Below are 57433 nucleotides of genomic sequence, written 5' to 3'. Positions count from 1 at the left end.
CATAGTTGGTGTAGAAAACAAACGCGTCGTCCTCAATATCCTTGAGCAAGACAACACGCGCATTCGGCATCCCGGACGCGTCCACCGTGCTCAGCGCGATTGCATTCGGATCATTCACCTCCGCACCGTCGGCCTCTGCCAACCAAGCACGCGTCAGCGCAAAAGGATCGTCGCCCGCAAAGATCCCCGATCTATCCATCAACACATACTCCGCATCCGTAACTTGGCACCAAACTGGAGGGATCCACGGACGTCAGTCTCCCTTTGATCAGAATATTACATCCTTACCGTGTATTGCAACCGTATCCTGTCACCTTGACGGCGTAGATCGCTTTGCGAAGTCGCTCGCGCTCTCTTGATGGGCCGCACCCAATGGCGTAGACCGTAAAAAGGGCCAGAAAATACGGAGTGCTGGGGTATGTCGAACAATCTTATGGCGGGCAAACGGGGGCTGATCATGGGATTGGCTAACGACAAATCAATTGCCTGGGGCATAGCAAAGCAGCTTGCCGATGCAGGGGCCGAGCTGGCCTTTTCTTATCAAGGGGATGCGTTGAAGAAACGTGTGGACCCGCTGGCCGCCTCGCTTGGCTCCGACATTGTGCTGCCCTGTGATGTGGGTGACGAGGCCTCGATTGACGCGCTCTTTGCTGGCTTGGGCGAGCGGTGGGAGAATCTGGACTTCATCGTACATGCCATCGGGTTTTCCGATAAAAACGAATTGCGCGGCCGCTATGTCGATACCACACGGGGCAACTTTGCCCTGTCGATGGATATTTCCGTCTACTCCTTTACTGCTGTGGTGCAACGCGCCGAAAAGATGATGAAGAACGGCGGCTCGTGCCTGACGCTCACCTATTACGGTGCTGAAAAGGTCATGCCGCATTATAACGTTATGGGCGTGGCCAAGGCTGCACTTGAGGCATCGGTACAATACCTCGCCGAAGACCTTGGCAAGGACGGCATCCGCGTCAACGCCATCTCCGCAGGCCCGATCAAGACATTGGCCGCGTCGGGCATCGGCGATTTCCGCTATATTATGAAGTGGAACGAATATAACTCGCCCCTGCGCCGCAATGTGACCATCGACGAGGTCGGCAAATCCGCGCTGTTCCTGCTGTCCGATCTGGGCTCTGGCACCACGGGTGAGAACCTGCACGTCGACGCAGGCTATCACGTGGTCGGCATGAAAGCAGTCGACGCCCCCGACATGGCCAAAGGCTAAGCGGCTACCATGACCCTCGCCCATCTCATCGCATTCAACGCTGTGCTGATCGTCTCGATCCTCAGCCCGGGTGCGGCGTTTTTGATGGCTGTGCGCAGTTCCATCTCGAACGGGCGGCGGGCGGGCATTGCGACGGGTCTGGGCTTGGGCTTCATGGCCAGCCTCTGGACCTTGGCCGCGTTGCTGGGCATGGACGCGCTCTTTGCCCTGTTTCCATGGGCCTTTGCCACGCTGAAGATCGGCGGCGCGCTCTACCTGATCTATCTTGCGATCACCACGTGGCGCGGCGCCAGCGCGCCGGTCAATGCCGCCCCCAAAGCGCAAAGCCGTGCGTTCGTCGACGGGATGCTGGTCAACCTCGGCAATCCCAAATCGGTCCTCTTCGCGGCCGCCGTGCTGGTCGTGGTCTTCCCCCCCAACCTGAAATCGCACGAGATCGCGTTTATCACCCTCAACCATCTGGCGCTGGAAATCGCCTTCTACACCGCCTGCGCCTTCATCCTCACAGCCCCCGCCCCCCGCGCACAATTCCTGCGCGCCAAGCCGGTGATCGACCGCACCGCCGCCGTACTTTTGGGCGGTCTGGGCCTCAAACTCCTCTTACAAAGGTAACGCTACAATGTCCGACACCCGCCTGCCCCACGAAAAAGGCTTTCACATCAGCTGGGACCAAATCCACCGCGACAGCCGCGCATTGGCATGGCGTCTGGACGGCAAAGGCCCCGACGATGGCGCATGGCGGGCGGTCGTCGCGATCACCCGTGGCGGCATGGCCCCCGCAATGATCGTCGCCCGCGAGCTGGACATCCGCACCGTAGACACGATCTCGGTCGTCTCCTACCACTCGGGCGGCGGCAAAGCCGACCAGCGCCGCGAGGCAAAGGTCCTCAAATCCCCTGACCCCGAGATGATGGGCGACGGCACCGGCATCCTCGTCATCGACGATCTCGTCGACAGCGGCAAAACACTCGAACTGGTGCGCCAACTCTACCCCAATGCCCATTTCGCCACCGTCTATGCCAAACCCGAGGGCGAGCCGATGGTCGACAGCTTCATCACCGGCGTCTCCCAAGACACCTGGATCTTCTTTCCATGGGACATGGCCCTTCAGTATGTTGAACCCTACCGCGGCAAAGACTAACCCCACAGCCCCTTTCTTTATTTTGCCCTTAAACTCAATCCCGCACTCTTTCCCCTCGCAAGGCCCGCTATGACGCCCCCCCGCACAGCCACAACCTTCCCCCCTCCCGTGATGGAAGCCCGCCGCTGGCTGGAGGGCGTCACATTTCCCGCCGACCGCCCGCTGATCAACGTGAGCCAAGCCGCCCCCGTCGATCCGCCCCACCCCGACATGCGCCGCGCCATGGCCGATGTGGTGTTGGGCGATGACAGTGCCCATCTCTATGGCCCTGTGCTGGGCAACCCTGCCCTGCGCACCGAGCTGGCCGCACGAACCGCACGCATCTACGCAGGAGAGGTCACACCCCAAAACATCTGCATCACCTCTGGCTGCAATCAGGCCTTTGCCGCCGCCATCGCCGCCCTGTGCAGCGACGGGGACGAGGTGATCGTGCCCGTGCCTTGGTATTTCAACCATAAGATGTGGCTCGATATGTCTGGGGCCACCTCTGTCCCGCTGACCTGTGGCGACGATATGATGCCCGATCCGGCGCAGGCCGAGGCGCTCATCACCCCGCGCACCCGCGCCATCGTTCTGGTAACACCCAACAACCCAACAGGTGCCGAATATCCCGACGGGCTGATCAACGCGTTCTTTGATCTGGCACAAACGCACGGCCTTAAGCTCATCGTGGATGAAACCTACCGCGATTTTCACAGCCACAGCGGCACACCGCACAGCCTGTTCCAGCGCAGCGACTGGCAGAACACGCTGGTTCAGCTCTACTCCTTTTCCAAAGCCTACCGCCTGACGGGGCACCGCATCGGCGCGCTTGCCGCCTCTCCCGCGCTTTTGGCCGAGATCGAGAAATTCCTCGACACCGTTGCCATTTGCCCCGCCCAGATCGGCCAGCACGCCGCCCTTTGGGGGATGCGAAACCTCGACCAGTGGTTGACAGGCGAACGTGACGAAATCCTGCGCCGCCGCAGCGCCATCACCGACCAGATGCCGCGCCTTGTGGCCAATGGCTGGCGTTTGCGCGGTTTAGGCGGCTATTTCGCCTATATGGAGCATCCCTTTGCCCTCGGCAGCGCCGATCTGGCCCCGCTGATGGTCAAGCAGGCGGGCATTTTGTGCCTGCCCGGCACGATGTTCTACCCCGACAACACGCCCCAAGCCGCGCATGAGCTGCGCATCGCGTTCGCCAATCTGGACGCGGACGGCATCACTACCCTGTTTGACCGTCTCGAAGCGCTGGATCTGCAACCGCGCTAGCCCCTCTTGCCCCTGTGCGGATCAGCCCTTAGACAGGTCAAAACCGCGCTGAGGGAGCACCGAAAGATGGCACAGAAATCAAGCATCGGCAAAACCGCCATGTGGGGCCTTATGGGCCTGTTGTTCCTTGGCTTGGGCGGCTTTGGCGCCGTGAACCTGAGCGGCAATATCCGCACCATCGGCAGCGTGGGTGACAAACCCATCGCCGTCGACACCTACGCCCGCCAGATCCAGCAGGAATTGCAGGCCACCAGCCGCCGCACCGGCACCCCGATGAGCTTTGCCCAAGCGCAGCAGCTGGGCCTTGACCGCGCTGTGCTGCAACGCATCCTGCGCGACCGCGCACTCGATCACGAGGCGACCCAGATCGGCCTGTCCATCGGCGACGAAGAACTGCGTGACCGCATCCTGCAAGTCGCATCGTTCCAAGGGATCGACGGAGAATTCGACCGCGAAGGCTATGCCCAGTCGCTGCGCTCTGCCGGTCTGAGCGAAGCCGAATTCGAGGTAAGCCTGCGCGAGGAAGCCGCCCGCCAATTGCTGCAAGGCGCAGTGCTGAGCGGTGTTGAAATGCCCGCCGTCTACTCCGAAACACTGGTGGCCTTTGTCGGCGAACGTCGCGATTTCACATGGACATTGCTGGACGAGGACACGCTGGAAACCCCCATCGCCGCCCCTGACGATGCCGCGCTGAAAGCATATTTCGAGGCCAACGCCGAGACTTTCGTGCTGCCCGCCACCAAGAAAATCACCTACGCATGGCTCAACCCCACCGACATCATTGACCAGATCGAGATGCCCGAGGAAGAACTGCGCGCCGAATACGAGGCCCGCGCCGAGCAATATAACCAGCCAGAGCGCCGTCTGGTCGAGCGTCTGGTCTTTGCCGATCAAACCGCCGCCGATCAGGCCGCAGCGGCCCTCGAAGTGGGCGGCTCCACGTTTGAGCAATTGGTGCAGGAACGTGGCCTTGCGCTGCAAGACGTGGACCTTGGCGATGTAGGCAAAGCCGCTTTGGGCGGTGCCGGTGATGTGGTATTCGGTGCAGAGGTCGGCGATGTGGTCGGCCCCGCGCCCAGCGATCTGGGGCCTGCCCTGTTCCGCGTGAACGCCGTGCTGCCTGCGCAAAACACCACGTTTGAACAAGCCGAGCCCGAGCTGCGCGATGCCCTCGCCACCGACCGCGCCATCCGTCTGGTCGAAGCGCGGGCCGAAGGCTTTGACGACAGCCTTGCAGGTGGGATCACTTTGGAGGCGCTGGCCGAGCAGACCGATATGACCTTGGGCCAGATCGACTGGACCGTCGACAGCTCTGACAGCATCGCCGCCTATGAAGGTTTCCGTCAGGCCGCTGCCACCATCAACGCGGGCGACTTTCCGAAGATCAAACAGCTGGATGATGGCGGCGTCTTTGCCATGCGTCTGGACGAAGCCCTGCCCGAGCGTCCCGCGACCTATGACGACGTCGCAGACGAGGTCGCTACCCGCTGGCGTGATGATCAGCTTGTGGCCGCGCTCAACGAACGCGCCGCGCAAGCCAAGGCCGCAATCGAAGATGGTGCCTCCCTGCCCGAGCTGGGCTTTACCGCCCGCGAAGAAGTCGACCAGATCCGCAGCGCCTTTATCGCGGCGACCCCTGCGGGGTTCATGGCCGAGGTCTTTGAGATGGCCGAAGGCGATGTCTCTATCCTTGAGGGCACCGATACAGTGGTGGTTGTCACGCTCGACGCGATCAAAGAAGCAGGCGACAGCGACGAGGCACAAGCCCTGACCGCGCAGCTGCGCCAGCAGCAAAACCAGTCGCTGGCCCGTGGCCTCTTCGAGGTCTTCGCAGATGACACGCTACAGCGTGCAGGCCAGTCCATTGACCCGCGTGCGATCAACGCCGTTCATGTGAACTTCCAGTAAGATGGCGATTATCCCTTCCTTCGACGACTTCGCGGCACGCTATAACGCGGGCGAACATCAGGTTGTCTATACCCGCCTTGCCGCCGATCTGGACACACCTGTGTCCTTGATGCTGAAACTTGGCGGGGCGGCGGAAAATGCCTTTATGCTGGAATCGGTGACGGGCGGCGAAGTGCGGGGCCGCTACTCGATCATCGGGATGAAGCCCGATCTGATCTGGCGCTGTCGCGGCACAGGTAGTGAGGTCAACCGCGATGCCCGCTATGACGCGGATGCCTATACGCCCATTGACGGTGATCCGCTGGACGCCCTGCGCGGCCTGATCGCCGAAAGCAAGATCGACCTGCCCGATGATCTGCCGCAATCTGCGGCGGGTCTGTTCGGCTACCTTGGCTATGACATGATCCGTCTGGTGGAGCGTTTACCCCACATCAATCCCGATCCGCTGGGCCTGCCCGATGCGGTCATGCTGCGCCCTTCGGTTATTGCTGTGCTGGACGGCGTGAAAGGCGAAGTCACTGTCGTCTCGCCGGCGTGGGTAGCCGAAGGGCAATCCGCCCGCGCAGCCTACGCCCAAGCCGCCGAGCGTGTCATGGACGCCGTGCGCGACCTAGAGCGCAGCCCCGCAGGCAATTCGCGCAACTTGGGCGATGCAGGCGACGCGCCGGAACCCGTCAGCAATTTCACCAAAGACGCCTATAAGGACGCCGTGCGCAAAGCGCAGGAATACATCAAAGCGGGCGACATTTTCCAAGTGGTCCCCAGCCAACGCTGGGCGCAGAACTTCCCGCAGCCGCCATTCGCGCTGTATCGTTCCTTGCGGCGCACAAACCCGTCGCCGTTTATGTTCTACTTCAACTTTGGCGGCTTTCACGTGGTGGGCGCCAGCCCCGAAATCCTTGTGCGGGTCTTCGGGCAGGAAATCACCATCCGCCCCATCGCAGGCACCCGTCCCCGCGGCAAAACCCCCGAAGAAGACCGCGCTCTTGAGGCCGATCTGATGGCCGACCAGAAAGAGCTGGCCGAGCATCTGATGCTGTTCGATCTGGGCCGCAACGATGTGGGCCGTGTTGCCAAGATTGGCACCGTGCGCCCGACTGAAGAGTTCATTGTGGAGCGCTACAGCCACGTCATGCACATCGTCAGCAACGTCGTGGGTGAACTGCGCGAAGGCTGTGACGCCCTTGATGCGTTTTTCGCAGGCATGCCCGCAGGTACGGTATCAGGCGCGCCCAAAGTCCGCGCAATGGAGATCATCGACGAGCTTGAGCCCGAAAAACGCGGCATCTATGGCGGCGGTGTCGGGTACTTCAGCGCGGGCGGCGATATGGACATGTGCATCGCCCTGCGCACCGCTGTGATCAAGGACGAGACGCTGTATATTCAAGCAGGCGGCGGCGTGGTCTATGACAGCGACCCCGAAGCCGAGTACATGGAAACGGTGCATAAATCCGGCGCCATCCGCCGTGCAGCCGAAGACGCGGCACGCTTTGACGATGGTGGCAACCGCTAGGCTGCGGTGTTGAGGACCGGCTTTTTGTTGCGCCTGTGCCGCTGCACCAGCTTTCGCTGCTGCTTGCCACGCATAATAGGACGCGCAGGCGGCATGGCCTGCCCCGCGAGTGGTGTGGGAAACAACGCCTCAATCTCGGCCCGCGCCGCAGGAGAGAGCGCCATCATCGCGAAGGGGCCGCAATAGAAGCTCTCGGTCGGGGTGCCTTCGGCGACGATAATTTCATGCCGTTTCATGACGATGTGGTAATAGGTGATGTCAGTGGGCGTTATCTGGAAGGCGATGCCGGGCAGACGGGTCAAATGCGCGGCACAGACCAGCGTTTCGGGGGTTTCCAGCATCCGCCGCACCACGGGCGAGCGCACCAGAAAGCGGTGCTGGGGCGAGACGCGCAAGTCACGCGATGGCACGCCGTCACCCAACGCGCCCGCACGGATGCAGACGGGCCGCAGGTTCGCCTGCCCTGCAAGAGCCGCCGCATCGCAATAGGAGGACAACACCTTCAACACAGGTTGCGGCCCGTGATCCAGCGTCAGGATTCCAGCACCCGCGCCCAAATTCTCAACCGCGACCGGGCCATCCGCTGTCTCGATAAGCGTCCCTTTTACAAAGCAGGCCAGATAGTCCTGATAAAGATTGTTCTGGGTATGAGAGGTGCGCGCCGAGTTGAACGTATAACTTGTCCCCGGCACCATCGCGACGGTTGAGACGATCCCGTCTACCGCGCCCTGCTGGTAGCCGTCTCCGCCAAAGTGGAAGGACGTGACTTTGTGGCCCGATGTCGTGTTGATCAGGTCATAGGCCGTGTTGATCGACGTGCCTGCCGCTTGGGCGTTGCCATCAATATTGACGGCGTTGGTCAGCACTTGAGAGCCGTCAACCTCGTCAAAGATAAGGTCATCGTCATTGACCTCGATCAGCGTCGGCACGGCTCCTGCAACCAAGGTAAGCGTCCACGGCGTTCCACCGCCTGCGCTGGCACCTGTTTCAATGGGCAAGCCTCCGACAAAGTCAGAGGGGCTGTAAACATACAGGAACATTGGGCTATCCTCAGATTTCAACCCAAAGTTAGCCGCCTATTCAAGCAAGTTTATGTCGAATACGGTATAATAAAGTGGCAAATCGGCCTAGCGCTGCGCCAGTAACACCGCCGACACAGGTGCCAACGCGACGCTGCCCGCACGGTCCGCGAGACCCCAAACCAGCAGCGCCTCGATCGTCTCGGGGCGTAGACGGCCCATCATGATCACGCCGCCCTCTTGGCCTGCCTTGAACGCCGCCTGATCCAGAAAGCGGCGGATGACGCGGGCGGATTGGCCTTTGCTGTCAAAGTCACGGAACACAGGTGCGGCTGGCACCCCGTCCTTGACCGCCAGCTTCGGCATCGAGTTCAAGCCACGGCTTTGCGTGACCAACCCGTGGCCACTTGCCCGCAGGATACCCGTGACCTGATCGGCCACCTCGCGGGAACCTTGCAGCCCTTCGCCCAAACCTTCCAACACGCCGATCACGGCGGGCAATCCGTTCAGCGCCGCAGCCACTGACACTTCGGCATCCGAGGCCCGCGCCCCAGCGGGCAGGTCCAGCATGGCCAGAACCTCGAACCCTTCGGCGCGGTAACGCTCCATCCGTTCAAACGCGTCGGGCAACGAGACATCGACCGCAAAGCTGACGGGATAGGGAAAGCGTGACAGCGCGGGCAAGCCGATCTCGGCGGCGTCCAGATTAGCGCCTGCATCAACCAACAGCACGCTCATCAGCGGCTTGTTCTCGGGGTTCTCAAAGGGTTGGGCGTGGCGGCGGATGGGGGCCAGCTCTCCGCTGGTGGGGCCGCTGGCTTCGGTCACGGTTTGCACGGCGGCAGCGGCGGCACCTTCGCTGCGGTTTATCAGCGAATTGGCCGGGCGGCCCACCGTCAGGCGCGAATCCGCACCCAGTGTGGCCACACGCGTTCCGGGCACGGCTGCGATGCGCGGCTTGGGGGCGGCGGCGCGGGCGGCTGCGGCGGCTTGCGCGGCGGCCTCTTTTTCTGCCGCAGCCTCGGCGGCAGCAAGCGCCGCGGCCTTTTTCTGTTCATCGGTCAAGGGAGTTGGCACCACGATGGTAATCGCCTCCCCGCCCCATTCCGCATCCTTGACAGGTTTGGGCGGGGCTGCGGGCGATTGCAGCACGTCTGAATCGGGCGTGTCATCGGGGATCATCGGGGCCAACGCCTGCGGATTTGGCAGCACCGGCTCGTCGGGTTGGACTTGCGTGCTGAGATCCAGCGCCAGCGGGTCGGGCGCGGTCAGGCTGTCCGCTTCGCCTGTTTCGGGCTGTGGCGCACGGGCGGGCACATCGGGCACGGTGTCTTCGGCCTGCGCCCCGATCACGGCCAGCGGAATCGGGCGCGGCGCAAGCGGCGTGGCTTGATCCACGGGCGGCGTCACAGGCTCGCTTTGCAGGGCGGCGGTTTGCACTGTCTCGTCCACATCGCTGTCCACTTGCGGCGCAAGGGCGGCGGGTGCGGGTTCTTTCGGCAAGTCTTCGCCTGCGGGCGCGCGCAGCGTCACTGCGGGCTGTGTGGTGGTGGCTGTTGCCTCGCTTGTCACAACGGCTGCGGCGGGGGGCGTGGCGGGCGCGACCGGTGCCATGCTGCCCGCATCGCCCACTTCTGGTCCGGGTCCGGGTTGCATGGGAACAAGGACGGATATCGCCCCTGCCACACCAACGCTAAAGACTGCGCCCAATGCGATTCCGCTCAATATACCTTGTGCCATGGCTACGCCACCTTTGTCCTGTTTACGCCCCACCCGCTGCATCCGGGATATTAAGCTCCCGTTAATGGCGGATCGGGTGGCCGAGCCTCTTGACGATTGCGTCCAAGACTGACCATCTACCCATTCACACTATACACCCGCAGCGCACCCCTTCTCTAGTCCCAAATACGAAGTTTGCCAAAGATGCTTTTGCTGATCGATAACTATGACAGTTTCACCTATAATCTGGTGCATTATCTGGGCGCTTTGGGCGCGCAGATGGACATCCGTCGCAATGACACGCTGAGCGTGGCCGAGGCGATGGCCCTGCGCCCTTCGGGCATCGTCCTGAGCCCCGGGCCGTGTGACCCCGCCCAGGCGGGTATTTGTCTGGAGTTGACCCATGCCGCCGCTGAAGCAGGCATTCCCCTGCTGGGCGTCTGCCTTGGGCACCAGACCATCGGCGAGGCATTTGGCGGCAAGGTCGTGCGCGCAGGCGAGATTGTGCATGGCAAGATGGGCCAGATGCAGCACAAGGGCACGGGGCTATTCGCGGGCCTGCCCACGCCCTTTGCGGCCACGCGCTATCATTCGCTGATCGTGGAACGCGCCAGCCTGCCCGACTGCCTTGAAATCACGGCAGAGTTGGAGGACGGCACGATCATGGGCCTCCAACACCGCAGGCTGCCCATCCACGGCGTGCAGTTCCACCCTGAATCCATCCGCTCCGAGCATGGGCACGCCCTGCTGGAAAACTTCCTCAAGGAGGTGAAAGAGCCCGCATGAGTGAACAGCTTAAACCCCTGATTGATGCCGCCGCCAACGGCCCGCTGACCCGTACGCAGGCCGAGGACGCCTTTGGCATCCTGTTCGACGGCAAAGCCACGCCCAGCCAGATTGGCGGGCTTTTGATGGCGCTGCGCACCCGCGGCGAGACGGTGGATGAATATGCTGCCGCCGCCGCTGTGATGCGGGCCAAATGCAACGCCGTGCGCGCGCCCGAAGGAGCGATGGACATCGTGGGCACCGGTGGTGACGGCAAAGGCACGCTCAACATCTCGACTGCGACGGCCTTTGTGGTCGCGGGCGCAGGGGTTGTTGTGGCGAAACACGGCAACCGCAACCTCAGTTCGAAATCAGGTGCTGCGGATGCGCTGACGCAAATGGGGCTGGAGACAATGGTGGGCGCGCCCGTGGTTGAACGGGCGCTGAAAGAGGCGGGCATCGGTTTCATGATGGCCCCCATGCACCACCCCGCCATCGCCCACGTCATGCCCACACGGGCCGAGCTGGGCACGCGCACGATCTTCAACATTCTGGGGCCATTGACCAACCCCGCAGGCGTGAAACGCCAGCTTACAGGCACCTACCTGCGCGAACTCACGCGTCCCATGGCCGAGACCCTGCAACAACTGGGGTCCGAGGCCGCGTGGCTTGTGCATGGCTCGGACGGCACGGACGAGCTGACGATCACGGGCGTCAGCTGGGTCAGCGCCCTCAAAGACGGCGCAATCACCGAGATCGAGGTACATCCCGAGGACGCAGGCCTGCCCGAACATCCCTTTGACGACATCGTCGGCGGCACGCCCGAGGAAAACGCCGTTGCCTTCAACGCGCTGCTGGACGGGGCGCAGAATGCCTACCGCGATGCGGTGCTGCTGAACTCTGCCGCGGCGTTGCTGGTGGCGGGTGCCGCGCCCGATCTGAAAACAGGGGTCGAGATGGCCCGCACCAGCATCGACAGTGGCGCTGCGCGGGACAAGATCACCGCCGTCGCCCGCATCACCCAAGAAGGCTGATGTTCGACCTCTCCCGCCTTGGCGCGTGGCGCGATCTGGCGTTTTTCGACGCGGACCTGCCCGCAATCGCAGCCAAGCTGGCGTCGGAAGACCGCACCATTCTGCCGCCCGCCGCGCAGGTGTTTGGCGCGCTCGAGCGGACGCAGCCCGACGATGTGCGGGTCGTGATCCTGGGTCAGGACCCCTACCCGCAGGTTGGCAAAGCGGATGGCATCGCATTTTCAATCCCCGACACCTACCCGCGCCCCAATCGGCGCGACAGCCTTGATAATATTCGTGGCGAATTGCACGCCGATCTGGGCATCTTGCGGCGCGGCACATCCCTGCACGACTGGCCCGACAAAGGCGTACTGATGCTCAACTGCCTTGCGCTGACCGTCCCCGAGGGCAAGGCGGGCGGGCACCGGTCGCTGGGGTGGAAGACCCTCACGGGCCAAGTGCTGGCCCGATTGGCAGGCCACCCCCGCGCCTATCTGCTGTGGGGAGCGGATGCGCATAAGGCCGCCGCTGAAGTGGACCCCGCGCAGAACTTCAAGCTACAATCCTCGCACCCCTCGCCGCTGGGCTGGAAGAAAACAGGGACGCATTTTGAAGCCTTCCACGGCTCAAAGCCGTTTAGCCGCAGCAATGCGTGGTTGCGCAGCATGGGCCATGAGGCCATAAACTGGGACGAACCGGAGGGCCTATGACGCAAACAATCCTTGAAAAGATCAAAGCCTACAAGCTTGATGAAATCGCCGCCGACAAGGCCGCCGTGCCCTTGGCCGAGGTTGAAGCGCAGGCCGCAGCCGCCGACCCCGTGCGCCCCTTTGGTGATGCCTTGTTCGAGGCATCGGTCGAGAATTACGGCCTGATCGCCGAGATCAAGAAGGCCAGCCCGTCCAAGGGCCTCATCCGTGAGGATTTCCAACCCGCCGAGCTGGCCGCGGCCTACGCTACAGGCGGGGCCACCTGCCTGTCCGTGCTGACCGACACGCCCAGCTTTCAGGGGGCCAAGCAATTCCTGATCGACGCCCGCGCCGCCTGTGATCTGCCCGTGCTGCGCAAGGATTTCATGTACGACACCTATCAGGTCGCCGAAGCCCGCAGCATGGGCGCCGATTGCATCCTGATCATCATGGCCAGCGTCTCGGACTCCCAGGCAGCCGAGCTTGAGGATGCCGCGATCCACTACGGTATGGATGCGCTGATCGAGACGCATAACGCCGAAGAGCTGGAGCGTGCGCTGCACCTCAAATCCCGCTTGATCGGCGTCAACAACCGCAACCTGAACACCTTTGAGACAACGCTCGACACCACGCGCAAGCTGTCGAAACATATCCCCGGTGAACGGATGATTATCTGCGAAAGCGGGCTGAATACGCCCGAGGATCTGGCCGATATGGCCCGCTACGGTGCGCGGAGCTTCCTGATCGGCGAAAGCCTGATGCGGCAGGAAGATGTAGCTGCGGCCACGCGCAAGCTGCTTGCCAATCCGCTGCGTGCGGGGGGCATGTAATGGCGCTGACGCATTTCGACGGCGAGGGGCACGCCCATATGGTCGATGTCTCGGGCAAGGCCGTGACATCGCGCATCGCCACGGCTGAAAACCACATCAAGATGCAGCCAGAAACCTTTGATATCATTTCCGAAGGTCGCGCCAAGAAGGGTGATGTGCTGGGCGTGGCGCGCCTTGCCGGCATCATGGCCGCCAAGCGCACGGCCGATTTGATCCCGCTGTGCCACCCGCTGCCCATCACCTCTGTCGCGGTTGAGTTGGTGCCCGACGCCACCCTGCCCGGCATTCGCATCACAGCCACCGTAAAGACCACCGGCCAGACCGGCGTCGAGATGGAGGCGCTAACGGCGGCCTCGGTTACGGCCCTTACCGTCTATGACATGAGCAAAGCCGTGGACAAAACGATGGAGATCGGCGGGCTGCGCGTGACGCTGAAGGACGGCGGCAAATCGGGCCGCCACACCGCGCCGTGATCCCCGTCGCGCAAGCGCTGGACGATCTGTTTGCGCTGTGCCGCACCACCCAGACCGAAGACATCCCCCTGCGCCTTGCCGCAGGCCGCGTGCTGGCCCGCGATGTAGCCGCCACGCGCACACAGCCCCCCTTTGCCGCCTCCTCGATGGACGGCTACGCCCTGCGCCGCGCCGAGGTGGAGCCCGACGCCATGTTCAAGGTCATCGGCGAGGCCGCGGCGGGCCACCGTTTTGAGGGGACGGTTGGCGCGGGTCAGGCCGTGCGCATCTTTACCGGCGCACCTCTGCCTGACGGCGCGGATTTCATCGTCATCCAAGAAGACACCACGCGGCGCGGCGATCTGATCACTTTAGGCCACAGTGTCGGGACCAAAGACAACATCCGTCCTGCCGGTGGCGATTTTACCAAAGGGCAAAAGATCACCGCCCCGCGCCGCTTGCGCCCTGCCGATATTGCCCTGCTGGCCGCGATGAACATCGCCCGTGTGCCTGTGTACCGCAAACCCGTCGTGGCGATCATGGCCACGGGAGACGAGCTGGTGCAACCGGGCGAGACGCCCGGCCCCGACCAGATCATCGCCTCCAACACCTATGGCCTTGCCGCGCTGCTGGAGGCTGAGGGCGCCAGCACGCGGCTGATACCGATTGCGCGGGATACCTCTGCCTCGTTGAAACGCGCCTTCGAATTGGCGTCGGATGCGGATCTGATCATCACCATCGGCGGAGCCTCGGTCGGGGATCATGATCTGGTGGCCCCCGTCGCGGCAGAACTGGGGATGCGCCAGTCGTTCTACAAAGTTGCCATGCGTCCGGGCAAACCGCTGATGGCGGGGCAATTGGGGGATGCGGTGATGGTCGGCCTGCCCGGCAATCCTGTTTCCGCCATGGTCTGCGGCACGGTCTTTGTGGCCCCCATGATCCGCGCCATGCTGGGGCTGGGTCGGGCTGCCGCCCCCCGCGTATCCATCCCACTGGCCGCCGCCATCCCCGCCAACGGCCCGCGTGAGCATTACCAAAGGGCGGTTATCGCAAACGGCGCGGTCACGCTGGAGCCTCGGCAAGACAGCTCCCTGCTCAGCGTATTGTCACAGGCCAACGCGCTGCTGGTACGCCCGCCCCATGATCCCGAACACCCCGCTGGCGCGATCGTAGAGGTGATCAAGCTGTAACGACGGTTGACACAAAACCAGAACATCCCTAGAACAAAAAGTGATAAAACAAACAGGGGATGCGCCGTGCTTACAAAAAAACAACTCGATCTGTTGGCCTTTATTCACAAACGGGTGCAGCGCGACGGCGTCCCGCCCAGCTTTGACGAGATGAAAGAGGCGCTTGATCTGCGCTCCAAGTCAGGCATCCACCGCCTGATTACCGCGCTGGAAGAACGCGGATTTATCCGCCGCTTGGCTCACCGTGCCCGCGCGATCGAAGTTGTGAAGCTCCCCGACAGTATGACAGGCAGCGGCTTTACCCCCCGCGTGATCGAAGGGGACAAGCCCGATACCTCCGCCCCCGCAAACGCCATGCCCGTCTCGACGATCGAGGCGACCGAGCTGCCCGTGATGGGCAAGATCGCCGCGGGTGTTCCGATTGAAGCAATCAACCAGCGCTCCAGCGGCGTGACCGTGCCCAATTCGATGCTCTCGGGCAATGGCGCACATTACGCGTTGGAGGTGAAGGGCGATTCGATGATTGAGGCGGGGATCAACGATGGTGACGTTGTGATCATCCGCGAAACGGCTGTTGCCGATGACGGTGATATTGTTGTCGCCTTGGTTGAGGATCACGAGGCGACGCTCAAGCGGTTCAAGCGCAAGGGCAATGCCATCGCGCTGGAGGCTGCAAACCCCGCTTTCGAGACCCGCGTGCTGCCCGCCGACAGGGTCAAAGTACAAGGCCGCTTGGTCGGGTTGATCCGCTCTTACTAAGGTTTTTTGACACTGCTGCGCCGCGCGAACTGTTCGGGTTTGCGCGGCGTTTTCTTGTCTGGCCAATGGGTCCACAACCGCTCGCCTGCGATGGTGCGGGCGGTGGTCAGGACGGCGCCCTTGGTGCCCAGATCATAGGCCAAGGCACCTGTGTGCTTCAGCGTGTCGGGATCATGCACCGTGCAGGGCAGATCATCCGCGGGCATCGGAACGGAACTGACCACAATCTGCCCCGCATCACAGCCTTCAAAGGCCGCGACAGCGCGTTTGCCCGACAGGTGGATCACGCTGCCGCCCGCCTGCCAGCGGGTGTTGGCGATATACTGGTCATCGCCGTCGCCGTCATTCTCCAGCCAATTGCGGGCGGCGAACCCTGCCCCGCGCTTTTTGCTAAGCGCGCGCCCGTCGTCAGTCATCACTCCCACCAATGTGCCCGTGTCCGAGATCAGGACATCGGGCCGCTCTGTCTCGGCCCAAAGCATGAAGGAGGCGGCCATGGCCACTGCGCCACCCCAGCGCAAACGCCCGCGCCACAACAGCAAAGTCAGAAACCCAAGCGCCAGCAGTGGCAAAACAGCCCCCGACGGCCCGACCACATAAGTCCGCGACTGCGGCAGGTTGGCGACAAAATGCGCGACAGACAGGATCCAGTCGACGCCAAGGCTCATCGCCCACAAGCCAATGCTTTCCAGCCCGATGGGCGCAAGGACCACGGCAACCACCGCCGCGGGGATCACCAGAACCCCCATCAGCGGGACCGAGACCAGATTGGCCAACAGCCCGTATTGCGCGATGGCGTTGAAATGCGCAGCGCCAATCGGAGCCGTGGCAAACCCCGCCACAGCCGAGGAAATCACAACAGCCACAACAGGTTGCAGCCATTTCGGCCCCAGCACAATCTGCCCGTCCCGCATCCAGCCAAAGATCGCCACCAGCGCAGTGGTCGCAGCGAATGACATCTGGAACCCCGGCCCCATCAGCGCCTCGGGCCGCATCACCAGAACGATTGTTGCGGCGATTGCCACCGCCCGCAGGCTGATCGCCCGCCGCCCGATCATCAGCGCACATAGCGCCACCGCCACCATGACAAAAGCGCGTTGCGTGGCGACATTGCCGCCCGACAGCGCCAAATACCCCGCCGCCGCAACCAAGGCGCCCGCCGCTGCAATGCTGCGGGCAGGCACGCGCAGCACCAGCGGCGGGATCAGCGCCAGCACGATCCGCAGCGCGGCAAAGACAACCCCCGACATAAGCCCCATATGCAGTCCCGAAATGGCCAGCAAATGCGCGAGGTTACTGGCCCGCAACGCGTCCAGCGCTGATTGGCTGATGGCTGATCGGTCTCCCGTTGTGATCGCTGCCGCAAAGCCGCCTGTATCGCCGCCCAACACCTGCTGGATCCGCTCGGACGCGGCCATGCGGACGCGGAATACGCCCAAGCCCCCCGCAGGATCGGCTACGCCCATCAGCGGCGTGCGGGCATATCCCACCGCGCCAAGCCGCGCAAACCACGCGTGGCGCTGGAAATCAAAACCGCCCGGCTCAACCGGGCCAGAGGGGGGCGACAGATGCCCCGTAAGCATCACCTGCAAGCCGGGCTCAACCGCGATGTCCAAGCTGCGGTCGCCATGCAGCGACAGGCGCACGCGGTGGGGGGTGCGTTCAGGGGGCACGCGGTCGAGGCGCACGTGATCCAGCGTCAGCCGCAGCGCATCGGACTGGCTGCGGTCAATCGCAACGATCCGCCCCTCAACCGCGCCGTAGTAGCGAAACTCCAACACCGGCCCCGCGACGCTATGCGCACGCGCCGAGGCCAGCAGAAAGCCCGCCCCGATCAGCACCCCCGCCATGGCTAACGGGCGCAGCGGTTCGGGCAAGGTCCGCGATAAAAAGAAGCACAGGAAGGTGATGAACCCCGCGCGGGCCAGCTCAATCCCCGATGGTTCAACCCTGAGGGAGAAATAGCAGCCGATGCCGACGGCAAGGCAGACAGGCACCCAACCGAATAACGCGCCCCGCTGGGCACGCATCATCTGCGCAAAGCTGTGTGCCGCGCCCATTACTTGCCCCCGTTCGCTGCACTGGATAGACAGGCGTAAACCATAGGCGCGTGGTGGTTACCAAAAGGTAAACGTAACAAAACCGTTAACGCCCGCGCTCCGACCTATTCCCGAAAGGACCCTGCCCCATGTGCGCTGATGTCGTCACCCGTTTTGCCCCGTCCCCCACTGGTTTTCTGCATATTGGCGGCGCACGCACGGCGCTGTTCAACTGGCTCTATGCCCGCGGCCGTGGCGGCAAGTTCCTGTTGCGGATCGAGGACACGGACCGCGCACGCAGCACGCCCGAAGCGACACAGGCCATTCTGGACGGCATGGCGTGGCTTGGTCTGGACCATGACGGCGACGTGATCAGCCAACACGACATGGCCCCGCGCCACATAGAGGTCGCTCATGCGCTGCTGGAAAAAGGTGCGGCGTTCAAATGCTTTGCCACGCAGGAAGAAATCGAAGCGTTTCGTGAGGCCGCCCGCGCCGAGGGGCGCAGCACGCTCTACCGCTCGCCCTGGCGGGACGCGGATGCGTCCAGCCACCCCGACGCGCCGTTCGTGATCCGGATCAAAGCGCCGGACGCGGGCAAAACCGTGATCCGCGACACGGTGCAAGGTGATGTGACCATTGATAATGCACAGCTGGACGACATGATCCTTCTGCGCTCGGACGGGTCGCCCGTCTATATGCTGGCGGTGGTGGTGGATGACCACGATATGGGCGTGACCCATGTGATCCGCGGGGATGATCACCTCAACAATGCCGCGCGGCAGATGATGATTTATCACGGTATGGGCTGGGACGTGCCCGTCTGGTCGCACATCCCGCTGATCCACGGCGACGACGGCAAAAAGCTGAGCAAACGCCACGGCGCTTTGGGCGCGCAGGAGTATCAGGTCATGGGCTACCCCGCCGCGGGCATGCGCAACTATCTGGCCCGTCTCGGATGGAGCCACGGGGACGACGAGTTTTTCAGCGACGCACAGGCGCTGGAGTGGTTCGACATTGACGGAATCCGCAAAAGCCCCGCGCAATTTGACTTTAAAAAGCTGGAAAATATCTGTGGCCAGCACATCGCCGCTGCAAATGACGCTGCGTTGCGGCACGAATTAGCGGCGTATTTGGAAGCGGCAGGCAAGCCCGCGTTGAGTGACGCACAATTAAACGGTTTGGAAAAGGCGATGTACTGCCTAAAGGAGCGGGCCAAGACATTGCCCGAACTCATTGAAAAGGGTCACTTTGTTGTGGCATCGCGCCCCATTGAGGCCGACGAGAAAGCCGCCAAGCATCTGGATACGGTATCCCGTGGTATACTGAGCGAATTGACGCCGCATCTGCAAGATGTTAGCTGGGAAAGGGAGACGCTGGAGGAGGTTCTGAACGGTTTTGCCGCCGCCAAGGACACCAAGTTCGGCAAACTTGCGGGGCCGCTGCGTGCAGCCCTTGCGGGACGTGCCGCGACACCTTCGGTGTTTGACATGATGTTGGTTCTGGGCCGTGAGGAAACGATCGCCCGTCTGACAGATGCCGCTGCCTGATCGACAGTCATAAACCTGTCATTAAGGATGCGTTAGATAGAGATAACGGATGCGCAGGCTACGGCCACGCACCACGGGTGCAGCCTGCGCCTGCCGCCAACCTAGAAGGGGACAAGCCTATGGCCGAGAGTACAAAATCAGCGACATTGACCGTCGGAGACAAAACCGTTGAATTGCCGATCTTCACGCCCACCTCGGGGCCTGATGTCATCGACATTCGCAAACTTTACAGTCAGGCGGGCGTGTTCACCTATGACCCGGGCTTTACCTCGACCGCGTCTTGCGACAGCACCATCACATTCATTGACGGTGACGAAGGTATCCTGACCCACCGTGGCTATGCCATCGGCGAATTGGCTGAAAAATCCCACTACCTCGAAGTCTGCTTTTTGCTGCTCTACGGTGAACTCCCCTCGCCCAAGCAGCTGGAAGAGTTCGAGGATCTGGTGACCAACCACACCATGCTGCACGAGCAGATGATGAACTTCTTCCGTGGCTTCCGCCGCGATGCGCACCCGATGGCCGTTATGGTGGGTGTGGTCGGCGCGATGTCCGCGTTCTACCACGACAGCACCGACATCAACGATCCGCACCAGCGCGACGTTGCCTCAATCCGTCTGATCGCCAAGATGCCGACGATTGCAGCGATGGCGTATAAGTACACCATCGGCCAGCCGTTCGTGTATCCGCGCAACGATCTGGACTATGCCTCGAACTTCCTGCGCATGTGTTTCGCCGTCCCTGCCGAGGATTACGTCGTTGACCCGATCCTGAGCCGTGCAATGGACCGCATCTTTACCCTGCACGCCGATCACGAGCAGAACGCCTCGACCTCGACCGTGCGTCTGGCGTCTTCTTCGGGTGCCAACCCCTTCGCCTGTATTGCGGCGGGCATTGCGTGTCTTTGGGGCCCTGCCCACGGTGGCGCAAACCAGGCCTGTCTTGAGATGCTCAAGGAAATTGGCACGCCCGACCGCATTCCCGAATTCATCGCCCGTGCGAAGGACAAAAATGATCCATTCCGCCTGATGGGCTTTGGCCACCGCGTTTACAAAAACCGCGATCCGCGTGCCACTGTGATGAAGCAATCGGCGGATGAAGTGCTGGAACTGCTGGGCGTGGACAACAACCCGATCCTGCAGGTCGCCAAAGAGCTGGAAAAGCAGGCGCTGGCCGATCCGTACTTTGCCGAGAAAAAGCTGTTCCCGAATGTCGACTTCTATTCGGGCATCATTCTCGAAGCGATGGGTTTCCCGACGTCGATGTTCACCCCGATCTTCGCGCTGGCGCGGACAGTGGGCTGGATTTCACAGTGGGAAGAGCAGCTCAACGATCCGCAGCTTAAAATTGGCCGCCCGCGTCAGCTGTATCAAGGTGAAGATGTGCGCCCCTATGTGGACATCGAAAACCGCTGACCCTAGCGACAGTAAAATCAACAAAGCCCCGGATGCGATCAGCCTCCGGGGCTTTTTGCATTTGGGGCGATGGTGCGGGGGAAATAAGGCAAGATTTGGACAGCCCTCCCCGCTGTCTGACGGACCACAGCAGCGCCTGCCGCCCAGAACCCAACAAGTATGAAAATCGCGCCCGATCCGCCAAAAACCAAGAAGAATCAACGCGAATCCGCGAATCGCATTCTCTGGACCTGCCGACGTGCTTGTGCGCAATACTGCAAAAGGGCGCGGATTGTCGCCGATACATCAACAGGGCTCGAAACAGAAAAGCCGAAAACAGGGCGAAAATGTGGCATTGTTTCAGGCTTGGGTACAATAGTTAACGCACGCTTGACCGCTAGCGGATCGCTTGCATAGTCAGGGTTAAGTTTTTCGTACAAGGAATGAATGCTATGTTGATGCTACTGGGACTTGCTGTGCCGCTTGCCATATTCGGTTTTGGATTTGGTGATGATGATGACGACAATGACGCAGTACGCGAGATGGGCAGTGATGATGCCGACGCGCTGCAAGGCGGTGAAGGCAATGACTTCATTGATGGCGCGGCCGGCGACGACATTCTGGAAGGTCTCGCAGGCGATGATACGGTCTTTGGCCGTGACGGCGAAGATGTCCTTGAAGGTGCCGACGGCGACGACATGCTGTGCTCGGGTGATGGCGACGACGTCGTGACCGGCAACCGCGGTCAGGATCTGATCGAGGGCCAGGGCGGCAACGACTGGGTGTCGGGCGATTATGGCTGGGACAACGTGCGCGGTGATGATGGCGACGACACGGTCATCGGTGGCCGCGGTGGCGACATCGTTGCAGGCGGCGAAGGTGACGACCTGATCTTTGGCGGCATTCTGGATGGCATCCCGCTGAACCTCGAAGAGCTGACAGCCCTGCGCGACGGTGGATCGCTTGAGGATCTGAACGGCGGCATCGAAATGCGCGACGACAGCCTTGGCAACACAGTGACAGGTGGCGCAGGTGACGATGACCTGATCCTCGGATCTTCCGATCTGGCAGCGGGCAACGAGGGTTTCGACACCTTCCACATCATGTCCGAACAGGTCGGCGAAGAAGCCGCCCGCATCGAGAACTTCAACGCGATCGAAGACGCAATCACTGTGATCGTGGACGACACCGAAGCCGATGCCGACATTACCGTCACAAATGTGAACGGCGACGCAGTGGTCAGCAGCGGCGACAACGTGTTGGTCCGTGTGACAGGTGCCGCAGGCTCGATCACCGAGGCGGACATCACGCTGATCGCAGAAGACACGATCGAGCAGCTGTTCGATCCGAACGCCGCAGCAGTAGCCTGATACTGAAGCCAGCGGGGGGGTGCATACGCCTCCCGCTGATCACGCTATCCGCCTGACAGGAGTTCCCCCCAAATGTCACCAACACCTCAAAATGCCCCCGTCCAGTACAAATGGTCCGAAGCCAAAAGCCTTTTGCCGAAACAGGCACAGTGCGAACGCGGCCCGACGGGCGCTTTGGTTCCCGACAGCAGCGGCAAGACCGACCACATCGCAGTTGTCTACGACGAAGGCGACACGCCCCCTGAAATCACCATCAAAAAAGTCTCGGGTTCGGTTCACACCGTACTGGCGGATGGGGTTGCAGTCGCGGTTGTTGCCCGCGCCACGGGCCGCGCGCCCAGCGTCTCTGACGTTCTGCTGGTCGAGCGTCGCATATACAGCTAGGCGCTGGTCAGCCTGTACGCATTGAAAAGCCGCCGCTCCGATGTTGGAGCGGCGGCTTTTGCATTTCATGTCGGCGGTAGGCCTAGCGGCCTTCGAAATGAGCGGCGCGTTTTCCCATAAAGGCCAGAACGCCCTCCTGAAAGTCGCGCGACTTGCCGCATTTGCCCTGCTCGCGGGCCTCCAGGTTCAGCTGATCCTCGAAACTGTTGTTCCAACTGTCGCGGATCACCTTCTTGACCGAAGCATAGGCGGCCGTTGGCCCCGCCGCCAGATGGGCCGCGCGTTCGCTCCAATGGGCGTTGAACTCGTGGTCGGGGACAGCTTTCCAGATCATCCCCCATTCATCGGCCTGATCGGCGCTGATCTTATCGGCAAACAGCGCGGCCCCCATCGCTTTGGCCATCCCCATCTGGCGCGGCATGGCATAGGTGCCGCCTGCGTCCGGGATAAGCCCGATGCGGGTGAAGGCCTGCAAGAAATACGCGCTTTGCGTGGCAAAGACCACATCGGTCGCCAGTGCGAGGTTCGCCCCTGCCCCCGCCGCAGGCCCGTTCACGGCCGCAATGGTCGGCACGGGGCATTCGGTGATGGCCTGCAACATGGGCGCGTATTCATCGCGCAGCATCCGCTCCAGATCGATCGAGCTGCCTGCACCGCTGTCGCCCAGATCCTGCCCCGAACAGAACGCCTTGCCCGCGCCGGTAATCACCACCACACGCGCCTCTTGGCCCCCAGCGGTAAAAGCGTGCTGGATTTCGGCCCGCATCTGGGTGGTCAGCGCGTTGTACTTGTCAGCGCGGTTCATGGTGATCAGGGCGACGCCCTCGCTCACCTCATAGGTAATCGTTTGATAATCCATAGCGCCCTCGTTCATCATTATGCTCACGCGACTTTATCACAGGTCGCCACGGCTACCAGAGGCAAGGGCGCATTCCTACGAGGCGTTATTTGTCCAGAATGTCACGCAGGGCGGCGTGTTCTTCCTCGCTCAGCCCTGCGTCTTGTGGCGCTTGCGCCTCTGCGCGGCCCCGTACATAGGCAACGCCCGCGATACCTGACAACAGCAGCATCAGCGGCCCAGCCGCCCACAGCAGCCAGTTCGCGCCGCCAAAGGTAGGTTTGAGCAACACAAACTCGCCGTAGCGGTCCACGATAAATTCCAGCGCCTGCGCATCACTGTCGCCCGCGACAAGACGCTCGCGCACCAGCAGACGCAGGTCTTTGGAGATGGGTGCGTTGCTTTCATCAATGCTTTCGCTTTGACACACGGGACAGCGCAGCCCCTTGGACAGGTTCAGCGCACGCTGTTCCAGTACAGGGTCCGACAGGACCTCGTCGGGCTCGACAGCTGCCAGCGGCGTGGCGAGCAGGGCGAATATCAGGGCGAGACGCTTCATTCTGCCGGCACCGCTGCTTGGCGCGTTTTTCGCGCTGTGACGCCCACGCGGAACCGCCTGTCCAGCAAACTAAATATGCCGCCCAATGCCATCAGCGCACAGCCGATCCAGATCCAGCTGGTCATGACTTTGATATAGGTCCGCACGGCCCAACCGCCGCCTTCCTGCTCGTCCCCGATCACCAGATAAAGGTCACGTTTGAAGTTCTGGTGAATCGCGGCCTCGGTGGTGGGCATCTGGGCGACGGGGTAAAAGCGTTTTTCGGGCGCAAGGGTAGCGATGAATGCGCCGTCCTGCGCCACGTCGATCACCGCCGTGGTGGCGACATAATTCGGCCCGTTGCCCTGCGTCACGCTGCGCAAAGTCATCTCATAGCCGTGCACCTCAAAGGGTTGGTCGATCTGCGCCACGCGGATGTCTTCCACCGTCCAGGCATAGATGCCCGCAACGCCCAACATGGTGATGCCCAGCCCTGCGTGCGCCGTGGCCTTGCCCCAATCCGCGCCAGGCAGGCGGAACAGACGGCCCAAACGGTTCGGCCCCCGCCCCGTGCGCTGCGCCAGATCAATGACCACGCCCATCAGCACCCAAGCCCCAAGGAACATGCCCACAGGCCCGATCAAACTGCGCCCCGTCTGCATGGACCACGCAAGGCCACCAACCGCCACAGCGGCCACAAACGCATACCGCAGCGGGTAAACCGCACGGCGCATCGAGGCGCGTTTCCACGGCATGGATGACCCGATCGGCAAGGCAATGCCCAGCAATACCATAAAGGGCGTAAAGGCAGCGTCAAAGAACGGTGGCCCCACGCTCAGCTTGCGGTCAAAGAACATCTCGGCCAGTAGCGGCCACATGGTGCCGACAAACACCACAAAACACGACACGGCCAGCAACAGGTTATTGAGCACCAGCGCACTCTCGCGCGAGGCAAGGCCAAAGACGCCCTTCGCCTCCATCGCGCCTGCCCGCAGCGTGAACAGGATCAGCGCACCGCCCATAAAGAACGCCATAATCGCAAGGATGAACACCCCCCGCTCCGGGTCATTGGCGAAAGCATGTACCGAGGTCAGCAGGCCAGAGCGCACAATGAATGTCCCGATCAGAGAGAACCCAAAAGCAAGGATCGCCAACAGGATTGTCCAGCTTTTCAACGCCTCGCGCTTTTCCACCACAATGGCCGAATGCAGCAGCGCCGCCGCCAAAAGCCATGGCATAAAGCTCGCGTTTTCCACCGGATCCCAGAACCAGAACCCGCCCCAGCCCAATTCGTAATAGGCCCACCATGATCCTAGCGCGATGCCGATGGTCAGGAAAACCCATGCAGCCAGCGTCCAAGGCCGCACCCAGCGGCCCCATGCCGCGTCCACGCGCCCCTCGATCAGGGCAGCGACGGCAAAGCTGAACGCCATGCTCAGGCCCACATAACCAAGGTACAGAAACGGCGGGTGGAAGGCCAAACCGGGGTCTTGCAACAGCGGGTTGAGGTCTTGGCCGTCAAAGGGCGGCACGGCCAAACGCTCAAACGGGTTAGAGGTCAGCAGGATAAACGCCAAAAACGCCACGCCAATCGCGGCCTGCACGCTCAGCACCCGCGCGCGCAAGGTCGCGGGCAATTGCGTGCCAAACCACGCGGCCATCGCGCCGAACAGCGCGACAATCAGCACCCACAGCAGCATCGAGCCTTCGTGGTTGCCCCATGTCCCCGAGATTTTGTAGATCATCGGTTTCATCGAATGGCTGTTCGCCACGACCAGTGACAGGCTGAAGTCAGAGGTGACAAACGCCCACGTCAGCGCCCCGAAAGAGGCCGCAATCAGCAAGAATTGCACTGTCGCCGCAGGTTCGGCCACGGCCATCCAGCCCGACCAGCCTTTGGCCGCGCCCACCATAGGAATTATCATTTGAATCAGCGCCACACCAAAGGCGAGCAGCAGGGCGAAATGTCCGAGTTCTGTAATCATGTTTGTGAACATATGATGTATCCACGCCCCTTCCAATCACAATCGGACCAGCCGCCCCAAGAGTGGACAAACAGCCGCAGCGCTTAGGCGGCCGCACGCCAGGCGTCAAGTGCGGGGTTCCCGTCGGAGGCCAAAGCTTGCGCCGCGAGCCGTGCATCAGTGCCCACATCGGCCACGCCGACAGTGTTATGGCGCAGCTTTTCAATGGCGGTGATATTGGCGGTGACCTGCGGCAAGTGTTGGACGGTGTCCACGATACTGCGCTGAAACTCTTGCGCTTTTACCTGATGCCGCGCCCCGAAATAGAACGACACAATGACCCCCAACAACCACCAAAGCGGTTCGGGCACCAGCGCAATGCCCTGCATCCGCTGCGCAAACCACAAGGGGGCGACCATAGCAGAGACAAACAGTCCCAGCGTCCCCAGCGCCAAAGCAGGCCGCGGCAGACGGTTCATCCCGTCCATAAAGCGATCAAAGCTGCCCTTGGCGGGGGCGCTGAATTCGGCACCGTATTGGTCCATCGCCTGTCCCTGCACCATCGCACTGCGTGCCGCACTGCTTTCGGCATTTTCGCGAAACACCTCGACGGTGTCGCGCACAATATTGCGTTCGCCGCCAAAGACGACATTAAACATCCGCTCGATCAGCCCCATTGCGCTGTCCTTTGTTTGAATTGCTGTTTGGTGAGGTGATAGCGCGGGGAAATGAACTCCTCTGCCCGCTTGATCCAGCCGCCTTTGCCGCCTGCCCGCGTGCGGGCGTATTTTCGGCTGGCCACGCGGCGGTCGGCAAGGCGGAAATAATAGTTGCGCCGTGCGATCCCGTAAGCATCGACCAGATCATCCGGCGACTTCCGATGCGCTGCCCGCACCGCGGCCAGCGTCTGCGGCCCCAACGCGCCGTCGACCGAGACCGCATAGCCCATCTCGACCAACAACCGTTGCAAGATTTTCACCGCGTTCCCGCCCGCATTCACATACATATCAAAGACCGAGGGCTGCAACGCCTGCGGCAAGTCCGCGATCAACGGACGGTCAAAGTAATGCTCTAGGAAAATCCCGACCGCCTGATCGCGGGAAAGCTTGCGCACGTCCCGCGCTGTCACAGCGCCGTCACGGTCCAGATCAAGGCCCAACCTGCGCATCGTATGGATCGTCACGCCAAAATTCGTAGCCCCGCCCGGATCGTCGGGATCATTCACATAGCCGCCCTCACGGGCGACGATCTCTTGCGCTATCTGTCTGACACTGTGCATGGCGCCCCCTTTGGTTGCTGGGGACATCACGCTACAATTTAGTTAACACCCCCACACCGGAGCGTGCGGCCTTAGCTGTCCGGCTCTTGATAGACGCCTTGCGCCTTCAGGGCATCAACGACTTCCTTGGGCATATATGTCTCGTCATGTCTGGCAAGGATTTCAGTAGCTTCAAAGACGCCGTTAATGTAGCGGCCCGTGCCCACCATGCCCTCGTTCTCACCGAAAAGATCGGGCAACACGCCGGTATAGGTGACCGCAACACTGGCCCCGCCGTCTGTCACGTTAAAGCTTATCTGCTCACCTTGACCGCGCTTCAGCGTGCCTTCCTCAACCAGACCACCGATGCGGAACACCTCTGTCGGGGCGGGCGGCGCGGCAATCACTTGCGCAGGGGCGCGGAAGAAGTTGATGCCGTCGCGCATGCCATAGCCGATCAGCGCGGTGGACCCGATCAAGGCCACAACCGCCACCGCAATCAGCTGGATACGGCGCTGTTTCTTGAGGCTTTTCATCGGGTCCCCCTATATCTTACGGAAAGAGCGGAGCCATCATCAGCCCCTCTGTCTCTTCGATACCTAACATCAGATTGGCGTTTTGCAACGCTTGGCCCGACGACCCCTTTGTCAGATTGTCCAAGGCCGCCACAACTATTGTGCGCCCCGCAATGCGGTCGGCAACCACGCCGATATGGCAAAAATTCGAGCCGCGGATATGGCGGGTCGAGGGGGCCTCGCCCATGGGCAGCACCTCGATGAAGGGCTCGGCCTCGTAGGCCGCAACCATCGCCGCGTGGATCGCGCCCGCATCCCCTTTGACATAGCATGTCGCAAGGATGCCGCGGTTGGCGGGCACCAGATGCGGGGTGAATTGCACCTTCACCTCGCGGCCCGCAATCGCGGAAAACTCTTGATCAAACTCACCCAGATGGCGGTGCGTCCCGCCCAATGCATAGGCGTGATACCCCTCGGACAATTCTGCATGCAGCAGATTTTCCTTGAGCGCACGGCCCGCGCCCGACACGGCGCATTTGAGGTCGAGGATGATGTCATCGAGGTCTATCAAGCCGCCCTCGATCAGTGGGCGCAGCGCGAATTGGCCCGTGGCCGCGTTACACCCCGTGCCCGCCACAAGCCGCGCCGATTTGATCGCATCGCGGTAGAATTCGGTCAGGCCATAGACAGCTTCTGCCTGCTGCTCCAAAGCTGAGTGGGGGTTGCCGTACCACTGCGCATACGCCTCTGGATCACGCAGCCGGAAATCCGCAGAGAGGTCCACGATTTTCAGATCCGCAGGCAGCTTTGCAATTACCTCTTGCGAGGTTTTATGCGGCAGCGCGCAAAAGCACAGATCGATGGTCGAGAAATCAATCTCCTCCATCTTTACCAGATCGGGCAGGTCCAGATGCCGCAGATGCGGGAACACCGAGGCCATGCTTTGCCCCGCTTTAGAATTGCCACCCAAGGCTTTGATCTGCATAGAGGAATGGCCAGCGATCAGGCGGATCAGTTCAGCGCCCGTATAGCCAGAAGCGCCAAGAATTGCGATGTTGTAGGTCATGTATGTCGTCCGTGATATATTAAATTTCGTGAAGGTTCAGGCCGCTTAGGCCGCCGTAAACGAAATCTGTCGTCGCAAGAATTGCGTGGCGCGGTCACTGACCCGCGCAGGGTCGCCCGTGGTCAGAAACGCCGCCTCACCGCTGCCGGTTTTGTCGGGGTGGCGGGTCAGGTAATCGGCGAGGCTTTCGGCCACAAGGTCGGCTTGGCTGTAGACTTTGACGTCTTCGCCCAAGGCGGCCTGAAAGGCGTCCTTCATCAGGGGATAATGTGTGCAGCCCAGAATGGCCGCGTCAGCCTTTGGCATCTTGCGTTGCAGCGCGTCCACATGGCTGCGCACCAAGGCTTCGGCCAGTATCATATCGCCGTCCTCGATCGCATCGACAACACCGCCGCAGGCCTGCGCCTCGACGTCGACACCAATCGCCCGAAAGGCAAGTTCCCGCTGGAAGGCCCGCGACGCAACAGTGGCGGGCGTCGCAAACAGCGCCACATGCTTCACATCCACCTCACGCGGAGGGGAATTGTCGCCCCACTCACGCTCTGTCAGCGCCTCGATCAGCGGGACAAACACGCCCAGCACACGTTTGTCGGAGGGCACCCACCCTTCCTGCATCCGCCGCAAAGCAGCGGCAGAGGCGGTATTACAGGCCAGCACAACCAGATCACAGCCCGCATCAAACAGGCGCTGCGTGGCGGCCACGGTCAGATCATAGATATCATCGGCATCACGCACGCCATAAGGCGCATGGGCGCTGTCGGCCAGATACACGAACTCCTGATCGGGAAGGCGCGCCTGCACGGCGTCCCAAATCGTCAAGCCACCCAATCCGCTGTCAAAAATGCCTACTGCCATATCCGTTTCCGGCGGTGCCGGTCCTCACAATTATGTCCCGTCTCAAAAGGGCTGAGCGGTTTCCCCCAAGCTCATACGTGGCTTTGCGCAGGAAATCCATCACCCGTTTCGGGACAGTGGCACACGGGACTAGATCGGCACCTCCCAGCGGCGGGCAGAGAGAGGTTCGCCCGCGAACCTGCGACCCTACGCAGTCATCCCCCACCATACAGGACCGTATGGCGGGGCGCAGGGCGCAATCCCCGTGCTGACTGTCGCGCCAAGGAAGACACCGCCCCCTATCGCGTCAATGGAGCAGCCCTGCTACATCATTCAGCCGCACGGGCGGATTGGGTGCCGCCAGCGCGGATGGTGGCCAGCAGTTCTTCGCGCCGTTTGGCGGCCTTTTGCTCGGCCTCTTGTTTCACGGGGCCAAAGCCGCGGATTTGCAGCGGCAGGGCGGCCAATGCGATGACCGCGTCGCGGGTGTCCGCCGTCAGCTTGGGCAGCACCTCGCGCATGTCGGCCTCGTACTGCGCAATCAAGGCGCGCTCCATCTTGCGTTCGGCGGTGTAGCCAAAGACATCCAGCGGCGTGCCGCGCAGACGCTTCAGCTTGGCCATCACCCGCAAGGGACGCTCCAACCACGGGCCGAACTCACGCTTCATCGGGCGGCCGTTCGGACCCATCCTGGACAACATCGGCGGAGCAAGGTTGAACGACATCTTGAAATCGCCCTCAAACTCGGCCCGCGCCTTGTCACGGCTGCTCAGCAACAGCCGCGCCACTTCGTATTCGTCCTTATAAGACAGCAGCTTGTGATAGCCGCTGGCCACGGCCTCGCGCAGGTCCGTATCCGCAATCCCGTCCAGCATCTTGCCATAGCGTTTGGCGAGGGCTTTGCCCTGATAGGCGGTCAGATGCTCTTTGCGGAAGGTGATTTTATCCTCAAGCGACTTGGGCAATTCCACCACATTCGGCGTCAGCACCGCCTGCGCCTCGGCAGGATACATCACCGCCCAGCGCCCGATCTCAAACGCGCGCAGATTCCGCTCTACCGCCGCACCGTTCAGGCGGATCGCGTCCAGCACTGCGTCTAGCGACAGCGGGATCAGCCCGCGCTGCCATGCGCCGCCAAAGATCATCATGTTGGAGAAAATCGAATCCCCCAGCGTGGCCTTCGCCAGATCGGAGGCATCAAACAGCGACAGTGCATCCTTGATCCGCGCCTGCAGGGCCAGCTCCAACCGATCATAGGGCATGTTGAATTCCGTATCGCGGGTGAATTCACCCGTGATGATCTGGTGGCTGTTCACAACGGCACCTGTGCGCCCGGTCGAAGTCAGGCCAAGCGTCTTGTTGCCCGCCGACACGACCAGGTCACCGCCGATGAGCGCATCACATTCGCCCGTTGCCACGCGGATAGCGCTGATATCTTCGGGACGCATCGCCAGACGGCAGTGGATGTTCACCGCACCGCCCTTTTGCGCAAGGCCCGCCATCTCCATCATGCCTGCGCCTTTGCCGTCGATCTGGGCGGCTTGGGCCAGCACGGCGCCGATGGTCACAACGCCTGTACCGCCGACGCCGGTAATGACGACGTTATAGGTGCCGTTGATCGCGGGCAGTTCAGGCAGGGGCAGGTCTGGGATAGTCACCTCTGTCGTCGCTTCCTTGCGCACAGTCGCCCCTTCCAGTGTCACGAAGGACGGGCAAAAGCCGTTCACGCATGAGAAATCCTTGTTGCACGAGGATTGGTCGATGGCGCGTTTTCGGCCCAGCTCTGTCTCCACCGGGACAAGCGAGACGCAGTTGGATTGCACGCCGCAATCGCCGCAGCCTTCGCAGACATCGGTGTTGATGAACATCCGCTTGTCGGGATCGGGGAACAGCCCGCGCTTGCGGCGGCGACGTTTCTCGGCGGCGCAGGTCTGCACGTAGACAATGGCGCTGACGCCCTCCACCTTCGACAACCGCTTCTGCACGTTTTGCAACTCTGCGCGCTCGAACATCTCGACCCCGTGGAAGCGGGACGCGTCGACATCTTCTTTCTCGTCATACACCACGACGAGGTTCTTGATCCCCATCGCCTTCAGCTCGGCCACGATGCGTGGCGCGTCCAGATCGCCCTCGTTCTGCTGGCCACCCGTCATGGCAACCGCGTCATTATAAAGGATCTTGTAGGTGATGTTCGTGCCCGCAGCGATTGCCGCGCGGATCGCCTGCACGCCCGAGTGGTTGTACGTCCCGTCCCCAAGGTTCTGGAACACATGCGGCGTGTTCGAGAACGGCGCTTCGCCAATCCAGTTCGCGCCTTCGGCCCCCATATGGGTAAAGCCCAGCGTCTCACGGTCCATCCATTGCGCCATAAAGTGACACCCGATGCCCGCATAGGCACGGCTGCCTTCTGGCACTTTGGTGGAGGAGTTATGCGGACAGCCCGAACAGAAATACGGCGTGCGCCCTGCCAGCTCTTCGGTGTTGTCGGCGCGTTTGGCATCGGCCAGATCGGCAAGCCCGTCCGTGATGCGGTCCGTCCCGCGCCCTTCTTCGCAAATCACCTGCCCCAGCTTTTCAGCAATATCCACAGGATCCAGCGCCCAAGCGGCAGAGAAGAGTTCCTCCATCCCTTTGCGCCCGCCATAAACCCGCACGCGAGCGTCGCGGTCAAACAGCGCCTCTTTGATCTGCACCTCGATCAGTTTGCGCTTTTCCTCAACGACGACGATCAGGTCGAGACCCTCGGCCCATTCGTTGAACCCGCGCATGTTGAGCGGCCAGACCTGCCCGACCTTGTAGGTGGTAATGCCCAGCCGCTCGGCCTCCGCCGCGTCGATGTTCAGCAGGGACATGGCGTGGATCAGATCAAGGTAGTTCTTGCCCGCCGCGACAAAGCCGATCTTGGCGCCTGCCTTGCCCCACATGCGTTTGTCGATCTTGTTGGCATGGGCAAAGGCTTCGGCCGCGTAGCGTTTGTAGTCAATCAGACGCCGCTCTTGCGCAATCCGCTCATCCACCAAACGGATGTTGAGGCCCCCTTCGGGCATGTCAAACTCGGGCTCGACAAATTGCATGCGGTGCGGATCACCATCGACAACGGATGTCACCTCGACCGTGTCCTTCATCGTCTTGAGGCCAACCCAGACGCCCGCAAACCGCGACAGCGCCCAGCCATACAGCGAGTAATCCAGAACCTCCTGCACCCCCGCAGGCGACAGCACTGGCATGTAGGTGTCGACCATCGCAAAGTCCGACTGATGCAGCACGGTCGAGGATTCGCCCGTGTGGTCATCCCCCATCGCCATCACTACGCCGCCGTATTTGGAGCTGCCCGCCATATTCGCGTGGCGCATCACATCGCCCGAACGGTCAACCCCCGGCCCCTTGCCGTACCACAGACCGAACACGCCATCGTATTTGCCCTCGCCGCGCACCTCTGCCTGTTGCGCGCCCCACAGGGCAGTCGCGGCCAGATCCTCGTTCAGGCCCGCCTGAAAGGTCACGTTATATTCGGTCAACTGCTTTTCAGCGCGGCTCATCTGTAGGTCCACAGCACCCAGCGGCGAGCCGCGATACCCCGTAACCAACCCTGCGGTATCCAGCCCCGCCGCCTTGTCGCGCGCGGCTTGCATCATCATCACCCGCACCAAAGCTTGAGTGCCATTCAGCAAAACCTGGGTCTTTTCCAGATCGAAACGGTCGTTCAGTGAAATTTTCTGCGTTGTCATGGTATCCCTCCCAAGAAACCAAAGCGGCAATAGATCGAGTCTACATGCCTCCCTTTTCAACACAATAGGTCACAAATGCTGACCTGTATAGAGCCTAACGCAACTTTCATATTTTTCCCCTAAGGTTGTTCTCGTATTTGCATGGCGCTTTGGGTTAGATGGCCTGCAAAGAAAAAGGGATGGATCATGGATTGGGACAAACTCAGAATCTTCCACGCAGTGGCGGATGCCGGATCGCTGACCCATGCGGGGGACAAGTTGAACCTGTCGCAATCTGCGGTCAGCCGTCAGGTGCGCGGGCTAGAGGAACAGCTGAACACCAATCTGTTTCACCGCCATGCCCGCGGCCTGATCCTGACCGAACAGGGCGAGCTGTTGTTTGACGCCACTCGTGCGATGTCCAAACGCCTTGATGCGGCCTCGGCCCGTATTCGCGACAGCGAAGAAGAAGTGTTCGGCGAATTGCGCGTCACAACGACCACGGGCTTTGGCACCCTATGGCTCGCGCCGCGCCTGTCCAAGCTCTATGACAAATACCCCGACCTCAAGGTCGATCTGATGCTCGAAGAGCGTGTGCTGGACCTGCCCATGCGCGAGGCAGACGTGGCGATCAGGTTTAAAGAGCCGTCACAGGCCGATCTGGTGCGCAAACGTCTGATGACCGTGCGGATGGCCCTGTTTGCCAGCCCCGAATACCTTGCCGAACACGGCGCCCCCGAGACGATGGAAGACATGGAGAACCACCGCCTGATCTGTCAAAGCACCTCTAGCGCGCAGGTGGGCGCGGGGCTGAACCTGACCCAGCAACTTATGATGTATGACATCAAATCCCTGCTGACGGTGAACAACTACTTTGGCGTGTTGCAGGGGGTGCTGAACCATCTGGGCGTCGGCGCCCTGCCCGACTACCTCATTCAGGACTTCCCCGATCTGGTGCGCGTGCTTCCGCATTCCGCCTCTGCCGAGGTGCCCGTTTTCCTTGCTTACCCCGAAGAGCTGCGCCAGTCGCAGCGCGTCGCGGCCTTCAAAGACTTTGTGCAAGACGAAATTATTACATACCGCAGGCAGCGAAAAGAAGGCTGAGCCATGCACACAGTGCATAGCGGACATGCCTGATTCTGTTTTGAATCTGCCTTGATTGTAATCAATACGCATCCTATCTGGACTTCATAAGGCGCGCGGCCCTTCATCGGGCCAGCCCTTATACCTCCCTGTTGGACTTGGCCGGGCCTTTGTGCCCGGTCTTTTTTTGTCTTGCGACAGGTCGCATCCACCCTTCCCCCTTGCACGCGTCTGCCCTATGAGAGGGGCCAAGATTTATAGCGCCAAGGGATGCCACCATGTCAGAGCCGGAAATCACCCAAGACCTCATCGCCGCCCACGGGCTAAGCGAGAGCGAGTATCAGACCATTCTGGACCTGATGGGCCGCACCCCCAGTTTTACCGAGCTTGGCGTCTTCTCTGCCATGTGGAACGAGCATTGCTCGTACAAGTCCTCCAAGAAATGGCTGCGCACCTTGCCGACCGACGGCCCCCAGGTCATCTGCGGCCCGGGTGAGAACGCAGGCGTGGTCGACATCGGCGACGGTCAAGCGGTCGTCTTCAAGATGGAATCGCACAACCACCCCTCCTACATCGAGCCCTACCAAGGGGCGGCCACAGGCGTCGGCGGCATCCTGCGTGACGTCTTTACAATGGGCGCACGCCCCATCGCCTCCATGAACTCCCTCAGCTTCGGCGAGCCTGCGCACCACAAGACGAAACAACTGGTCCACGGCGTTGTCGCGGGCGTAGGCGGCTACGGCAACTGCTTCGGTGTGCCTTGCGTGGGCGGCGAAGTGCGCTTTGACCCCGCCTATAACGGAAACTGCCTTGTGAACGCCTTTGCCGCTGGCCTCGCTGACGCAGACAAGATTTTCTATTCCGCCGCTTCCGGTCTCGGCATGCCCGTCGTCTACCTTGGTGCCAAAACAGGCCGCGACGGTGTGGGCGGTGCCACGATGGCCTCCGCCGAATTCGACGACACAATTGAGGAAAAGCGCCCCACAGTACAGGTCGGCGACCCTTTCACCGAAAAACGCCTGATGGAGGCCACGCTGGAGTTGATGGCCACAGGTGCCGTGATTTCCATTCAGGACATGGGCGCTGCGGGCCTAACCTGCTCGGCCGTGGAAATGGGCGACAAAGGCGATCTCGGCGTGATCCTTGATCTCGAAAAAGTCCCCACCCGTGAAGAAAACATGACCGCCTATGAGATGATGCTCTCGGAGAGCCAGGAACGTATGCTCATGGTCCTGCGTCCGGAGCTGGAGGCAGAGGCCAAAGCCGTCTTCGACAAATGGGACCTCGATTTCGCCATCGTAGGTGAAACCATCGCCGAGGACCGCTTTATCATCCGCCTGAATGGGGAGGTCAAAGGTGACCTGCCGCTCAAAGCGCTGTCTGGCACCGCCCCCGAATACGACCGCCCGTGGGTGGCAACCCCCGCTGCGGAGCCGTTGACCGAGGTGCCGGACATCGCCCCCATGGACGGCCTGCGCGCCCTGCTCGCGTCGCCCAACTATGCCGGCAAATCATGGGTCTATGAGCAGTATGACACAATGGTCATGGCCGACAGCGCCCGCACGCCCGGTTGGGGTGCAGGCATCGTGCGCGTGCACGGCACCGACAAGTCGCTGGCCTTCACCTCAGATGTGACGCCGCGCTACGTCAAAGCCAACCCTGTCGAGGGCGGCAAACAAGCCGTCGCCGAAGCCTACCGCAACCTCACCGCCGTAGGTGCCACACCGCTTGCGACCACTGACAACCTCAATTTCGGCAACCCCGAAAAGCCAGAGATTATGGGCCAATTCGTCGGCGCGATCCAAGGCATCGGCGAAGCAGTCGCAGCGCTCGACATGCCAATCGTGTCGGGCAACGTATCACTCTATAATGAAACAGACGGCTCCGCGATCCTGCCTACCCCCACCATCGGCGCCGTAGGCCTCATCAAACACAGCAACGAGATCATCGGCTTCGACGTGCGCGCGGGCCACATCGCCCTCGTCCTCGGTGAAAGCAAAGGCCACCTCGGCCAATCCGCCCTGCTGGCCGAAGCCATGGGCCGCGCGGACGGCGACGCGCCAAGTGTTGATCTCGAGGCCGAAGCCGCGCACGGCAACTTCATCCGCGCCAACCACGCCGCAATCGCCGCCTGCTGCGACCTGTCAGACGGCGGGCTGGCCCTGGCCGCCTTCGAGATGGCCGACCACGCAAACCTCGGCCTCGCGCTGGAAACAGACAGCACCGCACATCTGTTTGGCGAAGACCAGGCCCGCTATCTGATCGCCGTGACCCCCGCAGACGTAGACGCCCTGCGCCAAACAGCGGAAAAACAAGGGCTCGTGCTGTCACATGTCGGCATCTTCGGCGGCAGCGATCTGTCGTTCGGCGAACACACCGCACCCCTGACCGATCTCAGCACACTCCACGCCAGCAGCTTCGCCCAAACGGTAACGTAAAAACCCTTCTTTATTTTGCCCTTAACCTCCGGGGGAATTGGCGCGCAGCGCCAAGGGGGCTGGCCCCTACCCGCCCTCGACCATCTGCATCAGCCGCGTTTTCTCGCCCACATCATCGGGTTTGGAAATCGCGGCTGCCAGCGCCTCTAACGACGCAATGGAATGGCCTGCGCGAAAGCTGTCCACATGGGGCAGCATTGCGCGAATACCCGCCGCCTTGGGCGCGAACCCGTCCCAGCGCAACAAAGGGTTGAGCCAGATCACGCGGCGTGCCGACAAATGCAGCCGCTGCATCTGCCGCGCCAGCGCGTCGGGGTCGTCACGGTCCAGACCGTCGGTGATCAACAACACCACAGCCCCCTGCCCCAAAACGCGCCGCGACCAGTGGCGGTTGAACGCCTCCAGCGATTGCCCGATGCGCGTGCCACCTTCCCAATCCTGCGCCTCGGCCCCTGCGGCCTTGAGCGCCGCGTCCACATCACGGGTGCGCAGATGGCGGGTGATGTTCGTGAGCTGCGTGCCGAAAGTAAACGCATGCACCTGCGCCCAGCCGGCGCCGCGCTCATTCGCGACCGCATGTAGAAAATGCAGGATGATCCGGCTGTATTGGCTCATCGAGCCCGAGATGTCGCACAGCACCACCAGATTGGGCCAGCGCGGCTTGGGCGTTTTGAACGCGAGAGTGTTCATCTCGCCGCCCCGCCGTAACGCAGCACGGATCGAGCGCGCGCCATCGACGCGGCCTACGCCCGCACTGGGCGCCGCGCGGCGCGAGGGCAGCGGCCGGATCGGCAGGCTGAGCCGCGCCAGCATGCGCTTGGCCTCGGCGACCTCCGCAAGGCTCATCAATTCAAAATCCAGCGTTTTGAGCCGTTCGGACGCCGACATGGTCAGGGAAGCATCCACCTCGATCAGCGCGTCTTCTTCTTTCGGCACATCCGCCTCGTCCTTTGGCGGGGCCTCCGCCCCGTCCAGCAGTGCCTCGGCTGCGCGTTTCTCTGCGGCTTGGGCGGGGCGTTCTTCCTGCACGCCGCGAATGGCGGGCAGCATGGCGGCCATCATATGCTCCAGATAGCGCGGATCGCGCCAGTAGAGACGGAAGAGTTGCGCAAAAATGCGCGTATGCTCGGGTCGGTTCACAAAACAGGCGTGCAGGGTCCAGTAAAAGTCGCGCTTGCCGGTGAAGCCAGCGGCTTGCACGGCCTTTATAGCGTCGATCACGCGGCCCGGCCCGATGGGCAGACCTGCGCGGCGCAGTGCACGGGCGAAATGGGTGATGTTTCCGGCAAGCTTGGGGTTTTCGGGCAGCTCTAGGGGGGCGTATTCAACCAAAATCTGCCCCTTGCGTTTGTGGAGGGTACGGGATTGAGTTTAAAGGCAAAATAAAGAAGCGCGTCATGGGGCGAGCGAAGCGCGGGCCTCATCCAGGATGCGCTTGGCCTCGGAGCCTTGGAGTTTTGCAATGTCGTCTTGGTATTTCAGCACGGCGCCCAGGGTGTCGGCGATGACTTCGGGGCTGAGGGTGAGGACGTCGAGGGCGAGCAGGCATTTGGCCCAGTCGATTGTTTCGGCGACGCCTGGTTTTTTGAACAGATCCTCGGTGCGCAGGCGTTGGACGAAGGCTACGACCTCGCGGCTGAGTTCTGCCGCAGCCTGAGGCGCGCGGGCGGTGAGGATGTCCATCTCGCGTTCGAAATCGGGGTAGTCTACCCAATGGTACAGGCAGCGGCGTTTGAGCGCGTCGTGTACTTCGCGGGTGCGGTTGGAGGTAAGGATCACGATGGGCGGCTCTGGCGCTTTGATCGTGCCCATTTCGGGGATGGTGACCTGAAAATCGGACAGTGCTTCAAGCAGGAAAGCCTCGAAGGGGGCATCTGTGCGGTCAAGCTCGTCTATCAGCAGGATCGGCGCGCCGTTCTCGTCGGGGCGCAGCGCTTGAAGCAGCGGACGCTCGATCAGGAAGTCTTCGCTGAAGAGTTCGGCGTTGAGCGCGTTGCGGTCGGCGCTGCCTGTGACCTCGGCCGTGCGGATCGCGACCATTTGCGCGGCAAAGTTCCATTCATAAACAGCAGTAGAGGCATCAAGCCCTTCGTAGCATTGCAGACGGATCAGGCGGCGGCCCATGGCAGCGGCCATGGCTTTTGCGATCTCGGTTTTTCCGACGCCTGCCTCGCCCTCCAGAAACAGCGGTCGGCCCAGTGACAGGCTCAGAAAGACCACCGTGGCCAAAGGCCTACCACAGACATAACCCTGCTCTGCCAGCATTTTCTGTACGGCGTCGATTGAGGATGTGTCGGCCATGCGGGGCACCTTTGTCATTGGGTCATACCCTCTCACAAGGGCATTGCTGGGGCGCAGGGTCAAGCCATCAATGATAGATATGTCACGCACCCCGTCGGCCACCCGAGGCAAAGATTGACGTGATTCGCCCAAAATGGCATCCTGTTAACGAGCAAAAAAGAGGTGGCGGGCCATAAAGGCACTGCGACCCGTAACGAGGCGGATATGTTTAACCCACTGCAATTTGCACGGGCTGTCGCGGGATACGTCCTATGACAAAGCCTCTGCGCATTACCACAGTCACCTGCGTGAAAAACGAAGGTCCCTTTCTGTTGGAGTGGATCGCGTTTCACCAATGCATCGGCGTGACCGACTTCCTGTTTTACTCGAACGATTGCGATGACGGCACCGATACGCTGCTGGATGCATTGGCTGAGTTGGGGCATGTGACGCATTTGCCCAACCCTGCCGAGGGGCGCAATTACCAGATGGAAGCGCTGAAGGCTGCCAAGAAGCACCCGCTGGTGCAGGATGCCGATTGGGTTTGGATTGCGGATGTGGACGAGTTTCCCAACATCCATGTGGGCGACCACAGCCTGCCCGCGTTGATTGAGGCCTGCGGTGATCCGCACGCGATCAGCCTGAATTTCCAGTTCTTCGCCAACAACGACGTGGACGCTTTCGAAGACCGCCCCGTGATCGAACAGTTCAGCCACAGCCACAACCCCGACATGTGGTGTGGCGAGGCCGCGATTGAGGTGAAGTCCCTGATCCGCAGTGATTTTCCCTTGCAGTATTACGGCGCGCACCGGCCGTTCTTTAAACCCAAGGTAAAGAAGAAAAACCGCCCCACATGGACAGACGGCTCTGGCCGTGATGTGCAGCACAGGTTTCTGGTGGCGGCCAATCCGCGCCGCATCCGCCGCTTTCCCGCCGCAGGGTCGCGCAATTTCGCCACGCTGAACCACTACGCCCTGCGCAGCCTTGATAGCTATCTGGTCAAGAACGACCGCGGCGATGTGAACCGCGAAAACCGCGCTTTTGACGATACCTATTGGCGCGAGCGCAACGACCCCGCGTGGGAGGATACCTCGATCCGGCGCTATCTGCCTGCGTTGAAAAAGCAGATGGCCGCGCTCAAGGCGCAAGGCCAAATTGGTGCGCTGCATGACGCTTGCGTGGCTGCGCATATCGCCCGCCGCGATGCCTTGTTGGAGCAAAAAGACTACCGCGAGATGCAAAAGCAACTGCGCAGCGCCTCCAAACTGCCACCGCAGGAAGAGGACATGCTGCGCGGGCTGGGGTTGTTGGAGGCCGTGTCGTGAGCAGCCTTAAGCTGGTGAACCTTGGCTTGCCCAAAACGGGGACGACCACGCTGGCGCGTGCGCTGAAAATTGCGGGAATGCGGGTGGCCGATCACCGCATCAGGCCGCGCCAGACCAATACGCCCGCCTTGCAGGACGCCTTTGTCGCCGATCTGCTGTATCAGGGCTATTTCCAAAGCGGCGATCCCGCCGAGTTCTTTGAGGATTTCAACGCATTGACCGAAGTCAGCTGTTTGCGCAAAGGCAAATCGCTGTGGCCGCAGATGGACTTTGCGATGATCGACGCGATCCGCAAACATCACCCCGATGTGCGGTTTGTGGCCTCGATCCGCGACAGTTGGGATGTCTCGCAATCCATGCTGGCGTGGTCCGATCTGGGCACCGACCGTCTGGTCAAGGCGGACATCCCGGGGCTGCCCGCAGGCTATGGCGAAACATCGGCCGAGCGGGTGAAATGGATCGAGGGCCACACCGCCAACCTGCGCCGTTATTTTGCGGGTGATCCCGCCTATCTGGAATTCAACGTCGCCGATGATGGCGCACGGGCGGCAGTTGCCGGACACCTCGGGCTGGAATTGCCGTGGTGGGGACAGGCCAACGCCAACTCTGAACACAAGGCAAGCTGATGCGCATTTACCTACATATCGGACCGGAAGAGGCCAGCGCAGAGCGCGTGCAATCGGTCCTGTCGGACAAGCGTGAACAGCTGATCCGCAAGGGTATCCTTTATGCCCGCAGCACGGGCAACAAGAACCACACGCGGCTGTTCATGGCGGCCAGTGATCCCGCCCATGTGGACCCGCTGCGGTTCAACCGTGGCTATATTACGCCGCAAAAACAGGCCGTTCTGCGCGAGGCCGTCATTGATGATCTGACCCGCGAGGTGGCACAGCACACGCCTGACACCCTAATCCTGTCGTGCGCGCAACTGGGCGCAAACCTGCACGCGGCGTCCGAGTTGTCGCGCCTGCGCGATATGCTGGCGCCTTTGTCGGATGACATCCGCATTGTCGCCCATGTTGATTTGCCCACCCGCATGATGGCGCGGGCTTACGGCGCGCAAATCCTTGAAGGGCGCGGCATCTCGCTGGAGGCAGAACTGGCGTTGGTGGAAGCCCCCGACTGGCGGCAGGCCGCACTTGAGGCCGCCCCCCAGATCGACCCCGCCGCCGGTGTCTTTGCCGAGACCCAAGGCCCGATGCCGTGGCTGGACCTGCCCGCGCTGGTGGCCTTTTGGGAAGAGACATTCGGCGAGGGCCGCGTGCATCTGCACAGCTATGACGAAGACCGGTTTGCCCAATCAGACATTACAGACGAAATCGCCGCTGCTTTCGGGATCACAGACAGCATCGGCAAAGCCGAGGCTACCGTTCCCGCCCCCATGATGCCCGAGGCGGCACTGGCCCGCGGGCGGCAGCTCAACGCGCTGATCCTTCAGGTTCTTGCCAGCCGCTTGCGTATCCTCCCACGACAGCTGTGGCGCAGCTTTGTGCAGGATGTGGCCGTGGACGGCCCGCCCCTTAATCTGGCGAGCTTACACTCGATCACACGCCACTTTGCGCCCGGGTTGAAGAAATTGCTAAAGGATCACAAAGGGCTGCACGCCGACACGTTCAAAGCCCCCCGCGCCAAGGGCCAATGGGCCGAGGCCGACCCGATGTACGGCTATCGCCCCTCGCAATACCTACTGGGTTATATGTGGCGGATCGACAAAGCGACCCGTGAAGAGCAGGCAAAACGCGCCGATGATCTGGCGCGGCTGGCGGGCACCGTGGGGAAAACACCCGACGCGCCCCGTCCAGACGCCCCCGCACGCACGCCCAGCGATGCGCCCGCCGCTCTGTCGCAGACCGCCCGTGATCTGATGCCGCCGCTGGCCGTGCAGAACTTTGAAAAGCTGCGGACCTCGACCTTTGCGCCGCACAACAAGATGGGATCGGTCAACGAAGAAGAACTGGCCGCTGCCTATACCCCCATCACCCCGCGTGACCTGCCCGAGGGCAATTCAGGCAACGTGATCGTCGGCTGCATGAAAAACGAAGCCCCCTACATCACCGAATGGGTCGCCTATCACCGCGCCATGGGGGTGGATAATTTCCTCATCTATACAAATGGATGCGAGGACGGCACGACCGAGATTCTGGACCGTTTGCAAGAGATGGGCGTGCTGCAACACCGCAACAACGACGACTGGAAAGGCAACTCGCCCCAGCAATACGCGCTGAATTGTGCGCTCGAAGAGCCGGTGATCAAAAACGCCGAATGGATTATTCACATCGACGTGGACGAGTTCATGAACGTGCGCTGCGGCAATGGCACCGTGCAGGACTTTATCGAAGCCGTGCCCGATGCCACAAATGTCGCCATGACATGGCGGCTGTTCGGCCATAACGGCGTGACCAAGCTGAGCGATGAATTTGTGATCGACCAGTTCGACACCTGTGCACCGAAGTTCTGTCCCAAGCCGCATACGGTCTGGGGCTTCAAGACGATGTTCAAAAACATCGGCGCCTATGAGAAAATCTCGTGCCACCGCCCCAACAAGCTCGATGAAGGGTTTGAAAACAAAGTGAAATGGGTCAACGGGTCGGGTAAGGACATGACCAAGGATGTGGCCACCAACGGCTGGCGCTCGTCCAAGAAGAACATCGGCTATGACCTTTTGCAGCTCAACCACTATGCCCTACGCTCGGCGGAATCGTTTCTGATCAAACGCCAGCGGGGGCGTGCGCTGCATGTCGACCGCTCGATCGGGATCAACTACTGGATTCGCATGGACTGGTCGGATTTCCGCGACATCACCATCAAACGTAATGTGCCGCGCCTGCGGGCCGAATATGATCGGCTGATGGAAGACCCCACCCTGCGCCAGTGGCACGAGACGGGCCTTGACTGGCACCGCGCCAAAGCCGCCGAGCTGCATAAGAACCCCGAATTCGCCGATCTTTACCGCGACGCTTTGGCGGTAAAACTGACCGAGACAGAGCGCGTGGCCTATGCCCTCGCCCTTGATATGGAGAGTTAGATGAAAGACGCGACCGACGGCCCCAGCCCCTATGTGATGTCCAAAGGCATGAAGTTCCCGAAAGACGGGCATTTCATTACCGGAAAGCTGCGTACAGCCCTGCGCGACAACCGCTATGAGGCGAAAGAGGCCAACAATGTTCTGAAACTGGTACGAGACGAAGATACTGTGATTGAGCTGGGCGCGGGCATCGGATTCATGTCCACCCTGCTGGCCACGCGGCGCAAAATCCACAATGTCTTCGCGTTTGAGGCAAACCCCGCCCTGATCCCCTATATCCAGTCGGTGCACAAAGCCAACGATCTGACCAACGCGCATATCACCCACGGAATCTTGGGCAAACGCAACGGCAGCACCAGTTTCTACGTGCGTGAGAACCTGCTGTCGTCGTCAATGGCCCCATTGGAGGGTGACACGCCCGAGAATTGCGAGAAGGTGAAGGTGGACGTCCTCAACGCGTCCCATGTCCTCAAAGAGATCAAGCCGAACATCCTGATCGCCGACATCGAGGGCGCAGAGGCGGATCTGTTGCCCGCTATGGATCTGACGGGCCTGCGCGGCGCGATGATCGAACTGCACCCCCAATACATCGGCCCCGAAGGCGTGAACGCGGTCTTCCGCGCTATGATGGACGCAGGGCTGGCCTATTACGCCCGCGGCTCGACCAACAAGGTCGTCTGTTTCAGACGCGCGTGGTAGGATGAGCCACCTTGCCATCCTATGCGTGCGCAACGAGGGGGCGTTCCTCCTTGAATGGTTGGCCCATCACCGCGCTGTGGGGTTCGACGACTTTCTGGTCTTTTCCAACGACTGTCAGGACGGCACGGATGCCATTCTGGACCGTCTGGATGCGATGGGCCAGATCACGCACATCCGCAATGACGGCCCCTATGACAAAGGCGGGATCCAGTTCACCGCGCTCAAGGCCGCGGCCAAACATCCGGCGGTGAAAAAGGCCAAATGGATCTTGCCGCTGGATGTAGATGAATTTGTCAACATCCACTGCGGCGATCACACGCTTGACGCGCTGCACGCCGCCGTCCCCGACGCCACTGCAATCACGCTGACATGGCGGCTGTTCGGGGCAGCGTCGCAAGTGCGCTATACCGATGCGCCCGTGCTTGAGACATTCACCCGCGCAGCCCCCGCCGTGATGCATTGGCCGTGGCGGGCCGCGATGTTCAAGACACTTTACCGCAACAACAACATCTACCGCAAACCGGGCGTACACCGCCCCCGCGACGAAAACCCAAAGAAGATCGATCAGGCCCGATGGTTCGACGGCAATGGCGCCCCCCTGCCCGAGCCCTTTGTCCACAAGCGCATCTTCTCCAACTACGGCAAGGACAACTACGGTCTGGTCCAGCTCAATCATTACCCCCTCGGCGCGATGGAGAGCTATATCCTCAAGGCCGACCGTGGCCGCGCTGTGCACAGCGACCACATGCTGGGCGTGGATTACTGGGTCGAGCGGAATTTCAACACCGATGAAGACACCAGTATTCAAAGCCTGCGCACCCCGCGCAAGGCGGCACTGGACGCGCTGCACGCCGATAAAACACTGGCACAGCTGCACGCAGCCGCCGTCGAATGGCGCCACGCCCGTTTCGACGCGCTGATGCAAAAAGAGCCGTTTCGCGCCCTGTTCGGCCGCCTGATGATGACGCCGCCCTCACACCCCGTGCCACAAGCGGCGGCGCATTTCATGGTCAACTACGCCAACCGCGCCCGCCGCAACCGCCAAACTCCTTCTCAATAACGTCACGCCTTAATCTAGCGCGAATTTTGCGTAATTTTGCCCAATTGCGCCGCTACACCCCCCTCAAGACCGCACACCTTCTACAATCGTGCGGCCAATTGAGGACGACGCCATGGCCGACGACAGCCTGACATTCGAGACATCGCTTGCCGGTATGAAAAAAGCCGACTGGCTGGCAGCGGTGGAAGAACTGTGCGACGAAGACGGCTATCTGGAGCGGCTGGGCAAACGCCACTACGCCGCGTTTATCGAACGCTCGGACACGCTGCTGGTCTCCTTCGAGACACTGCAAGGCATCCCCGCGCTGTCCTCGCTGGCGCAGCCCTTTGGTTGGGAGATAATGCAAGACCATGGCTGGTCCTCTCTATGCGTCGCCTCCAACGGCGATACATGGTTTCGCGAAAAGGCGGTCTATGGCTACTTTGACCGCCTGATCGACGACGGGTTCTTTGACGAATTCGAACAGATCATCTTTTACGGCGCAGGCCCTTGCGCCTATGCCGCTGCGGCCTTTTCTGTCGCCGCCCCCGGATCGCGCGTGCTGGCGGTGCAGCCCCAAGCCACGCTTGATCCGCGCATCACCGAATGGGACGACCGCTTTACCGATATGCGCAGGACCGACTTCACCTCACGCTATGGCTATGCGCCCGATATGCTGGACGGGGCCGATGCGGCCTATGTCGTCTATGATCCGCGTGAGCAGCTTGATGCGATGCACGCAGCCCTGTTCACCCGCCCCAACACGCAAAAACTCCGCCTGCGTCATATGGGGGCCGCGATCCAGACCGACCTGTTAGAGATGGACCAACTGGCCCCCCTGCTGCTGGCAATAGCCGAAGGCAGCCTCGATACACTTGGCTTTGCGCGCATGATGCGGGCGCGGCGGATGCACCCGCCCTATTTGCGCAACCTGCTGACAGCACTGGACGCGGATGGCCGCGAGGCGCTGGCCCTGATGCTGGCCCGCAATGTGACCAGCCGAATGCACGCCCCACGATTTGCCCGCAGGCTAGCCGCCGCTGCCGCGCCCAAAGACGACTAGCGCGGACCGCCTGCGCGTGCTAGCACGCGGCCCATGACACAAACCCACACAATCGCCCGCCCCGATGACTGGCACCTGCATTTGCGCGACGGCGATATGCTGCGCGCTGTGCTGCCTGCAACCTCCCAACACTTCGCCCGTGCGATCATCATGCCCAATCTGGTGCCGCCGGTGGTCACCGCCGCCGATGCCCGCGCCTACCGCGACCGGATCATGGCCGCCGTGCCCGCAGGCCATGACTTCACGCCCCTGATGACCCTCTATCTGACCGAAGACACAGATCCCGCAGACATGGCCGCAGCCCACGCCGAAGGTCTGATTTCCGCCGTCAAACTCTACCCCGCAGGGGCCACCACAAACTCCGCCTCGGGCGTCAGCAATTTCGACAACGTCGCGCCAGTGCTGGAAAAAATGGCCGAAATCGGCCTGCCCCTATGCACCCACGGCGAAGTCACCGACGCAGATGTGGACATCTTCGACCGCGAGGCCGTCTTCATCGACCGCATCCTCGACCCGATCCGCCGCAAACACCCCGACCTGCGCGTGGTGATGGAACATATCACCACCGCCAACGCCGTGGACTATGTTAAAGCCAACGATAAAAACCTCGGCGCTACGATCACCACGCACCATCTGGTCATCAACCGCAACCACATCCTCGCAGGCGGCATCAAACCGCACTACTACTGCTTGCCTGTCGCCAAACGCGAAGAGCACCGCCTCGCCCTGCGCGCCGCTGCCACTTCGGGCGATGCCCGCTTCTTCCTTGGTACAGACAGCGCACCGCACACGGACGAAAACAAACTCCTGCCCTGCGGCTGCGCGGGCTGTTTCACGGCGCCCAACACAATGTCGATCCTCGCAGAAGTGTTTGAACAAGACGGCGCACTCGACCAACTCGAAGCCTTCACCTCGCGCAACGGCCCCGCCTTCTACGGCCTGCCCGTGAACACCGAAACGCTGACCCTCGTCCGCGAAGAAGCCACCTATCCCGCACATCTCGACACCCCCGAAGGGCCCGTCACCATCTTCGACCCCCAGATGACGTTGAACTGGACGGCCTGAAGCCCTTCTTTATTTTGCCCTTAAACTCAATCCCGCAGCCTGCCACACAAAGGACCGCCCGCGATGATCCCCACGACCTACCCAGACGCCTCTGAAATCGCCCGCCTCACCGCCCGTATGCTGCTGGAAATCGGCGCCGTGAACTTCAACACGGACACCCCATTCACCCTCGCCTCCGGCCTGCCATCCCCCAGCTACATCGACTGCCGCAAGCTCATCTCCTACCCGCGCATCCGCTCGACGCTGATGGACTTCCTGACCATCACCGTGATGCGCAACGCGGGCTTTGAGGCCTTCGACAACATCGCAGGCGGCGAAACCGCTGGCATCCCCTTTGCCGCTTTGGTGGCCGAGCGTATGGCCCTGCCCATGACCTACGTCCGAAAAAAACCGAAAGGTTACGGCCGCAACGCCCGCATCGAGGGCGACATGAGCGAAGGCCAGCGCGTGCTGCTGGTCGAGGATCTCACCACCGATGGCGGATCAAAGCTCAGCTTTGTGGATGCGATTCGTGAAACGGGGGCGACCTGTGGCCATACGGCTGTGATCTTCTACTACGACATCTTCCCCCAAACCGAAAAGACGCTGGGCGATCACGGCGTTACTCTGCACCACCTGTGCACATGGTGGGATGTTCTGGCCGAGGCCCGCGCCCAAGGTGCCTTTGACGAGGCGACCCTGGCCGAGGTGGAAAAGTTCCTAAATTCTCCCCGCGAATGGCAAGATGCCCGCAAAAGCTGATACCACAGGTTGACGCAGCACAACCCCATACCGCAAGATTTGGGTGCGCAACCCTCCGCCGAGGGTTATCCACAAAAACATACAATTTGCGCACCCAACTCCCCTTCGCTATGACAGCGGCGGGGTAACAAGGGGTCCGATATGAATGAAATTTCATCCGTAAACACGTCCGGTATCGCAGTGCAGGCGGCCGAAACCATGCCCCACTCCATCGAGGCAGAACAACAACTGCTGGGCGCGATCCTGACGAACAACGACATCTACGACCGCGTTGCCTCTGTCATCAGCCCCAAGCATTTCTACGACCCCGTGCACGCCCGTATTTTTGAAATCGCAGCTGCACGTATTGCGAAAAACAACCTCGCCAGCCCTGTAACGCTCAAGGCGTTTATGGAGGACGACGAGGGCCTGCAAGAACTGGGCGGTCCCGCCTATCTGGCGCGTCTCGCAGGGGCTGCGATTTCCGCCTTTGCGGTGCGCGACTATGCGCAGATGATCTATGATCTGGCCGTGCGCCGCGATCTGATCGCCCTTGGCCGCGACATCGCCGCCAAAGCCGCCACCGTCGATGTCGCCTCCGAGCCGCGTGAGCAGATCGTGGAAGCCGAACAGCAACTCTATAAACTGGCCGAACAAGGTCAGGTCGAGAGCGGCTTTCAAAGTTTCCTCAAGGCTGTGACCGATGCGGTGAACGTAGCCAACGCCGCCTACCAACGTGACGGTGGCCTGTCTGGTGTCTCTACCGGTTTGATTGATATGGATAAAAAGCTGGGCGGCTTGCACCGCTCCGACCTTTTGATCCTTGCGGGGCGTCCGTCTATGGGCAAAACCTCGCTTGCGACCAACATCGCGTTCAACGTCGCCAAGGCCTACAAACGCGGCACGCTGGCCGATGGCTCCGAAGGGGCGGTAGATGGCGGCGTGGTCGGGTTCTACAGCCTCGAGATGAGCGCCGAACAGTTGGCCGCGCGTATCCTCTCGGAAGCCTCCGAAATCCCGTCCCAGCAGATCCGCTCTGGCGACATGTCCGAATCCGAGTTCCGCCGCTTTGTCGATGCTGCCAAGGCGCTGGAGGCCTGCCCGCTTTATATCGACGACACGCCTGCCCTGCCGATTTCGCAGCTTGCCGCCCGTGCGCGGCGCCTGAAGCGGACGCATGGTCTGGATGTGCTGATCATCGACTACCTGCAACTGGTCCGCGGCACGGGCAAGAGCGAAAACCGCGTGAACGAGATTTCCGAGATCACGATGGGCCTGAAGGCCATCGCAAAAGAACTCGATATTCCTGTTATCGCCCTGTCGCAGCTGTCGCGGCAGGTTGAAAACCGCGAAGACAAGCGCCCGCAACTGTCGGACCTTCGTGAATCCGGCTCGATCGAACAGGACGCCGATGTGGTGATGTTCGTGTTCCGCGAGGAATACTATAAAGAACGCGAAAAGCCGGGCGATCACGAACTGGATAAAATGGCGATCTGGCAAGAAGAGATGGAGCGCCTGCACGCCCGCGCCGAAGTCGTCATCGGCAAGCAGCGTCACGGTCCCATCGGCACGGTCGAGCTGAGCTTTGAGGGGAGGTTCACCCGTTTCGGCAATCTGGCGAAGCCGTGGCAGCAGGACGGCGACGACGAAGAGTTCTAGGGGGTGTGTATAACCTTGTGCAAAGGTGTACCTCCGCCACGGTATTTTATTTAAGACCAAATAGATAAAAGCCTTAATTCATGTGTGTTTCAAATCAGGTTTGAAACGGAAAAGGCCGCGTTGTTTACAACGCGGCCTTTTGATTTATCAACAGCCAGCCCGCGTTATTGCGGCGACTTCACCTCGTACCGCAGCCCCTTGGCCGTGCCTTTGGCAAACCCTTTCCAATAGCTGTGGTCTTCCTTTGCGGTGCCGTCTTCGTTCATCGACCACACACCATCGTTGGAATTGGGTGTCAGCTCCAGATAGCTGCCCGCCTCGTTGTTGCTTTTCAGCGCATCGTCCATCCACGCAGTCACAAAGTGCTGCGCGATGTTGTTCATCCGCGCCGTGTTCCAGACCGGATCGGTATAGTGGTCCGATACGTAGGAGCCTTTATCTTCGTTGAAGTAAAAGCTCTCGGCAGGCGCAGGCATGGGCGCGCCTGCGTTATGGCCGCCGTTCTCATAGGTCAGCAGCGCGGTCTCGACCCCGCTCACGTTGTCCCAGATCGCGCGCACGCCGTTCTCATACAGTGATACATCGTCCTGCGAGCCTGCGATGAACAGCATCGGAATTTGCACGCCAGCAAGTCCTTCGGCGTCCCAAAAGCCCGTGTTCATGCCCCAAGGGCCGAACGCCACGGCGGTTTTGATCCGCGGATCAGGCAGCGCGTTGTGGGTGTCGGAGCCTGCTTGGTGGATGCCCAGCGTGCCATGCGGCCCGCCCCAGCTGTACGCGACCGAGGCTTCGGTCACGCCGCCACCTGCCGTGATGATAGCACCATAACCGCCCATCGAATAGCCGATCAGCCCTGTGTTATTCGCATCATAAAGCCCCGCAAACTCGCCGCCCTCTGCGGCGCGGCCCGCCATTTCTTCCAGCACAAACAGCTGATCCAGCGAGCGGTTCACCAAAGTCGAGCCAAAGGCGGCCTGCGTGCGGTAGGTGCTGTCAGTGTGGTCAATCGACGCCACGACATAGCCTTTGGACGCGAGGTTTTCGGCCAGATGGCTCAGCAAAAAGCGGTTACCGGGGTAGCCGTGGCTGATCAGGATCAGCGGATAGGGTGTATCGGTGCCCGCAGGCACCGCGTCGCGCATCGCTTTGCCGGTCAGGGTGACTTCGGTGGTGCCGTCCCGCAGAAAGGCGCGCATTTCGGTGCTGCCTGTCGCGTCTGCGGCGGCGGGGTACCACATCTCGACCGTCAGCGGACGGTCATAGCGGGGAAACTCGGCCGGTTTTTCAGCGGTGGGGTCGATGGACAGAATGTCGATCTGGTCGGGGTTCACCATCTCCAGCTGGCGCACGCCCACGGGCATCGGGCCATATGCGGCCAGTTCGGGCGCGTCGGGCAATTGGGTATCAATCGGGTTGGCCAAAGCGGCCCCGCCCGCGATCAAAGCAAGCGGTAGAACGGGTGTCAGTATCTTTTTCATGGTCGTCTCCTCCTCTTTTGCGAACAGTTTAGAGGCCGACACCCATCCCACAAGCTAAAGTTGCTTTGACGTAACGCCCGTTTACTGGGTGAAACTCAGCGCGAGGCGGGCCGCGTCCTGCGGGATGGCCCGAACACCGCCCGCAACCCGCCGCTTTTTCGACGTCCCCCACAAGCCAAGGCGCATCGCGTGCTTGACCTCCTCTGCGCCTCTGTACAAACCTGCGGTATGAGTACTGGAAAACTGACAATTGATCTGGCTGCGATTGCCGACAACTGGCGCGCATTGGCGAAAATCGCGGGCGTTGAGACGGGGGCCACGGTAAAGGCCGACGCCTACGGGTGTGACATCGGCCGCGTGGGCGCCCATCTGGCAGAAGCTGGCGTGCGCCAGTTCTTTGTCGCGATGGCCGAAGAAGGCTTGGCCCTGCGCAAGGCCATTGGCACGGGGCCGGTGATCTCGGTCTTTTCCGGGCATATGGCGGGAGATGCCGAAGTTATTGCAGGGGCCGAGCTGACGCCGATGGTGAACTCGCTCGACCAAATGCTGCGCCACGTCGAGGCATTGCCCGGCCACCCCTTTGGCCTGCAACTTGATACAGGTATGAACCGTCTGGGCATGGAGCCATCCGAATGGACCGCCCTGCGCGAGATTGCCCTGTCGCAAAACCCTGTGCTGGTCATGTCGCATCTGGCCTGCGCGGACGAACCTGCGCACCAGATGAACGAGCAACAGCGCAAACAGTTTGACGACATGACACAAGGGCTGTCGATCCCGCGCTCGCTGGCGGCGACGGGCGGCACGCTGCTGGGCCCGGACTATCACTATGATTTGGTGCGTCCGGGGATCGGGCTCTATGGAGGGATGCCCTTTGCCGATGCAAAACCCGTTGTCACGCTGGATATTCCGATCATCCAAACCCGCGAAGTCGCGGCGGGCGAAACGGTGGGCTACGGCAACACATGGACCGCGCAAACCCCTGCCCGCATCGCAACCATCGCAGCAGGCTATGCCGACGGGTTAATCCGCGCCATGGGCGCTGGCGCTACACTGCAAGCGGGCAGTGCTACGGTGCCCGTTGTGGGCCGTGTCTCCATGGATTCGATCACTGTCGACATCTCGGCGCTGCCCAACGCCCCCGAAAGCCTGCAATTGATCGGCCCCCACCAAGGCGTCGACGCTGTGGCGGATTACGCAGGCACCATCGGATACGAAATTCTGACCAGCCTTGGCCACCGTTACGCGCGGACATGGACCACCTGATGCAGGCGCTGCGCGTCGCCAATCTGGCGCTTCTTGTCCTCTACCCCATCGCGTGGTTTGCGCCCTTGATGCGGGCGGGATTGCTGCCGCTTTTTGGTCTGTCCGAGATTTCGGTGATGACGGGGCTGCAATCGCTTTGGGCCTCTGACATTTTTCTGGCGCTTGTCGTCACGGTCTTTGCACTGTTTGCGCCTTATCTGAAAACAATGGGTCTGGCGCTGCTGCAATTCGGCCTGCTCAGCCCGCGTTTGTCCAAACCGTTGGAGGTTCTGGGCAAGCTGGCCATGGCCGACATCTTTCTGATTGCCCTCTCTATTACCCTCACAAAGGGAATCGGTGTGGGCCGGATCGAGGTCGCGTGGGGGTTATATTTGTTTACCTTTTGCATCCTTGCGTCGATGCTTATCAGCTGGAAAACACAACAATTAATGTTTCGCACAGCGAATTGAGTGCCTTTCAGGAAACAATCCCGATTATTGCTGAGGATTCGTGGTTAAATTTCCCTTTGCAAGTGGTCGACCGCCCTTTATCCTGATTACAAGCATCGTTAAGCGGATTTCTGCTTGGGCTGCCACCTGAGGAACGCAATGCAACAGCTAAGAGCCATCGGCTTTTTCATTCAGTATATGATGCAACGCGCCGCGTTGTTCTTTTTTGCGGTCTGTGCGGCTGGGCTGACGGCAGCGACCATCATGGCATCCCTCGGGTTCTGGGCATGGATCGAAGTACCGATGAATTTCGCAGGCGAGCCGGTTGAGGCCGCAGGCATGTATCTGCAAATTGCCGCAACTGTTCTGGCCGCTGGCATATGCTTTTTCCTGCCCGCCAATGCGCGCATCATGCAGCTTGAAAACTCGCACCGCCGCTTTTCCGTCTCGATGGATGATGTGGCGCGGGCCTACGGTGCCGTACATGCCGCCGACCGTGGCCGCACCTTCCAGCTCAGCTCGGAGTTTGACGCCGTGCGCGAACGGCTCGCCTACCTGCGCGACCACCCCGACCTCAGCACACTAGAGCCCGCCCTACTGGAGGCCGCAGCCCAGATGAGCCACATCAGCCGCGAGTTGGCCGAGGTCTATTCAGACGACAAGATCCTGCGCGCCCGTAACTTCCTGAAACAGCGTCAGGAAGAGATCAACCTGTTCAACGACCGTTTGGAGCAAGCCAAATCCATCTCGACCGAGATGAAACACTGGCTGCACGAGGTTGAGTTGGAAGAAAGCGTCGCAGCGGCACAGTTGGCGCGCCTGTCCGAGGAAATGAACGAAATCCTGCCCCAACTGGGTCGTGAGACCGTTCTACAGGTCCAAGCGGCGGAACAGACGGGTGATGAGGAAACGCCGCTCGACAGCACCGCTCTTGATAACAGCGTCTACGAGCTGCCCAAAGCGGCGGAGTAGTGCGGGACGCGTAGAAAGCGCCCCGCCTTTGATCACTTCAGATATTTGGAATAGGCCCAGCCAATGCGGCCCTGCGCGCTGCGCACTTTGATCCAGTTGCCCGAACGCCCGACCATCCGCACTTCGGTCCCTGTATAAAGACGCTAGCGGATGCTGTATTCGGTTCCCGGGCCGCGGCGCATGTTCAAAAACCCGTCCGATGTAGGCTGCACATACAACAGCGGCCCGTTGTTGGCCTGTACCCGCACCAGAAAATTCTGTTAGGCCCAGCCGATTTCGCCGTTAGACAGGCGCACCTTCAGCCAGTTGCCCCGCTTGCCCAAACGCTCTACCTCGTTGCCGGGATAAAGCCGCGTGATAATCCCGTGGCTGGTGCCCGGTCCTGCACGCAGGTTCAGATAGCCATCCGACATCCCCTGCGCGGTATAGGTCTGCGCCAAGGCCGTCGTTGCCACCATCAAAAAGCCCATAATCAAGGCCAGTCGTTTTATCATCTATACCACTCTACCGTCGTTTCCCATTGAACCTGTCCGCGCCCCAAGGCACTAAAGCGTCATGGCAAAACCGATCAAACAATTCACCTGCACAAAATGCGCAGCAACCTACCCCAAATGGTCGGGTCGCTGCGATAATTGTGGCGAATGGAATACTATTCAAGAAGATAAGGGCATCAGCGCAGGCCCGCCCAGCAAATCACTCGGGGCGCGGCGCGGATCGTCCATGGCGCTGATGGACCTCGCCACCGAGGAAGCGCCCCCGCCGCGCACCTTGTCGGGTCTGAACGAGTTGGACCGCGTGTTGGGCGGCGGACTGGTTGCCGCCTCTGCCATTCTGGTCGGCGGTGATCCGGGCATCGGGAAATCCACCCTGCTGCTGCAAGCCGCCGCCGCCTTCGCCAATCGCGGCCTCAAGGTTGTCTATATCTCGGGCGAGGAAGCCTCGGCACAGGTGCGGATGCGTGCGCAGCGCCTTGGCCTGTCCGACGCCGCCGTCAAACTGGGCGCCGAGACGAACCTGCGCGACATTCTCACCACTCTGGACGCCGAGCGCCCCGCGCTGGCGATCATCGATTCGATCCAGACCATGTGGGCCGATAACGTAGAAAGCGCGCCCGGCTCTGTCTCTCAGGTACGTGCGGCTAGCCACGAACTAACCAGTTTCGCCAAACGCACCGGCACCTCGATTGTGCTGGTGGGCCACGTCACCAAAGAAGGCCAGATCGCAGGCCCCCGTGTGGTCGAACATATGGTCGACACGGTGCTTTACTTCGAGGGCGAGCGCGGCCACCCTTTCCGCATCCTGCGTTCGGTCAAGAACCGCTTTGGTCCCGCCGACGAGATCGGCGTGTTCGAGATGACGGGCCGCGGCCTGTCGGAGGTCACCAACCCTTCGGCGCTATTCCTCAGCGAACGCGGCCAACCCGCCGCAGGATCAGTCGTATTTGCAGGGATCGAGGGCACCCGCCCCGTCTTGGTCGAAATTCAGGCCCTCGTCGCGCCATCGCCCCATTCGCAGGCCCGCCGTACGGTTGTGGGCTGGGATGGTGGCCGTCTGGCGATGATACTGGCGGTGCTGGAGGCGCGTTGCGGGATTCCCTTTGCCGGGCTCGATGTCTATTTAAATGTTGCGGGCGGGATGAAGATCTCGGAACCTGCGGCCGATCTGGCCGTGGCCTGCGCACTTTTATCTGCCCGCGAAGATACGGCCCTTCCTGCCGAAACCGTTGTATTCGGGGAACTTAGCCTGTCGGGTGCGCTGCGTCCTGCGACGCAGACAGAAAACAGGTTGAAAGAAGCGCAAAAACTTGGTTTTACCTCCGCAATCGCACCCAAAGGCGGCAAAGCGGTGGTGGTCGAGGGTATCTCGACGCGCCCCATGTCGGATTTGACGGCGTTTGTGGGTGAAATATTCGGCGCGGGTTAACGCGCATCAGCAAGAAGCGAGACGAGCATGGAAGGTTTTACCATCATAGACGGCGTTGTGGCGCTGGTAATTGTGATGTCGGCGCTGCTTGCCTATGGGCGCGGTTTTGTGCGCGAGATGATGGCAATTGTCGGCTGGATCGCGGCCGCTGTGCTGGCCTATCTGTTTGCGCCGCAGGTTGAACCGCTGGTCCGCGAAATCCCCGTTGTCGGTGATTTCCTTGCGGATAGTTGTGAATTGTCGATCATCGGTGCTTTTACCTTGGTGCTGGCGATCACGCTGGTCGTTGTGTCGCTGTTCACGCCGCTGTTTTCCTCGCTGGTGCAACGGTCAATCCTTGGCGGGTTTGATCAGGCTTTGGGCTTTATCTTTGGCGTCGCACGCGGAGTTTTGTTGGTGGCGATCGGCTTTTTTGTCTATTCCACCGTCATCACCGGCCAGCAGTTTACAATGGTCGACGACAGCCGCTCGGCGCAGGTGTTCGGGCGCTTTGCCGACGACATCCAGAATTCGGATCCCGATCAGGCATTGGGCTGGATTACCGGCAAATACGAAGAGCTCGTTTCAAGCTGCACAGCCAGCTGAGGCCGCTTTAACCTTCGGGTAACTCAACACTGGTATCGCTTCCCAAACGATAGGAAGCATATAGAATGTATGATGATGCCTTGAACGATCTGTTTGCGCTGGTCGACTGTATTCCGACCCCCGTGTTCATGTTGGATGTGACGCCGGAAGGCACCCCCGTTTATGCGCATTTCAACAAGGCTGCGCTACGCAACGTGGGGCGCGAGCTGTCGGAAATCGTGGGCCACACCGCGATCGAGGTATTCGGAGAAGAGTTCGGCACGCCTGCCTACGATGAGCAGTACAAGGCCATCCAGACCCGCAAACCCCACACTTACGAATTCCAACTCCCCACCGGGAAAGACCTCCGCGTGGTGCGCACCACATTGTGGCCACAACTGGACGAAAACGGCGCCGTGAACCGCTTGATCGGCAGCGCTGCCGATGTCTCGACCGAATGGATCGCCTCCTCTGTAAAGGCCAAGCTGCGGGCCATCGACACCGAGGTCGAGCAATTCGTTTCCATGGCCGCCCATGACCTGCGCACCCCCATGCGCAATGTGATCGCCTTGGCAGATATGCTTGCGGAAGATTTTGAAGATCACGGCGACGGAAAGCGGGATTTGATCGATTTGCTGCGGCATACAGCAGACAAATCAATGGTGCTGATTACGGATGTTTTGTCCTTCGCCAGCACTCCCCGCGTTAATTCGGGCAACACGTTGTACCGGTTTGACACTTTGTGCGACGACATCATGGCAACGGTGGACCCGCAGGGAAACCACACCCTGCAAAGCACCGCCGTGTCCCTCTCAGGGGAAAAGACCGTGATGCAGGTCGTCTTGCGTAATCTGATTGATAACAGCATCAAACACGGCAATTCTGCCAACCTGCTGCTGCGCTGTACGGTCACGCAACAGCCCGACGGTTTTGTGAAAGTCACCTTGTGTGACAACGGCAAAGGCTTTGCCAATCCTGGTGTCGTCTTTTTGGACAGCGGCGATTTTCGCGTCGACAGCGGCTATGGCCTGCTGGCTGTGCGCCGCCTCATCCTGGCACGCGGTGGGACGATCCAAGCGAAAAACGACGACGATACGGGCGGCAGCTGCGTTATCTTCACCCTTCCCGGCGAACACGTCACAGTTAAGACCAGCCTAGAGGAGCATTTTCCGCCCAGCGATCCGGCACAACCCGCAAACGCAGAACGGCCCCAGTCGGAAACGTGCCGAAAAATCTAACTCACTGCGTGACTCTTGATGGCTGACCTCGTATGACGCCTTTAACCTTTGTCGGTATCAGGAGCGCCCCCCTTGTCCCACACCCCGCCCAAGACAATGCCCCCCGCACATCCCTTTGATACGTCCTATCTGTCTGATGTAGGCGACGACGATAAACTAAAGGAAGAATGCGGCATTTTCGGTGTTGTCGGCGTGTCCGACGCCGCGAATTTCGTAGCCCTTGGCCTGCACGCCTTG

General features: G+C 61.1%; 52 protein-coding genes and 1 pseudogene (2 of these 53 running past the window's edge). 35 read left to right on the top strand and 18 right to left on the bottom strand.

The window, feature by feature from the left end; all coding sequences use genetic code 11:
• Positions 1-202, bottom strand: partial view of a pyridoxamine 5'-phosphate oxidase gene (pdxH, locus tag ABMC88_RS11935; RefSeq protein ID WP_349577150.1) — the beginning only. The gene continues 404 nt to the left of window position 1, outside the view; only the first 202 of its 606 coding nucleotides appear in the window; the start codon lies at positions 200-202; its stop codon lies off the left edge, out of view.
• Between the two features lie 216 nt (positions 203-418).
• Here pdxH and fabI point away from each other — a divergent pair, with 216 nt between their 5' ends.
• The 6 genes from fabI to trpE all read left to right on the top strand — a co-directional run bounded on the left by fabI (position 419) and on the right by trpE (position 7041).
• Positions 419-1225 carry an enoyl-ACP reductase FabI gene (gene fabI, locus ABMC88_RS11930; RefSeq protein WP_349577113.1) on the top strand — a complete coding sequence of 269 codons (807 nt, stop codon included), beginning with the start codon at positions 419-421 and terminating at the stop codon, positions 1223-1225.
• Positions 1226-1234: 9 nt separating this feature from the next.
• Positions 1235-1837, top strand: coding sequence for a LysE family translocator (locus ABMC88_RS11925; RefSeq protein WP_349577112.1), 603 nt, complete (start codon positions 1235-1237; stop codon positions 1835-1837).
• 7 nt (positions 1838-1844) lie between these two features.
• Entirely contained in the window at positions 1845-2366 is a 522-nt protein-coding gene (gpt, locus tag ABMC88_RS11920; RefSeq protein WP_349577111.1) for a xanthine phosphoribosyltransferase, read from the top strand.
• Between the two features lie 69 nt (positions 2367-2435).
• A complete protein-coding gene (locus tag ABMC88_RS11915) occupies positions 2436-3620 on the top strand; it encodes an aminotransferase (RefSeq protein ID WP_349577110.1) in 1185 nt (394 codons plus the stop codon).
• Positions 3621-3686: 66 nt separating this feature from the next.
• On the top strand, positions 3687-5528 hold the full coding sequence (locus ABMC88_RS11910) for a peptidylprolyl isomerase (protein ID WP_349577109.1): 1842 nt from the start codon (positions 3687-3689) through the stop codon (positions 5526-5528).
• 1 nt (position 5529) lies between these two features.
• Positions 5530-7041: an anthranilate synthase component I gene (gene trpE / locus ABMC88_RS11905; RefSeq protein WP_349577108.1), complete on the top strand. Its 1512-nt coding sequence runs from the start codon at positions 5530-5532 to the stop codon at positions 7039-7041.
• On the opposite strand, the gene ABMC88_RS11900 is transcribed toward trpE, so the two are convergent.
• Positions 7038-8081, bottom strand: a complete 1044-nt coding sequence (locus ABMC88_RS11900; protein ID WP_349577107.1) for a Hint domain-containing protein — start codon at positions 8079-8081, stop codon at positions 7038-7040. The two genes, trpE and ABMC88_RS11900, sit on opposite strands and share 4 nt — an antisense overlap.
• An 87-nt stretch (positions 8082-8168) precedes the next feature.
• Positions 8169-9800, bottom strand: coding sequence for a divergent polysaccharide deacetylase family protein (locus ABMC88_RS11895; protein WP_349577106.1), 1632 nt, complete (start codon positions 9798-9800; stop codon positions 8169-8171).
• A gap of 183 nt (positions 9801-9983) precedes the next feature.
• Here ABMC88_RS11895 and ABMC88_RS11890 point away from each other — a divergent pair, with 183 nt between their 5' ends.
• The 7 genes from ABMC88_RS11890 (at position 9984) to lexA (ending at position 15477) form a co-directional block, all read left to right on the top strand.
• Entirely contained in the window at positions 9984-10565 is a 582-nt protein-coding gene (locus ABMC88_RS11890) for an anthranilate synthase component II (protein WP_349577105.1), read from the top strand.
• The gene (gene trpD / locus ABMC88_RS11885) at positions 10562-11578 is read left to right on the top strand and encodes an anthranilate phosphoribosyltransferase (RefSeq protein ID WP_349577104.1); all 1017 of its coding nucleotides are present in this window, start codon (positions 10562-10564) and stop codon (positions 11576-11578) included. The genes ABMC88_RS11890 and trpD overlap by 4 nt, the downstream gene beginning before the upstream one ends.
• Positions 11578-12267 (top strand): uracil-DNA glycosylase, encoded by a 690-nt coding sequence (locus ABMC88_RS11880; protein WP_349577102.1) that lies wholly within the window; start codon positions 11578-11580, stop codon positions 12265-12267. The genes trpD and ABMC88_RS11880 overlap by 1 nt, the downstream gene beginning before the upstream one ends.
• Positions 12264-13076 (top strand): indole-3-glycerol phosphate synthase TrpC, encoded by an 813-nt coding sequence (gene trpC / locus ABMC88_RS11875; protein WP_349577101.1) that lies wholly within the window; start codon positions 12264-12266, stop codon positions 13074-13076. Before ABMC88_RS11880 ends, trpC begins: the two co-directional genes overlap by 4 nt.
• On the top strand, positions 13076-13549 hold the full coding sequence (moaC, locus tag ABMC88_RS11870) for a cyclic pyranopterin monophosphate synthase MoaC (RefSeq protein WP_349577100.1): 474 nt from the start codon (positions 13076-13078) through the stop codon (positions 13547-13549). The genes trpC and moaC overlap by 1 nt, the downstream gene beginning before the upstream one ends.
• Complete coding sequence (locus ABMC88_RS11865; RefSeq protein WP_349577099.1) at positions 13546-14718, top strand: molybdopterin molybdotransferase MoeA; 1173 nt, start codon at positions 13546-13548, stop codon at positions 14716-14718. Before moaC ends, ABMC88_RS11865 begins: the two co-directional genes overlap by 4 nt.
• Positions 14719-14784: 66 nt before the next feature.
• Entirely contained in the window at positions 14785-15477 is a 693-nt protein-coding gene (gene lexA, locus ABMC88_RS11860) for a transcriptional repressor LexA (protein WP_349577098.1), read from the top strand.
• On the opposite strand, the gene ABMC88_RS11855 is transcribed toward lexA, so the two are convergent.
• Positions 15474-17537: a ComEC/Rec2 family competence protein gene (locus tag ABMC88_RS11855; protein WP_349577097.1), complete on the bottom strand. Its 2064-nt coding sequence runs from the start codon at positions 17535-17537 to the stop codon at positions 15474-15476. The genes lexA and ABMC88_RS11855 overlap by 4 nt on opposite strands.
• A 128-nt stretch (positions 17538-17665) precedes the next feature.
• Here ABMC88_RS11855 and gltX point away from each other — a divergent pair, with 128 nt between their 5' ends.
• From gltX to ABMC88_RS11835, 4 genes are all read left to right on the top strand, one after another.
• Positions 17666-19066 (top strand): glutamate--tRNA ligase, encoded by a 1401-nt coding sequence (gltX, locus tag ABMC88_RS11850; protein WP_349577096.1) that lies wholly within the window; start codon positions 17666-17668, stop codon positions 19064-19066.
• 119 nt (positions 19067-19185) lie between these two features.
• Complete coding sequence (locus ABMC88_RS11845; protein WP_349577095.1) at positions 19186-20481, top strand: citrate synthase; 1296 nt, start codon at positions 19186-19188, stop codon at positions 20479-20481.
• Positions 20482-20912: 431 nt separating this feature from the next.
• Positions 20913-21830 (top strand): calcium-binding protein, encoded by a 918-nt coding sequence (locus ABMC88_RS11840; protein WP_349577094.1) that lies wholly within the window; start codon positions 20913-20915, stop codon positions 21828-21830.
• A gap of 72 nt (positions 21831-21902) precedes the next feature.
• Entirely contained in the window at positions 21903-22214 is a 312-nt protein-coding gene (locus tag ABMC88_RS11835) for a hypothetical protein (protein WP_349577093.1), read from the top strand.
• A gap of 82 nt (positions 22215-22296) precedes the next feature.
• On the opposite strand, the gene ABMC88_RS11830 is transcribed toward ABMC88_RS11835, so the two are convergent.
• From ABMC88_RS11830 to ABMC88_RS11790, 9 genes are all read right to left on the bottom strand, one after another.
• Entirely contained in the window at positions 22297-23073 is a 777-nt protein-coding gene (locus ABMC88_RS11830; RefSeq protein WP_349577092.1) for an enoyl-CoA hydratase-related protein, read from the bottom strand.
• A gap of 85 nt (positions 23074-23158) precedes the next feature.
• Positions 23159-23611 carry a cytochrome c-type biogenesis protein gene (locus tag ABMC88_RS11825; protein ID WP_349577091.1) on the bottom strand — a complete coding sequence of 151 codons (453 nt, stop codon included), beginning with the start codon at positions 23609-23611 and terminating at the stop codon, positions 23159-23161.
• On the bottom strand, positions 23608-25575 hold the full coding sequence (locus tag ABMC88_RS11820) for a heme lyase CcmF/NrfE family subunit (protein WP_349577090.1): 1968 nt from the start codon (positions 25573-25575) through the stop codon (positions 23608-23610). Before ABMC88_RS11820 ends, ABMC88_RS11825 begins: the two co-directional genes overlap by 4 nt.
• Before the next feature lie 83 nt (positions 25576-25658).
• On the bottom strand, positions 25659-26231 hold the full coding sequence (locus ABMC88_RS11815; RefSeq protein ID WP_349577089.1) for a holin family protein: 573 nt from the start codon (positions 26229-26231) through the stop codon (positions 25659-25661).
• Positions 26222-26833 (bottom strand): holin-associated N-acetylmuramidase, encoded by a 612-nt coding sequence (locus ABMC88_RS11810; RefSeq protein ID WP_349577088.1) that lies wholly within the window; start codon positions 26831-26833, stop codon positions 26222-26224. Before ABMC88_RS11810 ends, ABMC88_RS11815 begins: the two co-directional genes overlap by 10 nt.
• Before the next feature lie 71 nt (positions 26834-26904).
• Positions 26905-27348, bottom strand: a complete 444-nt coding sequence (ccmE, locus tag ABMC88_RS11805; RefSeq protein ID WP_349577087.1) for a cytochrome c maturation protein CcmE — start codon at positions 27346-27348, stop codon at positions 26905-26907.
• Between the two features lie 16 nt (positions 27349-27364).
• Positions 27365-28393 (bottom strand): N-acetyl-gamma-glutamyl-phosphate reductase, encoded by a 1029-nt coding sequence (gene argC, locus ABMC88_RS11800; protein WP_349577086.1) that lies wholly within the window; start codon positions 28391-28393, stop codon positions 27365-27367.
• Positions 28394-28438: 45 nt separating this feature from the next.
• Positions 28439-29248, bottom strand: a complete 810-nt coding sequence (locus ABMC88_RS11795) for a glutamate racemase (protein WP_349577085.1) — start codon at positions 29246-29248, stop codon at positions 28439-28441.
• 308 nt (positions 29249-29556) lie between these two features.
• Entirely contained in the window at positions 29557-32955 is a 3399-nt protein-coding gene (locus ABMC88_RS11790) for an indolepyruvate ferredoxin oxidoreductase family protein (RefSeq protein ID WP_349577084.1), read from the bottom strand.
• Between the two features lie 186 nt (positions 32956-33141).
• Between ABMC88_RS11790 and ABMC88_RS11785 the strand changes: the two genes are divergently transcribed.
• Together ABMC88_RS11785 and purL are read left to right on the top strand one after the other, a co-directional pair.
• On the top strand, positions 33142-34038 hold the full coding sequence (locus ABMC88_RS11785; RefSeq protein WP_349577083.1) for a LysR family transcriptional regulator: 897 nt from the start codon (positions 33142-33144) through the stop codon (positions 34036-34038).
• Between the two features lie 257 nt (positions 34039-34295).
• Entirely contained in the window at positions 34296-36455 is a 2160-nt protein-coding gene (gene purL / locus ABMC88_RS11780; protein ID WP_349577082.1) for a phosphoribosylformylglycinamidine synthase subunit PurL, read from the top strand.
• A 66-nt stretch (positions 36456-36521) separates the two neighbouring features.
• Here purL and ABMC88_RS11775 read toward each other — a convergent pair whose 3' ends face one another.
• Both ABMC88_RS11775 and ABMC88_RS11770 read right to left on the bottom strand, forming a co-directional pair.
• A complete protein-coding gene (locus ABMC88_RS11775) occupies positions 36522-37787 on the bottom strand; it encodes a vWA domain-containing protein (RefSeq protein WP_349577081.1) in 1266 nt (421 codons plus the stop codon).
• Positions 37788-37850: 63 nt separating this feature from the next.
• Positions 37851-38756 (bottom strand): AAA family ATPase, encoded by a 906-nt coding sequence (locus ABMC88_RS11770; RefSeq protein WP_349577080.1) that lies wholly within the window; start codon positions 38754-38756, stop codon positions 37851-37853.
• Positions 38757-39019: 263 nt separating this feature from the next.
• Here ABMC88_RS11770 and ABMC88_RS11765 point away from each other — a divergent pair, with 263 nt between their 5' ends.
• The 9 genes from ABMC88_RS11765 to ABMC88_RS11725 all read left to right on the top strand — a co-directional run bounded on the left by ABMC88_RS11765 (position 39020) and on the right by ABMC88_RS11725 (position 49330).
• Complete coding sequence (locus ABMC88_RS11765) at positions 39020-40060, top strand: glycosyltransferase family 2 protein (RefSeq protein WP_349577149.1); 1041 nt, start codon at positions 39020-39022, stop codon at positions 40058-40060.
• Positions 40057-40686 (top strand): sulfotransferase, encoded by a 630-nt coding sequence (locus ABMC88_RS11760; RefSeq protein WP_349577079.1) that lies wholly within the window; start codon positions 40057-40059, stop codon positions 40684-40686. Before ABMC88_RS11765 ends, ABMC88_RS11760 begins: the two co-directional genes overlap by 4 nt.
• On the top strand, positions 40686-43085 hold the full coding sequence (locus ABMC88_RS11755) for a glycosyltransferase family 2 protein (RefSeq protein WP_349577078.1): 2400 nt from the start codon (positions 40686-40688) through the stop codon (positions 43083-43085). The genes ABMC88_RS11760 and ABMC88_RS11755 overlap by 1 nt, the downstream gene beginning before the upstream one ends.
• On the top strand, positions 43086-43784 hold the full coding sequence (locus ABMC88_RS11750; protein WP_349577077.1) for an FkbM family methyltransferase: 699 nt from the start codon (positions 43086-43088) through the stop codon (positions 43782-43784). It begins immediately after the preceding gene.
• Position 43785: 1 nt separating this feature from the next.
• Entirely contained in the window at positions 43786-44844 is a 1059-nt protein-coding gene (locus ABMC88_RS11745; protein WP_349577076.1) for a glycosyltransferase family 2 protein, read from the top strand.
• A gap of 112 nt (positions 44845-44956) precedes the next feature.
• A complete protein-coding gene (locus tag ABMC88_RS11740; RefSeq protein WP_349577075.1) occupies positions 44957-45886 on the top strand; it encodes a phosphoadenosine phosphosulfate reductase in 930 nt (309 codons plus the stop codon).
• 33 nt (positions 45887-45919) lie between these two features.
• Positions 45920-46951 (top strand): dihydroorotase, encoded by a 1032-nt coding sequence (gene pyrC / locus ABMC88_RS11735; protein WP_349577074.1) that lies wholly within the window; start codon positions 45920-45922, stop codon positions 46949-46951.
• A 63-nt stretch (positions 46952-47014) separates the two neighbouring features.
• Entirely contained in the window at positions 47015-47692 is a 678-nt protein-coding gene (locus ABMC88_RS11730) for an orotate phosphoribosyltransferase (RefSeq protein WP_349577073.1), read from the top strand.
• Positions 47693-47833: 141 nt separating this feature from the next.
• Entirely contained in the window at positions 47834-49330 is a 1497-nt protein-coding gene (locus ABMC88_RS11725) for a replicative DNA helicase (protein ID WP_349577072.1), read from the top strand.
• 164 nt (positions 49331-49494) lie between these two features.
• Here ABMC88_RS11725 and ABMC88_RS11720 read toward each other — a convergent pair whose 3' ends face one another.
• Positions 49495-50808, bottom strand: coding sequence for an alpha/beta hydrolase family protein (locus tag ABMC88_RS11720; RefSeq protein WP_349577071.1), 1314 nt, complete (start codon positions 50806-50808; stop codon positions 49495-49497).
• Between the two features lie 228 nt (positions 50809-51036).
• Between ABMC88_RS11720 and alr the strand changes: the two genes are divergently transcribed.
• From alr to ABMC88_RS11705, 3 genes are all read left to right on the top strand, one after another.
• Positions 51037-52071, top strand: a complete 1035-nt coding sequence (gene alr, locus ABMC88_RS11715; RefSeq protein ID WP_349577070.1) for an alanine racemase — start codon at positions 51037-51039, stop codon at positions 52069-52071.
• Complete coding sequence (locus ABMC88_RS11710) at positions 52071-52520, top strand: paraquat-inducible protein A (RefSeq protein ID WP_349577069.1); 450 nt, start codon at positions 52071-52073, stop codon at positions 52518-52520. Before alr ends, ABMC88_RS11710 begins: the two co-directional genes overlap by 1 nt.
• A gap of 138 nt (positions 52521-52658) precedes the next feature.
• Positions 52659-53471: a DNA repair protein gene (locus tag ABMC88_RS11705; RefSeq protein WP_349577068.1), complete on the top strand. Its 813-nt coding sequence runs from the start codon at positions 52659-52661 to the stop codon at positions 53469-53471.
• Between the two features lie 32 nt (positions 53472-53503).
• Here the strand turns inward: ABMC88_RS11705 and ABMC88_RS18530 are convergent.
• Both ABMC88_RS18530 and ABMC88_RS11700 read right to left on the bottom strand, forming a co-directional pair.
• Positions 53504-53602, bottom strand: a pseudogene (locus tag ABMC88_RS18530) (SH3 domain-containing protein); the annotation flags it as partial.
• Positions 53603-53731: 129 nt separating this feature from the next.
• The gene (locus ABMC88_RS11700; protein WP_349577067.1) at positions 53732-53965 is read right to left on the bottom strand and encodes an SH3 domain-containing protein; all 234 of its coding nucleotides are present in this window, start codon (positions 53963-53965) and stop codon (positions 53732-53734) included.
• A gap of 61 nt (positions 53966-54026) precedes the next feature.
• Between ABMC88_RS11700 and radA the strand changes: the two genes are divergently transcribed.
• The 4 genes from radA to purF form a co-directional block, all read left to right on the top strand.
• A complete protein-coding gene (gene radA, locus ABMC88_RS11695; protein WP_349577066.1) occupies positions 54027-55394 on the top strand; it encodes a DNA repair protein RadA in 1368 nt (455 codons plus the stop codon).
• Between the two features lie 27 nt (positions 55395-55421).
• Positions 55422-55979, top strand: coding sequence for a CvpA family protein (locus ABMC88_RS11690; RefSeq protein WP_349577065.1), 558 nt, complete (start codon positions 55422-55424; stop codon positions 55977-55979).
• 65 nt (positions 55980-56044) lie between these two features.
• On the top strand, positions 56045-57196 hold the full coding sequence (locus ABMC88_RS11685) for a PAS domain-containing sensor histidine kinase (RefSeq protein ID WP_349577064.1): 1152 nt from the start codon (positions 56045-56047) through the stop codon (positions 57194-57196).
• 96 nt (positions 57197-57292) lie between these two features.
• Positions 57293-57433: the start of an amidophosphoribosyltransferase gene (purF, locus tag ABMC88_RS11680; protein WP_349577148.1), read on the top strand. The gene runs 1344 nt beyond the window's last position; the window shows 141 of its 1485 coding nt (coding positions 1-141); it begins with the start codon at positions 57293-57295; its stop codon lies off the right edge, out of view.

This window comes from Sulfitobacter aquimarinus (genome assembly GCF_040149565.1).
In the GTDB taxonomy this organism is placed as follows: Bacteria; Pseudomonadota; Alphaproteobacteria; order Rhodobacterales; family Rhodobacteraceae; genus Sulfitobacter; species Sulfitobacter aquimarinus.
The sequence above is the reverse complement of the archived record's forward strand: the minus strand, read 5'-3'. Positions and strand labels throughout refer to the sequence as shown.

Bases quoted from the DNA above. Each gene is read 5' to 3' on its own strand.
- ABMC88_RS11705 (WP_349577068.1), top strand. From the start codon at position 52,659: ATGCAACAGCTAAGAGCCATCGGCTTTTTCATTCAGTATATGATGCAA.
- pyrC (WP_349577074.1), top strand. From the start codon at position 45,920: ATGACACAAACCCACACAATCGCCCGCCCCGATGACTGGCACCTGCAT.
- ABMC88_RS11845 (WP_349577095.1), top strand. From the start codon at position 19,186: ATGGCCGAGAGTACAAAATCAGCGACATTGACCGTCGGAGACAAAACC.
- trpD (WP_349577104.1), top strand. From the start codon at position 10,562: ATGAGTGAACAGCTTAAACCCCTGATTGATGCCGCCGCCAACGGCCCG.
- gpt (WP_349577111.1), top strand. From the start codon at position 1,845: ATGTCCGACACCCGCCTGCCCCACGAAAAAGGCTTTCACATCAGCTGG.
- ABMC88_RS11825 (WP_349577091.1), bottom strand. From the start codon at position 23,611: ATGAAGCGTCTCGCCCTGATATTCGCCCTGCTCGCCACGCCGCTGGCA.
- ABMC88_RS11730 (WP_349577073.1), top strand. From the start codon at position 47,015: ATGATCCCCACGACCTACCCAGACGCCTCTGAAATCGCCCGCCTCACC.
- ABMC88_RS11900 (WP_349577107.1), bottom strand. From the start codon at position 8,081: ATGTTCCTGTATGTTTACAGCCCCTCTGACTTTGTCGGAGGCTTGCCC.
- ABMC88_RS11830 (WP_349577092.1), bottom strand. From the start codon at position 23,073: ATGGATTATCAAACGATTACCTATGAGGTGAGCGAGGGCGTCGCCCTG.
- ABMC88_RS11835 (WP_349577093.1), top strand. From the start codon at position 21,903: ATGTCACCAACACCTCAAAATGCCCCCGTCCAGTACAAATGGTCCGAA.
- argC (WP_349577086.1), bottom strand. From the start codon at position 28,393: ATGACCTACAACATCGCAATTCTTGGCGCTTCTGGCTATACGGGCGCT.
- radA (WP_349577066.1), top strand. From the start codon at position 54,027: ATGGCAAAACCGATCAAACAATTCACCTGCACAAAATGCGCAGCAACC.
- ABMC88_RS11685 (WP_349577064.1), top strand. From the start codon at position 56,045: ATGTATGATGATGCCTTGAACGATCTGTTTGCGCTGGTCGACTGTATT.
- ABMC88_RS11910 (WP_349577109.1), top strand. From the start codon at position 3,687: ATGGCACAGAAATCAAGCATCGGCAAAACCGCCATGTGGGGCCTTATG.
- ABMC88_RS11795 (WP_349577085.1), bottom strand. From the start codon at position 29,248: ATGGCAGTAGGCATTTTTGACAGCGGATTGGGTGGCTTGACGATTTGG.
- purL (WP_349577082.1), top strand. From the start codon at position 34,296: ATGTCAGAGCCGGAAATCACCCAAGACCTCATCGCCGCCCACGGGCTA.
- ABMC88_RS11750 (WP_349577077.1), top strand. From the start codon at position 43,086: ATGAAAGACGCGACCGACGGCCCCAGCCCCTATGTGATGTCCAAAGGC.
- ABMC88_RS11725 (WP_349577072.1), top strand. From the start codon at position 47,834: ATGAATGAAATTTCATCCGTAAACACGTCCGGTATCGCAGTGCAGGCG.
- ABMC88_RS11740 (WP_349577075.1), top strand. From the start codon at position 44,957: ATGGCCGACGACAGCCTGACATTCGAGACATCGCTTGCCGGTATGAAA.
- ABMC88_RS11770 (WP_349577080.1), bottom strand. From the start codon at position 38,756: ATGGCCGACACATCCTCAATCGACGCCGTACAGAAAATGCTGGCAGAG.
- ABMC88_RS11785 (WP_349577083.1), top strand. From the start codon at position 33,142: ATGGATTGGGACAAACTCAGAATCTTCCACGCAGTGGCGGATGCCGGA.
- ABMC88_RS11745 (WP_349577076.1), top strand. From the start codon at position 43,786: ATGAGCCACCTTGCCATCCTATGCGTGCGCAACGAGGGGGCGTTCCTC.
- ABMC88_RS11710 (WP_349577069.1), top strand. From the start codon at position 52,071: ATGCAGGCGCTGCGCGTCGCCAATCTGGCGCTTCTTGTCCTCTACCCC.
- ABMC88_RS11925 (WP_349577112.1), top strand. From the start codon at position 1,235: ATGACCCTCGCCCATCTCATCGCATTCAACGCTGTGCTGATCGTCTCG.
- trpC (WP_349577101.1), top strand. From the start codon at position 12,264: ATGACGCAAACAATCCTTGAAAAGATCAAAGCCTACAAGCTTGATGAA.
- trpE (WP_349577108.1), top strand. From the start codon at position 5,530: ATGGCGATTATCCCTTCCTTCGACGACTTCGCGGCACGCTATAACGCG.
- ABMC88_RS11855 (WP_349577097.1), bottom strand. From the start codon at position 17,537: ATGGGCGCGGCACACAGCTTTGCGCAGATGATGCGTGCCCAGCGGGGC.
- ABMC88_RS11790 (WP_349577084.1), bottom strand. From the start codon at position 32,955: ATGACAACGCAGAAAATTTCACTGAACGACCGTTTCGATCTGGAAAAG.
- fabI (WP_349577113.1), top strand. From the start codon at position 419: ATGTCGAACAATCTTATGGCGGGCAAACGGGGGCTGATCATGGGATTG.
- gltX (WP_349577096.1), top strand. From the start codon at position 17,666: ATGTGCGCTGATGTCGTCACCCGTTTTGCCCCGTCCCCCACTGGTTTT.
- ABMC88_RS11755 (WP_349577078.1), top strand. From the start codon at position 40,686: ATGCGCATTTACCTACATATCGGACCGGAAGAGGCCAGCGCAGAGCGC.
- ABMC88_RS11890 (WP_349577105.1), top strand. From the start codon at position 9,984: ATGCTTTTGCTGATCGATAACTATGACAGTTTCACCTATAATCTGGTG.
- ABMC88_RS11700 (WP_349577067.1), bottom strand. From the start codon at position 53,965: ATGATAAAACGACTGGCCTTGATTATGGGCTTTTTGATGGTGGCAACG.
- moaC (WP_349577100.1), top strand. From the start codon at position 13,076: ATGGCGCTGACGCATTTCGACGGCGAGGGGCACGCCCATATGGTCGAT.
- alr (WP_349577070.1), top strand. From the start codon at position 51,037: ATGAGTACTGGAAAACTGACAATTGATCTGGCTGCGATTGCCGACAAC.
- ABMC88_RS11895 (WP_349577106.1), bottom strand. From the start codon at position 9,800: ATGGCACAAGGTATATTGAGCGGAATCGCATTGGGCGCAGTCTTTAGC.
- ABMC88_RS11720 (WP_349577071.1), bottom strand. From the start codon at position 50,808: ATGAAAAAGATACTGACACCCGTTCTACCGCTTGCTTTGATCGCGGGC.
- ABMC88_RS11690 (WP_349577065.1), top strand. From the start codon at position 55,422: ATGGAAGGTTTTACCATCATAGACGGCGTTGTGGCGCTGGTAATTGTG.
- ccmE (WP_349577087.1), bottom strand. From the start codon at position 27,348: ATGAAAAGCCTCAAGAAACAGCGCCGTATCCAGCTGATTGCGGTGGCG.
- ABMC88_RS11820 (WP_349577090.1), bottom strand. From the start codon at position 25,575: ATGATTACAGAACTCGGACATTTCGCCCTGCTGCTCGCCTTTGGTGTG.
- ABMC88_RS11815 (WP_349577089.1), bottom strand. From the start codon at position 26,231: ATGGGGCTGATCGAGCGGATGTTTAATGTCGTCTTTGGCGGCGAACGC.
- ABMC88_RS11840 (WP_349577094.1), top strand. From the start codon at position 20,913: ATGTTGATGCTACTGGGACTTGCTGTGCCGCTTGCCATATTCGGTTTT.
- ABMC88_RS11880 (WP_349577102.1), top strand. From the start codon at position 11,578: ATGTTCGACCTCTCCCGCCTTGGCGCGTGGCGCGATCTGGCGTTTTTC.
- ABMC88_RS11810 (WP_349577088.1), bottom strand. From the start codon at position 26,833: ATGCACAGTGTCAGACAGATAGCGCAAGAGATCGTCGCCCGTGAGGGC.
- ABMC88_RS11915 (WP_349577110.1), top strand. From the start codon at position 2,436: ATGACGCCCCCCCGCACAGCCACAACCTTCCCCCCTCCCGTGATGGAA.